We start from the raw sequence: 57,671 nt of genomic DNA, 5'->3' as shown, positions 1-57,671 counted from the left end.
TACCTGCTACACTTACAAATTTATCTTGGTCTATATCTTTCTCAGTTAACAAGCTCAGTAATGACTTACCCTCATACATAAAGTTCTTACTCATTGCACCCGGGCTACGCTCAAAAAGACCACGCGCTTTCTCAACTAGGCTATCTACAAGGAATGCTCTATCAAGCGTATTTTGGCTAATCTTATGATCATTCTCAGCCCCGCTTTTATAAGCATGCAACGTTTGTCGAGTAACACCAAGAATCTCCGCTACATCCTTGTTTGGAAGACCAAGAAATATTTTCACATCATTAATGATGTCAGACATACCACGTAATTCAGCCTGAGCATCGAAACTCACTGCTTGAAATGTCTCACCATGAGATGACCAATAGCCATCTACTAGATTAGTGGCGTAAACCACTTCATTTTGTGAAGACATGACGTCATCAATATTAATAGGTGTATGTGTATTAAATAGCGCCGCCCCTACAGCAAAAGTAGTAACAGCAACTCTATTCGATACCATTGATGATGATGCTGATGAAAACATGATTTAAACCTCCTTATAACCCCACTGCTCTTTAGCAGTGTCGGTAATTACTCCCCAAAAAACTTCACTTGCTTGCTCATATAAAGTAGAAGTGGCTGTTTCTATACTGGCCTGACTAAATTGCGGGCTACCCACAAAAGTATGAGTATGATCAACGTCTAGGATACCATATGTTTTTGAGCCTAAATCCAGCCATTCTTTTTGCCCTTGGATCATTAAACCACATTTTGAATCTGGCTCTATCAAGTTATCAGGAAGAACTTTATAAACTTTGCGATCTTTCACTGCCAATTCTTCAAAGTTAACAACCAAAACTTGTTTCTCAGCTACTTCCATGGCTTTGAGTGTATGGCCCTGTAAATGTCGCCATTTTGAATTGAAATCAGGCGGCAAAATACTTTCTTTAACAAAGTCACTGAGTTGAAGATCTGTCGTTGGTGCTATCACATCCACATAGCGGAGCCCCACGCTTTTCAGTAATGTTTTATCTAGACCCGTAAATACATCCAAGCAAGCTTTTAGTATTTTCCTGAATGTTCCGTAGAACTCTTCAAAAGTGCGATAGTCCGTTGTCTTCAAGATAATAGAACTCCCTGAAACCTCAACTATCTGCTGCTCCCCCGCAGCACGAAACAATAAGCGTTCATTAGATGTTTTTACATGCCTAACTTGCTCTGTCGCTTGATCGAAATGCAGCTCCATAACCTGAGCTTCACTAACAATTTTTTCCGGGAACCCTTCATCAACCATGCGTTGATGTAACTCATCTTGTAACTCTGAAGATATAGACTTCATGCTAGGTAATTCAGCAAACCTAAGATCTATCAATGTTTGCACTAAAGGTGCGCGTTCTAAACTCTTCTTCATAACTAAATAAGCCACTTGCATTAATTGGTCGTACCTAAGAAGTACGTTCGGACGAATTTTACACTTTTTTTGACACTATCAAAGCTATATTAGCTCATTTTTCAACCAAATAAGTGTAAAAATATAAAAAACAATAATTCACCACTCCACAAAGCTCGCTGTTTTTGCATTCCACCACCCTTTTCTTCTCCTGGGCGTAACTCTCAACATCAAACGTGTGTTTCTCTGGATCACGCTCTTGCCAGTCAGCGTGGCCTCGCAGGCTTCTTCCTGGTCCGGTTCAAATACCACCGTTTTGGTTTATCCGCCCTTTCTGGCGCCTCATCGAGCACTGCCTGCATCCATGCTACCGTGAATGGATGAGAGTAATCAGATACAAAAAAACCCGCTGATAAGCGGGCTTTGGAGTGTTTATTGCTGTTCAGTGCAAGGGGTTACCTAACGCTGAATCATTCCCATTCGATGGTTGCAGGTGGCTTAGACGATACATCGTAAGTCACGCGGGAAATGTGTTCGATCTCATTGATGATGCGACCAGATACCGTTTCCAACAATTCGTATGGAAGGTGAGCCCAACGCGCTGTCATAAAGTCGATGGTTTCAACCGCACGAAGTGCTACCACGTATTCATAACGACGGCCGTCGCCTACTACACCAACGGATTTCACTGGCAAGAAGACGGCAAAGGCTTGGCTTGTTTTATCGTACCAACCAGAGCGACGAAGCTCTTCAATGAAGATCGCGTCCGCACGACGTAGAATGTCGGCGTAGTCCTTTTTCACTTCACCCAAGATACGAACACCAAGACCTGGCCCTGGGAACGGATGACGGTAAACCATGTCGTGTGGCAAACCTAGTGCAACACCTAGCTTACGTACTTCGTCTTTAAACAATTCGCGTAGCGGTTCAACCAATTGCATTTTCATGTCTTCTGGCAAGCCACCCACGTTGTGGTGAGACTTGATAACATGCGCTTTACCGGTTTTAGACGCTGCAGATTCGATCACGTCTGGGTAAATCGTGCCTTGAGCAAGGAACTCAATGTTATTCAGTTTTGAAGACTCTTCATCAAAGATTTCGATGAAGCTGTTACCAATGATTTTACGTTTTTTCTCAGGATCAGCTTCGCCAGCCAGACGACCCAAGAAAAGATCTTCTGCATCAACACGGATGACTTTTACACCCATGTTGTCCGCGAACATCTTCATTACTTGATCGCCTTCGTTCAAACGAAGCAAGCCGTTGTCTACGAACACACACGTCAATTGGTCGCCGATCGCTTTATGCAACAACGCAGCAACAACAGAAGAATCTACACCGCCAGATAGCGCTAGTAGAACTTGTTTCTCGCCAACTTGCGCACGCATTCTGTCGATCGCGTCAGTCGCAATGTTCGCTGGTGTCCATAACGTATCACAACCACAAATATCTACGATGAAACGAGAAAGGATCTGACCACCTTGTAGCGTGTGAGTTACTTCTGGGTGGAATTGAACACCGTAGAATTTTTTCGATTCGTTCGCCATGGCCGCGATTGGGCAGCTATCAGTCGATGCCATCAAAACGAAATCTTTTGGCATCTCTACCACTTTATCGCCATGGCTCATCCAAACGTCCAACATGGAAACACCATTGTTAGCGACGTGATCTTGGATGTTTTCAAACAGTGACGGACCGTCATGCTTACGAATTTGAGCATAACCGAATTCGCGAATCTCAGAACCTTGGACTTTACCGCCCAATTGCTCTGCCATCGTTTGCATGCCGTAACAAATACCAAAAACTGGCACACCCAAGGTGAATACCGCTTCAGGAGCGCGTGGCGAACCAGGCTCAGGAACAGATTCAGGGCCACCAGCAAGGATAATCCCTTTAGGATTGAAGTCGATAACTTCTTGATCGTCCATATCAAAAGCACGGACTTCACAGAAAACACCGATCTCACGCACGCGGCGCGCAATCAATTGCGTGTACTGTGAACCAAAATCAAGAATAAGTATTTTATGAGCGTGGATATCTTGCGACATTGTTAGCCTGTCCTTTCACTCTAATTCAATAAGACTTTCTCTTTTTGACACTAGAGTAATGAATAATAGTAAGAGCAATCAAATAAAGATGGGGCGTAATATACGCCCCATCTCGCTGACAATTAACCCGCGATTAACCCGCGTGGTAATTTGGCGCTTCTTTGGTGATAGTCACGTCATGAACGTGGCTTTCACGTATACCTGCACCGGTAATTTTTGAGAACTGTGTTTTCGTACGCATCGTCTCAATATCGGCAGAACCTGTGTAACCCATAGAAGAACGCACGCCGCCCATCAACTGATGGATAACTGACGCCATTGGTCCTTTGGAAGCCACACGGCCTTCAATGCCTTCTGGAACCAACTTCTCAACACTGCTTGAGTCTTGGAAGTAACGATCGCTCGAACCTTGAGTTTGAGACATCGCGCCTAACGAGCCCATACCACGGTACGATTTATAAGAACGACCTTGGAACAAGACCACTTCACCTGGTGCTTCATCCGTACCAGCCAACAAGCCGCCAACCATGATCACGCTTGCGCCTGCTGCAATGGCTTTACTGATGTCACCAGAGAAGCGAACACCACCGTCGGCAATAACTGGAATGCCGCGTGGAGACATAGCTTCTGCTACATTCGCAACCGCACTGATTTGTGGAACACCCACACCAGTAACGATACGTGTCGTACAGATAGAACCTGGGCCAATACCGACCTTAACACCGTCAGCACCCGCATCAGCGAGAGCAATAGCGGCTTCTGCCGTCGCAATGTTGCCACCGATTACTTGAATGTGTGGGAAGTTTTCTTTTACCCAACGAACGCGATCGATAACGCCTTTTGAATGACCGTGTGCCGTATCAACAACGATGACATCAACGCCAGCATCAGACAATGCTTTAACGCGATCACCCGTATCAGCACCAGTACCAACCGCTGCGCCTACGCGTAAACGACCTTCAGCATCTTTACATGCATTCGGGTAAGTCGTGGCTTTATTGAAATCGGTCACTGTTACCATGCCGCGCAATTCGAATTGATCGTTAACGATTAATACTTTTTCGATGCGGTTTTCATGGAGTAACTTACGGATAGAACCAGCAGAAGCACCTTCAAGCGCAGTAACAAGGCGCTCTTTCGGTGTCATAATGTCTGCTACTTGCTTATCGAAATCTTTTACGAAGCGAACATCACGGCTCGTCACGATACCAACTAGGTCAGTACCTTGAACAACAGGAACACTTGAGATGTTATTTTCCGCTGTCAATGCCATCAGCTCATGAACACTGGCTTCAGGACTGATCGTAACAAGGTCTCGAACGATACCGCTTTCGAATTTTTTAACACGACGCACTTCTTGCGCTTGCTCTTCGATGGTCAAGTTTTTGTGGACAATGCCTATGCCCCCTTCTTGAGCCAAAGCAATCGCCATGCGGTGTTCGGTAACGGTATCCATCGCAGAAGACGTCAGAGGAATGTTCAACTCAATGTCTTTTGTGATTTTCGTTTTGAGGCTAACATCCTTAGGAAGAACTTCGGAATAGCCGGGGATGAGCAATACGTCATCAAACGTTAAAGCTTCTTGCACGATTCGTAACATAATGGGGAGTTTCCAATGCCAACAAGGGGAGTTAAGATGGCAAGTAATTCTACTCCAATAGTCGCATTCGGTAAATCAAAACCACGAGAGATTGATGAAAAAACTTACAACTAGCCCAGTACAAGAAACTGCATTTACCGTCTCGCAACTAAATCGACAAATTCAACAACTCCTTGAAGCCAGTCTACCGTGGATTTTAGTCGAAGGTGAAATCTCCAATTTGGCCAAACCTGGCTCTGGGCATTGGTATTTTTCGCTCAAAGACGACCGCGCACAAATCCGCTGCGCCATGTTCAAAGGTAAAAATAACGCGGTACGCTTTCAGCCCAAAGATGGCGATAAAGTTCGCTTGCGCGCCCGCGTCACCTTTTATGGCCCACGCGGCGATTGCCAACTCAGCGTAGAAGGCATGGAATCCGCCGGAGAAGGCGCACTTCAACAAGCATTTGAACGATTAAAAAACGCACTGCAAGCAGAAGGCCTGTTTGCAACAGAACACAAAAAGCCACTGCCAACACAGCCAGAACGCGTGGCGATCATTACCTCATCGGTTGGCGCGGCGGTACGCGATATGATCATCGCCTTTCGTCGGCGCTTCCCGCTGACAGAATTAACTATTCTACCGTCATTAGTTCAAGGCAAGGATGCGGCGAAAAACATTCTCAAACAATTAACCCGTGCAGATGAAAGCGGTTACTTCGATGCCATCGTTATTGGCCGTGGCGGCGGCTCGTTAGAAGACTTGTGGAGTTTTAACGACGAAACCCTAGCCCGCGCCATTTTTCACGCCAGCACGCCGATTGTCTCAGCGGTGGGCCATGAAACCGACTTTACTATCTCCGACTTTGTCGCCGATGTACGTGCGGCCACACCCACCGCTGCGGCGGAGTTGTTAAGTCCCGATAAAGCACAACTGATTCGTCAAATTGCGCAGCAAGAAAGTCAGCTGACCCGACGCATGTCGCGCATTTTAGAGCAAAGCCAGCAGCAATTAGACTTCATGATCAAACGCATTCGCCATCCGAAGGAACGCATTGATCAACAACAAAACCAGCTAGATCAACTCAAGCGCCGCTTACAACAAAGCCTTGAGCGCCAAATCCAAGAACACAAAGTCAAAACACAGAACCTTGAACACAGGCTGCAAAAGAACACACCTGTACGACGCATCGAACAAAACCGCGACAAGCTTCGCGACATAGATGCTCGACTGGCGTTGGCGCTAAATAATGCCCTAACCAGCAAACAAACCAGCTTTGCCCGCCTCATCGACAAGCTCAACCTCGTCAGCCCGCTGAATACCTTGTCTCGTGGTTACGCCATCGCCAGCCAAGACAAGCAAGTGATTCGCTCGATCAAGGATATAAAGAAAGGGGATGCTATCAAGGTTCGCGTACAAGACGGCGAAATCAACTGCACCGTGGCTGGGACGAAAGCCATTAGCTAGTTGCGGCTTCTCTTTTTAGGCGTTTTAAAAACTCCGTAGCTTATTTTAGGCCGCTCAAAAGAACCAACAGGTACGCTCCACGCACAGGCGCGAAGAGTCGCTTAACCTGTTGGTTCTTTTTATGATGAATTGAGGTGAAGCTATTAATTAAAAAGTAAGTAATTACCAAAGATGCGGGAAGAGAAAAGATATAGCATCAAACGGGATTTGATTAATTTTCAGTGCTGTTTTCGTTTCTCCACGAATCCAACCTTCTTCTATAAGCTGTTTCACAACGGCACGCGAATTGGTGTCTCCTAGGCCTGTAATTTGTGGCACATCAGTCCGCATCACCTTGGAATCAGTCATAACCGCTTTCAGTAACAAAACGGTTTCTGGGCGCCATTTCTTAAGTGTTTCACCTTTCGGGCTTAGTGCCACACCAGAAACTCGTTGATCCGTGTATTGCTTTAATCTCATATCAAAAGACGGAATATCTAAAACACCAGCAAGGTACTGAATTTGATCAAGACACGTTTCAAAGAAATAACGTTGGAAAGCCTCAAGCCCTCTATTTGACAAAATTCCACGTCCGTCAGTACTGCCTTGTCGAACCATGTCGGCACCAGCCAAACGAAGCTTATATTCGTCAATTGTGCGTGCGAAACCTCGACTCAATGTCCACAAACCATAACCATCAACACCCGCACCACGCATATAGCTGTCCGTAAACAAACGCCCTACTCGGCCATTTCCATCCAAAAACGGATGAATCCAAGCAAAGCGATGATGCGCAGCCGAGGCAGCCAAAAGACGAGTTTCACCAAACAACCGATCTAATCGATATGAGCTATGAAACCAGTTTAAATAGCCATTTAACTCATCTTGATGTGGCGGTAGATGTTTCCCAATTTGCACTTGCGTAGTTCGTAATTTTCCGGCTTCTACAAGATAGATTTCACCTGTGGATTCTCGAACATGCGTGCGCACGGACTCTGGTAAATCTTTGAAAAAATGTTCATGTATAGAGCATAAGAATGCCTCATCTGTCAGCTGCGCTGGACTGACACTGCCTTTGAGCAAAGCATTTTGTGCAGCCAAATGCGCGTCTATTTCTAGCAAGTCATTACGCTTTACAGAATCGGTTAGTACGATGCCTTCCGCGTGAATAATATCCGCAGGTTCTGTGCTGTTGCCTTCTATTCTGTTGCTGTAATAGCTGTTCACGAACCTCAGTAAATGCTCAACCGCAGGCTTAAGATTTGGACGCACAGACGCCGACAAACTCGCGGATTGTTTGTAAACCTCCACGGCCATATCTCGAATGTCTCCAGAAGCCTGTTCTGGTTGAATAAAAGGCGTCACACTAATCATTTTTAACGGTTCTTTTGATGGTTTATTTACTTTTAAAATCAAATAATTAACTATTTATTATGGTGTTAAATTAACGGTTAATTTAACACCATAATAAACTAAACCCATAAACTTAGATAGTTGAACAGTAAATTAGCAAGCAACCTTCTGTAGTTTCGTTTTTCAGGTGCAAAAGAAACAAAACACGTTCGCTCCACGCGCCAGCGCGAGAAGTCGCTGAACTGTGTTTATGCTTCGTTGGCTAGATTAAAGAGGCAATTGTAAAACCCTTTAAGAAAGCGTAGTTTGAAGACATGATAGTGAAAATACAGTTTGAAGAAATTGCATGGATAAAGCAGAAAGGGAGATTGCTATGAATGTCATCAGTGAAGAAGAACTTAGCGCAAATTTAGATATCGTATTGGACAAGGTAAACGAAGAACACAAAACTGTCTTCATTACTCGCCCAGAAGGTAAAACAGCGGTATTAATTGGTTTTGAAGATTACCAAGCTTATAAAGAAACCCTTCACCTAATGGCTAGTGAGGAAAATGAAAAACGCCTGAATGACGCGATTCAAGAAATAAAAGAAAGCCATCACTAACTTCCATAGCTTGAAAATCATTTTGCGTTCTATCCGCCCTAGAACCGCCTTCCAACCCTTCTGTGACAGAACCACCTATAGTGAAAATTACATTCATATAATTAAAAGTAAAAGGACTAAAAAATGAATCCCACAAAATTAAACTTTCCTACATGTGAAAAAAGCCAACTTGATGAACTCAACACTTTATTTAAGCAATGGTATGCATCCGCAAAAAACAAAAAATTCATCAAAGAAAAAAGCTCAGAAGATCTTGTTTTTGATGGATTTTATCCTTTTTTCAGCAAACAGAAAGTCAAAGTACTATTTATTGGCCGTGAATCATTAGGGCTAACCGGTGATCACTATTTGGACATGCTGCACTGGCTATACAAAAGCGGTGAAAACATAGGCAAAAAAAGCTTAAATCAGTCGCAATTTCATGCTCTGAAATTAAAAGTATCTTATGGTTTGAATAATGGCTCTTGCCCTTGGGAAGAGATCCCATCTGCAGAATCAATTTCACAATCTTTTGCGGAAGAAAACGGCGTTAGCTTTGCGTTTATGAATTTATCAAAGTTAAGCAATGATTCTGAATCTTGGAAAGCTGATTGGGAATTGATCGATAGCTTTACTGATGAGTTTAAAGATGAAGATATAAATTTCTTTAACAAAGAAATTGAAATAATCAATCCCGATGTCATCATAACAATGAACCTCGAAGGTAGGTTAGCAAATCTAGGTGAACTTGAAGTACTTGAGTATGGCAGTGATGTATCCTGTTTTAAATTAACCTGTGGTAGCAAACAAATCCTACTTATGGATACATATCATTTCTCCGCAGTAAAAAAACAACAGGATACTTTTTACACGCCTATTATTGAAAGCTTCAAAAAGTATTCATGAGAATCTAATTTCTACCCTCTCACAACCCATACCTTTCAATTTTCTTAATCAAGCCTTGGCGTGATAACCCGAGTTGTTTTGCGGCTTGGGTGCGGTTGTCTTGGGTTGTGGTGAGTGCTTTTTTGATTAGGCGTATTTCCAGTGCTCGTACTTGTTCATCTAATGTGGCATCACTGTCGGGTTCTAGCATTTGCGTTGGAACTCGCGGTACCTCGTTTGAGGGGTATAACAGGTGGATATCGTCCATGGTGATGTGCCCTTCTGGGCAAATCGAGGCAACGCTTTCTAAGGCATTTTTCAGCTCTCGTACGTTGCCAGGCCAATATTGTTGGCGGAACCATTGCATGGCTTCTGCGCTTAACTGCAGGGTTTTATCTTGCTTCTCTCTGAGATTGGCAAGGAAGGCTTGCAGTAAGACTGGCACGTCTTCTAGACGTTCGGCGAGGGACTGGGTTTCGATGTTGATGCCCTTGATTCGGTAGTACAAGTCTTCGCGGAAGCTGCCATCGCGTACTTTTTCCACAAGGTCGGCGTTGGTCGCCGAGATAACGCGCACATCAATGTGTTTTTGCTCACGTCCGCCGACAGGAAAGAAGGTGCCTTCTTGTAGCACGCGTAGCATTTTTACCTGCATGGTCAGTGGCATTTCGCCGATTTCGTCCAAGAATAACGTGCCACCATTGGCCAAGCTTAATAAGCCTTCTTTGTCTTTCTCTGCCCCCGTAAACGCGCCTTTTACATAGCCAAACAGTTCGCTTTCCAGCAGTTCGTCTGGAATCGCGCCGCAATGGACTGAAATAAACGCTTCTCGTGCGCGATGACTCAGCTCATGCAGCGTTCGCGAGATGACTTCTTTCCCTGTGCCTGATGGTCCAGTGACCAGCACTCGTACATCGGTCGGGGCAATTCGCTCGATCAAGGCGCGGACTTTTTGCGCGCTTGAGGAATGACCAATATAAGCGGCGGCACCTTGGCTAGGCTGGCTGGCTTTTTTGAGCTGATTAAGCTCGCGCTCTAAGGTGGTTTTAGTGATCGCGCGGCGCACCACCACCGCCAGCATTTCTGGATCGATGGGTTTGGCGATAAAATCCCATGCGCCTAACGACACCGCTTTTAGCGCCAAATCTCGATCTGCATGTCCGGTAATAATAATCACCGGACGCCCCTCAAATTCTGCCATGGATTCCAGCGTAACTTGTGGGTCGAAATGCGGTGGCATCGACAAATCAAGCAGCACTAAATCGGCGTCAAATCCAACCATCGCCTGACGCGCTTCTTCTAGGCTGCCTGCGGTTCTTACTTGATAATCTTGGCCCGCTAGCCAGCGGCTCGCTAACTCACGAAAGGCGGGTTCGTCGTCGACTAATAGAATTTTATTTTGCGTCATTTAATGGCCTATCACTGGCGCGGTGCCAGATACTGTTGCGTCGTCAGAAGTCGACTGAGGTAAAGGGAAAGAGAGCTCAAAGGTCACTGGCCAACCGGCGTCACTGCGGTGAAAAATCCGCCCTTGATGGGCATCTAATATACGTCGCACAATGGCAAGACCAAGGCCGCTACCACCCGCTCGTTTCGTCACAAACGGCTGAAACAGCACTTCACCTGTGAGCGCGACGTCGATCTCAGGGCCATTATTATGCACCTGAATCACCACGGCATCAGCGTTCTGCCAAGCCTGTATCGCCAGCTTGCCCTGTGTCTGATTGCGTAAAAATGCCACCGCATTATCAATCAGGTTAATAAACACCTGCTGCACTCTTTGGTAATCTGCTGGCAGCTCAATGGCGTCGTCTATGTCCAACTGGCACTCAATCTCGCCAAGGTGTGACTGCGCCACAATACTCGCCACCAGCGCATGCAAAGGCACCTTGGTTTTGTGCAGAGCCAATCCGCCAGAATACACCAACATATCGCTCACCAAGCGATCCGCTCGCTTGAGCTGGGTTTGAATGTGCTGACGTGTTTCAACAGGAGCATCGTAAGCCGCCATCGAAATAATATTCAATGGGTTACGTAACTCATGAGCGACTGCCGCCGACAAACTGCCCAATTCAACCAGATGCTGTTCGTCTAAGCGTTTGCGCTCAGCGACGGCAAGCGCCAATGAACGTTCTAACAAACCACAACTGGTGGAAAACAAGGAGCCGAATACTTCAGCGGTTAGGCGCATTCCCGGGCTGGCATCGTTCCAGCCAACCAAAACAGAATGCCAACCTTGATCAGTACGGTTCACAATAAGTGCCAAGGCACGCTCTTCTTTCAAGTTGTCTTTATGATGATTTTGCACATCTATACGTATGTTTTGTCGTATCTGTGAAGAGAGTAGGTGTTCACCAACAGAAATCAAACTGGCCCAGTCATGGGCTTCTTTTAACTGTGTCGACCAAGTATCTAACACCTGTTCGTTTAATACTGCTCCGGGGTAAATAAGGCGCGAAATAAGCCGATTAAGCGGTTGGTAGATTAACGCTGACACCACTAAGGTAAGCAGCGAATAGAGCCATAACTGCCAACTGGGCACGTTCGCCAATGCCTGCAATCCCACCCGCCCTGAAACCACACTGATCACAGAAATCAAACACAAGATCACCATCATCATCGCCAGCCAAAGCAAAGCGCGATTGGCAAACGCATTCACCGACAAGATCTGATAGCGCACGACGGCGTACACCAACAACAGAAGATAAGTGGGCAATAACAGCATCGGATAAGGAAACCAGCTGATACCAAAGGAAGGAAATACAAAACTGGTGGCCAGTAATAACCCCCATGCACCGACGCCAAACATGGCCAAGATAGAGCGTTTTTTGTTGCCTGTATGACGATACCAACCAAACAACAATACCCCATGGGCGAGCATGCCCATCAAGATGGTGTACACCAGATTAAACGCACCCGCATTGGTAAACACAAAGAAAGAGCGCGTATCGAGTGTTTGGCTTGCCGCACCAGCATCCACCCACCAGCTCTGGAGTACCACTGCGATACTAGTTAAATAGAACCAAGGCAGGTTTTTAGCCAAGCGTCTCAGCCAAACGTCTTTTACCGAGCCAGAGTAGACAAATCGAATCGCAAAATGCAGGAAAAAAGTCGGCATTAAAGGGTTCGCCAAAATGATGTGGACGCCCACTTGTTCATAATCTTGAAAAAGCGCCACATGACCAAAACACCAAATCGCCATCATAATGGCAAAGCCAGCCAATGCCTGTAGCTCGCCTTGATTTTGCGCACGCCAAAGCAACCATGCCGCCACCAGTAAGCCACATACGCTGGAAATCAGCATAGACACTTCGAACATCAGAGAAATCGTCAAACTGTAAACCTCGTTTACACCAAAATAATGATGTAATCGTAAACCTTGTTTACACTCAATACAAAAATTAATTTTAATCCCTTAAAAATCAATGGGATATAATATTTTAAAAGCTGGCCTCTGTTTTGCTTAGCAATAGATAAATTGATTTACATCAATACCCATGCAACTAACAAGGTACTTACCATGAATACTGCTTCTTTTATGACTGAAATCATGACGCTAGCCAGCATCTTTTGCCTAGCCATCTCTCCCCTTGCCATTAAACAACTGTTTCTCAAGAAGTCTTGATTTAGAACACTCTTAGGCTAGGAATAGCGCGCGATATATTGGCCCTATTCCATTTCGTCTTTTGCTTTACTTAGGTATCACTATGGAACATTTTGACTCGGCGATGCTATCGCGTATTCAATTCGCTTTTACCGTCAGCTTTCATATTATTTTCCCAACCATCACGATTGGTTTGGCAACCTTGATTGCCCTTTGGGAAGCGCTCTGGCTGAAAACAAATGACCCACGTTATTTGCAGCTAGCTAAATTTTGGATCAAACCGTTTGCTATCACCTTTGGTATGGGTGTGGTCGGTGGGATCGTTATGTCTTACGAGTTTGGTACTAACTTTTCCAAATTTTCAGAAATTGCGGGACCCGTACTTGGGCCATTACTGGCGTACGAAGTACTGACAGCCTTCTTTCTTGAAGCTGGCTTCTTGGGTGTCATGTTGTTTGGTTGGCAACGAGTCGGTCGAAAAGTCCATTTTATTTCAACACTGGTTGTAGCGATTGGCACTTGGATTTCATCGACTTGGATCATGGCGGCTAACTCATGGATGCAAACGCCACAGGGCTATAAAATTATCGATGGCGTTTTCCATGTAGAAAGTTGGATGCAGGTGATCTTTAACCCCTCTTTCCCTATTCGCCTGACACACATGTTACTGGCTTCGCTGATCTCCGCGTCGTTATTGGTCGCTGGTGTTAGTGCGTTCTACTTATTGAAAAAGCGTCATGTGAACTTCTCTAAAAAAGGGCTTTCCATGACCATGTGGCTGTTGTTGGTGCTGACTATTTTACAAGTCAAAGTCGGCGATGAATCTGGCCTAGAAGTAAAAGAACATCAACCAGCGAAATTAGCGGCGATGGAAGGTATCTGGGAAGCGCAAGAAAGCGAAGTGCCACTACTGCTATTCGCAATGCCAAACATGCAAACCGAAGAAAACGATTACCAACTGGGTATTCCGAATCTTGGCAGCCTAATACTGACTCACACACTGGACGGCTCGGTTACCGGTTTAAAAGCCTTTCCAAAAGAAGATCGTCCTTATGTGCCCTTGGTATTCTGGTCGTTCCGCGTGATGGTTGGTCTTGGTATGGGGATGGTCGCCATCGCTCTGGCCGCCTTGGTCTTACGCCGCAAAGGCAGATTGTATGAGAATAAATGGTTCTTACGTGCGGTGACTTTCTTTACACCTATGGGTGTGGTCGCAACGCTTGCCGGTTGGTATGTGGCAGAAACAGGTCGCCAACCTTGGGTTATTTACAATTTGGTTCGCACTTCAGATGTGGTATCACCATTGCCTTCAGAACGCGTGCTGTTTTCGTTGACCATGTTTGTGGTTATCTACTTCCTACTGTCGCTTGTGTATCTCTACTTTATGCGCAAATTGATTCGCAAAGGGCCGCCTAAAATGGCCACATTGGAAAAACACCTTATCGGTATGAACGCGCCTGGCTATGCCTTGGCATGGGTAAAAAACTTGAAACATGAAGATCACGAGGGAGAGAAGTAATGGATTTACCTTTATTTTATTTCTTAGTACTGGGATTCTGCATCTTCATGTATGTCTGCCTTGATGGCTTTGATTTAGGCATTGGCATCTTATACCCCTGGTTTGACAAACCCGGGGAGCGCGATCATTTGATGCTGTCTATTTCACATGTTTGGGATGGTAATGAAACTTGGCTCGTCATGGGCGGTGCTCTGTTGTACGGCATCTTCCCTGCTGCGTATGCGGGATTGTTGTCTATTTTATACATTCCCCTAATGCTGATGCTGTTTTCCTTGATCTTCCGCGGTGTCGCTTTTGAATACCGCTTTAAGTCTGATCGCTCACGTCCTTACTGGGACTTTGCGTTCAGCGCAGGCTCTGCCGTCGCAGCATTCTGCCAAGGCTTGGTGTTGGGCACGATTGTACAAGGGATTCCGGTTGGCAGTGAGGCAATTTCTAGCTTGCACTGGATCACACCTTTTACCATCTTTACCGGTTTTGCGGTGATGGCTGGCTATGCCATGTTAGGGGCGTGTTACTTGTTTATGAAATCTCGTGGTGTGATTCAAGCTCACGCAGCGAAGCTAGCAAAAGTCTTGTTGGTTCTCGTGATGATTGCAATGGCTGTCGTCAGTATCTGGACGGTGTTAACTCAGCCAGACATCAAGTTACGCTGGTTCTCAGGCAGTCACTTCTTGTACTTAGCGCCCTTGCCTATCTTGTGTCTGATTGCGGCGATTGTGTCTTGGAAAGATCTGCACAGCCACCGTCACGAGTCGCGTCCATTTTGGTGTGGCGTTTTGCTTTTCTTATTAGGTTTAGCCGGCTTAGTCGTCAGCGTGTTCCCTTACTTGATCCCACGTCAATTAACATTATGGGAAGCCGCATCGCCGACCACCAGCTTGCTGTTCTTATTACCTGGTGTGTGTATCTTTATCCCCGTTATCTGCATCTATACGCTATGGGGATATCGAGTTTTTGCAGGCAAAGTCGAAGATTATCAGGAGGGTTACTAATATGTGGAAAACACTCAAAGCCAAAGCCGATAAACTGAAACCCTGGCAATGGTTCTGCCTGCTCTACCTCGCGGGTTTTGTCGGTATTTTGCTCATTTCACAAGTGATGAACTTAGCGGTACTGCTGTTTATTTAACGTTATAGAGCATCAATAAAAAAGCGGCTTTCGGGCCGCTTTTTTCATCGCCTTTTTCTTCATTTTCGCTCAGCTTTCTTGTATAAAAAGTCAATACGGTTTAGCTTGGCTACTACAAAGTCACGTTTCTGCGGCTTTTTTATTGGAGGCACTCATGTCTGCAAAATTCTCTATTGAACTAAATTCATTTCACAAAATTTCAGCCATTCCCAATGCTTGGAGTCGTTCACAATACCTCACACTTATGACGCTAATGGAATTGGACGATGGCTTAGAAGAGTTAACCGATGCCGATCTTAAAGACATGTGTCTGATGTCTTTAAGCGATTTACCTCACGCCGACGCAGCCAATGTTGTGTTAACGTCACTTTTTTCTGACGATGTAACCGCCGGTAAAATCGATCAGCTGAGCCATGAAATGGCCGATGATAGATTGTGGGAAGAATACTCAGACTGCCAATTTCATGAACGCTTTTTTAATGCTTATGGCTTATTACGTAGCGCGTTTAATGGCACCTTTGCACAACCGACTGGTGTCGATTTCACCATCACTGTCCATGCTAAAAATGCCGTCGACCTTGAACAACTTGATAGTGATCTCGCCGCCAACTTAGTGCGTTTATTATCATGCGGACTGGATGAAAATGGCTTAATGCAACGCCTTTATGAAGAACAACTCAATGGCGATGATTTTCCACAAGCTTCTGGCATTCTTTGGCAAATAGAAACACTTGCTAGCGGGCCGCTTGAACGCCAATTTAAGATGATCAGTTCCTCTTTTTGGTTTGGCGTTTTGGAGAATTACGAGTCCTTTGACGCGACGCTTCTGCCTCAAAGCTAACCACTTTCCCTGTGAGCAATGCCAGTCATACTGCTAAGCCGCTTTGGTGACGCTCGCTATCGGCATTGCTCCCCTCTATGCGCTCTTGTTGACATGCTTCGTTTGAATACTCTCATTTGAATAGAAGGCCACATACCATGAGCAATATTTGTTTTTCCTCGCCACCATCGCGCGTTAATATGGTGTCGTTAGACCCCTTCAATAATAAGACTAGGATTGCTTACAATGAAATTAGAATCTCTTGCGCTTCATCATGGTTATACCTCTGAAGAAACCACCAAAGCCGCCGCTGTTCCCATTTACCAGACAACGTCTTACACCTTTGACGATACACAGCATGGAGCAGATCTTTTTGACCTAAAAGTAGCGGGCAACATTTACACCCGCATCATGAATCCAACCACCGATGTATTAGAACAGCGCGTATCGGCGATGGAAGGTGGTATTGCAGGTTTAGCAGTCGCTTCTGGTATGTCAGCGATTACCTATGCGATTGAGTGTATTTGTGAAGTAGGCTCTAACATCATTAGCACCAGTCAGCTTTACGGCGGCACTTATAATTTATTTGCCCATAGCTTCCCGCGTCGCGGTATTGAAGCACGCATGATTTCTGCGGATGATTTTGCTGGATTTGAAGCCGCCATCGATGACAATACTCGCGCTATCTTTTGTGAGTCCATTGGCAACCCAGCGGGCAATATTGTCGACATCGAAGCGCTGGCAGCCATCGCCAACAAACACGGCATTCCACTGATTGTGGATAACACGGTGGCGACGCCATTTTTGTGTCGTCCTTTCGAGTTAGGCGCTCACATTGTGGTGCATTCCCTAACCAAATACATTGCAGGTCACGGTACTACCGTCGGCGGCATGATTGTCGACTCTGGTAAATTTGATTGGGTCGCTAACAAAAAACGCTTCCCAATGATGAACGAGCCAGATCCTTCATACCACAACGTGGTTTACACCGAAGCATTAGGCGCCGCGGCGTACATAGGTCGCTGTCGAGTGGTACCACTGCGTAACACCGGCTCTGCTCTGTCTCCACACAGCGCCTTCTTAATCATGCAAGGTCTAGAAACATTGGGCTTACGTATGGAGCGTCATTGCTCTAATGCTGAAAAATTGGCCGCCTATTTACAGAGCCACGAGAAGGTAAACTGGGTCAATTACGCCGCGCTTCCAGACAGCCCATACAATGCCCTAAGCAAGCGTATCACCAGCGGTAAAGCATCTGGCGTATTAAGCTTCGGCGTAAAAGGTGGTTTAGTCGCAGGCACACAGTTCATCGATGCCTTAAAAATGGTGTTGCGCTTAGTCAACATTGGCGATGCGAAATCCCTTGCGTGTCATCCAGCCACGACAACACACCGCCAATTAAATGAAGAAGAGTTAGCCAAAGCCGGTGTCAGCACCGACTTAATTCGCATCTCGGTTGGTATTGAAAACATTGAAGACATTATTGCCGATATCAGCCAAGCGTTGGATGCGGTCACAGTTTAATTTCGTTCGATGTGATCAGAGAATATAAACAATGAATACAAGGGCTTACTGATAAGTAGCCCTTTTTTCTGTTTATCATCTCGCCTGTATCTTTGATTCTTTGCTCATCTGCACATTGGCGCTTGTTGGTAAACAACGTAAGCTAGCCAATCTAGCCACCTTAACGCCAAGGAATATGAAATGACCCGTAGGGATATGTTGATCGCGCTCGCCATTATTATTGCATGGGGGCTGAATTTCGTTGTCATTCGTTGGGGGTTAGATGCTCTACCACCCATGATGTTGGGCGGTTTGCGCTTCTTAATGGTGGCGGTCATTGGCTCACTGTTTTTCAAGCGGCCAAAAACCCCGATTAAATGGTGGTTTTTATACGCCCTACCTATCAGCTTTGGCCAATTTGCCTTTTTGTTTAGTGCGATGCAATTCGGAATGCCAGCGGGATTAGCCTCTCTTGTTTTGCAATCTCAGGCAATTTTTACCCTATTATTTGCAGTTGTGTTTTTAAAAGAGGGAGTTCGCCCTTATCAGCTTATTGCCATCGCCATTGCCGCCGGTGGATTAGCCACCATTGCTCTTGAGAATGATAACTCCAGTATGACCCTGATTGGCTTTGGCTTAACCTTGGTGGCCGCTACTTGCTGGGCACTCGGTAATATCAGCACCAAGGTCATCAGTAAAAAAGGCTATCACGCCAACGTTAATTTGGTGATTTGGAGTTGCTGGATACCTCCACTGCCTTTCTTTGTTGCTTCTTGGTTTATCGATGGGCCAGATGTCATGCTACAAAGTTTGTACGCCATCAGCTGGGGCACCATAGCCACCCTCGCTTACTTATCCATGTTTGCCACTGTGGCTGGTTATGGATTGTGGAGCTATCTGATGTCGCGCTACCCTGCGGCTACCATTGCACCGCTCACACTCGGCGTACCTGTCGTTGGCCTCACCACGGCGGCGATTTTACTATCAGAATATGTCAGCCCGCTGCAATGGGTCGGCATTCTATTCGTCTTGTTAGGGCTGGTGCTAAACACCCTAGGTGGACGCTTACTGGCACGTAGAACCAGTAAGCAAAACATCGTTTAAACACCGCTCTGAATTAGTCTTTTTCTTTGTGTTGCGCGTCTATCTTGTCAGCTAGGCGCGCAACTTGCTGCTGCAGTTCGCTGATCTGAGTCACCAAGGCTTGATGGTTATTTTCTTGAGCATCGTGTTCTTTTTCGGCCGTTTCTCTTGTCATCACATCCAGCACCACACCCACCATCATGTTCAAGAAGACAAACGCCGTCAAAAAGATAAACACCACGTAGAAGATCCAGCTCAACGGATACACCGCCATTGTCTCGTACATGACATAACAATTATCGGAAAAATATTGTTAACAAGCGTGTGAGTGAGTGAGTTAAAGTGCTGAAAAATATAGGATTAATATAATTTAAAACGTTTGTTTACAGAATATTGTAAACAAGCTTACTTTTAAGTGCTTCTGCCGAGGGGCAGACTAAAATTTGTAAACATACACTTTACTTGCATCCACATCTAGTGCCTCTCATCGTTATTTTCTTATCATTTGAGTAGTGCTCAGATGCCAACCTACTCTTAAGTATGCATTTGTAGATAAGAGAGGTGTTTTTGTAGAATATTGCACCGCAAATTCAGATAATTAGTGCACCACTCATGGTTGAGTAGGTGGCGAGAGATCAACTGCCCATAGGTAGTTTTCTAACGTCGCCAAACAATTAGAGTATTACCATGAGCTATAAGCAGTTGATCGAAGGACAACGATACCAGATTCAAGTCTATCTGAGCCAACATTTAAGTTACAGAGAGATTAGTAGACGACTTAACGTAAGTCATTCCAGTATCAGTCGAGAGTTAAAGCGCCATACTATCAATGGCACTTACGAACCAAATATTGCGCAGCGGCGAGCTCAACATAGACGACATTCTGCTGCTAAAAGCCAGATTTCACAGAAAACCATCGACTATGTTGAGTATGGTCTATCGCTAAAATGGAGCCCTGACCAAATATCAGGCGTAAGCGACCTAATAGGCTTACCTGTCAGTCACGAATGTATTTATGGTTATGTGCAAAGAGACAAGCGTCAAGGTGGAAACTGTACAAGCTAATCCGTAGAGTGCCTAAGAAAAGTACTGAAGACGTCTGCCGAGCTGTTGGAGCTATGCTGTGGCACTATCGTCGCCACGTACATACGATAACCGCAGATAATGGAACAGAGTTCTATGATCACGAAAGTATCGCCCAGAAGCTCAAGGTTGATGTATATTTTGCTAATCCCTACGCCTCTTGGGAGCGTGGTTTAAATGAAAACTTTAACGGCCTGCTGAGGCAATATATCCCTAAGGGAACGAATCTCAGAGCCGTGACCGATGAAGAGATTGCAAAGGTGCAAAGGTGCAAAGGTGCAAAGGTGCAAAGGCCACTAAACCTTAGACCAAGAAAGTGCCTTGGCTATAGACAACCTGCTGTGGTGTTCGATGAACTACGAAGTGCAGCTTAATTTAGGGAGTGGTGTACTTCGGAGTTGAATTCGCGCTCTATATATTATGCCAATCGATATTATCTAGTTCGACTGCGTCATTAATGGCGTTTTCTACATCTTTACTAATAATGTCTAGCTTTTTTTTGACAGTGAGTGGATGTGTTACGTTTCGAGCTTTCATTTCGTTAAAGGACTGAAATAAAGATTTTGCATAGATTGGTTCTAAAGGCAAACGATTCATTACCATTAAACCATAATAAAATGCAGATAAAGACTCAGGAGAAGTATTAGCTATTTCTTCAGCGCTTAAATACTCCATTACAATTGTTCTAACAAGGTCATTAGTCTCTATTATTTCTTCGGTTGAAGACGAATTTAAAGGGGATATAATTTTCGAAGCTTTATCGATATTTCTAGATGCTTTAAATGTTGTAAACATAATAATCGCCTCACCTTTGGCCTTTAGCTAAAAATCCAATATAATATCATAGCCCCACCCCAAATCGGAATTGTCCTGAGTGCAATAGAAAATGTAGCAATACATATTGAGGCTATCAATGCCATTATGCCTCCATAGTATTTTGTAATAGATAGTGTCTCTTCCCCCTCTTTTTTATATAATTTTGATACCAACAGCATCATTGGAATTAGAACAATTACCAATATGAAAAATACATTAATCCAATCATCCATTTAATTACTCCTTGTAGCATATGTGTGGAAAAGGTACACGTTTTGAACGTTAATAGCACAATATTATGATTGTGACAACATTGCGGTGAGTAGGCAAGTCTTGATGTAACGGCCGCACCTACGTTCTAGCGTCGATTTACGAAACAAATGGTGCAATCATAATAATCTGCATCATTACTATTTGATATCCAAGTTAAACGATTTTTCCATACATCAACTAATCCATAATTTACTACATTAGTAAGATCGTCGTCCCTGAATAATGGCGTTTCAGATAATAAACGCCATGTTATTTTTGGGCTCTTCCATTAGAAATGTTATTTTCAGCCATACTCGCTCTAAAAAAGCCCCAAAATATAGGGCGCAATAAAGCCACTTTAGTAGCTTACGCAGGCTCTGACCGCAGGTACTTAAGATCACATTAATCTCATCGCCTCATGTTCCTTTAAACCACTACCCTAGCCTTTGATTAGTTTTTTCCTTGATGCTCGCCTAGACTAACAAGTGAGCTTGAAGCTTGGTATTTTCGATGAACTGATGACATACGCATCTCATTGTCATCACTCGCAGCTTTAGCTGTTCTGTAAAAGTCATCAGGAGTATGTAAAGTCCGTTTCATTTATCGCGCAAAGATACATTGAGCTTTAAATCTGTTTTTATCGTTCTACAATATCTCCATAAGTAGTCAAACAAATTTTAAATATCTACTATAAGTGAAACTCTACGCGAATTCAAATATCAATGGTTGGCCACCCACCCCAACTTATCCATGAGTGTCGCACTTATTGTATGAATTCCCGCTTTACTACTTAGTAAAGAGTTGTGCGTGCCTTTTTAAGAGTTATCCAGAGGCTTATATTTCATAAGGAAATCAAAAATAAAGGATTAGCTATGTTTATAAAATCAATAATTATTGAAAATTTCAAAGGTTTTTATGGAATCAATGACTTAACTTTCAACACCCCAGATGGAATTAACGAAGGTAGTGGTCTTAATCTTTTTGTTGGTGAGAATAATTCTGGTAAGTCTACCGTTTTTGAAGCTCTCGACTTCATAAAAGACGGTACAAAGAAAGATCCAGCATCACTCATTAATAAATCTGACTCTACAGTCGCTTTAAATAATTTTTCAATTGAGGTTAGTTATACTGGTAACATTGCAGACTCTTTCAATGCTCATGCACAACCAAACAAACGCACTTCATTTTTGAATGCTGTATATGAAAATGATGAGGGACAGTTTTTCAAAGTTAAGCGCTCGTGGGATGAAAACCTTCCAGACAATATTAAAAAAATAAATTTCTGGGATAATAATATAGAAAATTACTCTAATCCATCAGGTATAGATGCTCCATTTAAAAAACTATATGACAATAATTTTATATGGGCTGACACAAACCCTAGTAATGAATCTAAGTTCGGTGCTTCAACCATTTGCGGCTCCCTTCTAAAAGAAATAGCACTTGGGCACACAAATACACCTGAATACCAATCATTCCAAAGTAGCTATCACAGTCTTTTTAACAATCCAGAGTCAGAACTAAGAACTAAAATAGCTGAAATAGAAAACATGATCCAAGGTGTTTTCTCATCTCAGTTTGGGACAGCCAACATCTCATTTTCTTTTGAGGAATTACAAATAGAGAATTTCTTTAAAACAGCTAGTATTATCATTGATGATGGAGTCTCTGTTCCTATGAGTGAAAAGGGGCATGGGATGCAGAGAGCTGTGGCTCTATCTTTGCTACAAGTATATGCTGAAATAACATCAACTGTAGAAAATTCAGCAGTTTCTAAACCCTTTTATTTATTTATAGATGAGCCTGAGATATGCATGCATCCTACGGGGCAGAAAAAACTGTTAGACGCGTTAATGGTTATATCGAAGACCAAGCAGGTTTTCGTTACAACACACTCTCCATTCATGCTTTCGTCTCAAAAATTAAAAAACACAGGTCTTTTCATTTTTAAAAAGGAAAATAATAAAAATATTATTTCCAAAGCTAGCACATCCCCTATGTTTCCATGGAGTCCCTCTTGGGGAGAAATTAGCTATAGGGCATATAACTTGCCAACTGTTGACTTGCATAATGAACTTTATGGATTTTTACAAGAAAAAAATAGTTTAACCAACATTTCTCAAGTTGAGAGTTTTCTAAGATCTCGAAATTTTGAATTTAATAAAATGTGGACACAAGAAAGAAGTGGAGTTCCACAGCAGCCAAAACCATCAACCTTACAGTCGTTTATTCGGAATCATATACACCATCCTGAAAACGAAACTATGCAAACAAACAGATATACCGAAGAGGAGCTAAAGCAGTCTATTGATGAAATGATCAGTCTCATTTAAGGTCTTTTTTGAATTTGTATTGTTCTAAAAAGGTTGACTGTTGTTAGGTCTGCTTTCGTAGCAGGCCTTTCTTTTCTCGAATTTTATTCGGTGTCTGGACGACCAAAAAATGTTACGCCTGAATTCTAGCTCCGAAGCTTCTATTTTTTTTAACCCAGTAAAACACTACCAGTTCTATCTTTCCATAGAAAACACAGTTCAGAATCCCAAAAGAATTGAAGTAAACCGAAACGAACATCTCTATAATCGTTACTTTCTATTATCTTAAAAGATTGGCTAAAAGAACCATGTACGACGCTGTAAAAATCAAACTAAACAACCTCAAAAACAATAAATTTTTCGAACTACTAGTTGTTGCAGTCATCATTATTTCGGCTCTTGAAATAGGAGCAAAGACATTTGAGCTACCTGATACAGCAATATCGCTCACGAGCATCTTAGATGCCTTCATCACAATCTTCTTTCTTTTTGAGTTAACTGTTCGATTTGTGGCTGATGAAGATAAGAAGGCCTTCTTTAAAAAAGGGTGGAACATCTTCGATACATTGGTAGTGATTGTTAGCCTTATACCGATCGACAACTCTGAGATGGCACTCCTTGCTCGACTAGTACGAGTATTCCGTGTTCTTAGGATGGTCTCTGTTGTTCCAGAACTAAGAATTTTGATCAACTCATTAATAAAGGCGCTACCACAATTAGGGTATGTGGTTCTTCTGATGTTTATCATCTTTTACATCTATGCAGCGATTGGTAGCTTTCTTTTCAGTGAAATAAACGAATTCCTGTGGGGGGACATCGCTATATCAATGCTCACATTATTTAGAATAATGACGTTTGAGGATTGGACTGATATTCAATATGAGACAATGGAAGTCTACCCCATGAGTTGGATTTTCTACATGTCATTCATCTTCTTTACCGCATTTGCGTTCTTAAATATGGTAATCGGCATCGTCGTCAACGTGATGGAAGAAGAACACCAAGCAGCAAGAGCGGAAAAGGAGCCTTCACTTAGTGAATTACAGCAAGAGCTTAAGGAGATCAAAGCAATGTTGTTAGAGTCACAGAAAAAATGATTCGAAAAGACTTTTAAAAGAGCTATTGCGGAGCCGAAGTTAAGCCTTCGTCTAAAAGATCTTAAGGTAATCCATATATGCTGCTGATTTAGTACAAAAGCTGTTACCAAGAATGGTTATTAATCTCTGCGCATCCTGCTTCTACGACCTTGAAAATACAACTAGTTGGCCACTTTATAATAGCCTTCAATGTTGTCACACAATGGGCTATAAAATGAAATTTGATTACCTTGCTGCATTTCCTATACCTGAAGAACATCTTCCTCCAAAGCTTCGTGAGCTCCTAACTCCTGTTGAGCTCTCAGCAAATATAAGAGTAGAAGTTGCTGCAATGCAAGAGAATGATCAATACGGCCCAAATGCTGAACACCTTCACCTACAAATGGCAGTTGTGAGCGGAATAACAGATCAACCACTCAAGACTATGAGAGAAGCTGGTGATGGTGTTGTGGAGAGTTCAGTTCCAGCTGATGATGCTATCGGCTGTATAAGCAATTTTATACCATCTATATCAAGTCACGATTACATTGTTGCAGCATGGGGGGGAAGCTCTTTTTATTCGTATAGTCTATCTGAAAAAGTCTGGATGGCTCTTGGTTTATCACCTCGCTGCGTTGGTAATGAAGAACAACGTTTAGTCTACGATGACTTAGGTCTTCCTGAATTTGATGTAGCAAATGGCGAAATATCTACTAGCTACCATGGTTCACTAAAAAGAAATGTGTGCTGGCGAATGTCTAATGAATATTTAAGACGTTATTTGTGGTTAAGAGGAGCTCGTGGCGTTCGAGTTTTTTTCTATCAAGTGCAGTTACCAGATACCGTCCACATTCGTGAAGTCATGAATGGTAAACCTCATATCAATTTAAAACCCATCAATGGTGTAGAGTGGTATGAATTAGACATTCGTGAACATAAACAGGGGCTCCTTTTACAGCTTTGGGGATCGGTGGAAGCTGTTTATCCTGAATTATGTCCAGAGCAGAACTCAGAAACACTGCTATGGCCTGGCGAGCAAACACCAATGACTCATGCCAGAGCAAATTCCATAATCCACCATCACAACCCAGTCTATCTTGATGACAAGTTTTTAGAAAAATACGAACAAAGTGTTTTTTACGATACAACCCCTTATCATGCTTGGGGCCACTGGAACTGTGATCCCTCTTATGGAGGACAATGGAGTTTTACTGAATGTCAGAGGGTCGGTAGAAATTTAATAAAAGTTCCTATGAGGGAGCTTTATAAGCCTAAGCCTGATCGCGAAATTATTCATGCATACGAGTATGTTATCACCCCAGAGGCTTTGGAACATATCGATTTAGCTGAAGAGCATATAGTCAATAAAGTGCAACGATTATTAGAAGCATTACTAAATTTAGGCGATGGTCTATCTCAGCTTGGAGATACGATAGGTTTGGCTCAAACAACAGAAGAGTTAACAGGATTCAGTCGAAAAGAAATTGAGGATAACGGATGGCTCAAATATCCCTCGTTAAGTCGTCTGGCTCAAGTGGCCCCCATCGACATGACCCAACAAATGTTTTTAACACGCTGTAAAAGTATCCATGAATTAATGCAAAAAATACCAAATGGATATCTCAAATCACTGCTTATTAATTCTGGCTGCCCACGAGGAACAGTAAAAAGCTTGGGGAGTCTAAAACTCCTTCAAGCCCTGTTAAACAGACTAGAATACTTAAATGGTCAACTCGAATCAGTTCATGATTTTCCATCTCAAGTCGAACCCGAAGCTTGGGGTGATTCAAACGTTAATTTAGCCCCACTATTTTTAAACAATGACCTAAGAATAGCTGATGCTCATGACGCGATAGAAAAATGCATTTTAACACTGCAGAAGCTAGGCTTTGATACAGCCAACCTTAGTAGTGGATATGGGAAAGCACTTGATTTCGTAATGGATGGTGTCATCGACACTTTAGATTACATCGCCAATCACTTAAAAGTGTTACTGCTTAGAGCATGAGTGAAATATGTTACTCATGCTCTAAGCTAGAGCCTTGATATGAGTTAAGGCCTGCTCTGTTAAAGTATTTTGATTATTCATCTTAATCTACAAATCTTTGATATCCATGGCAATCTCCGGTGAGCCTTCACGCTGCTCTACAATCTTCTCCAGATCTAAGTCTTCCAACTTCTCCAGCTCAGTGATTAATACTTTCTTTGAATTGTCATCTAGGCGGGAAATCAAACACGCTAGTTCAGCACTCAGATCATCCTCACACAAAAAGTAGTTCAGCGGGACGTTGAGTTCTTGAGCAATTTTTCTCAAAGTCTCGATATCAGGAACATGCCGCCCCTTTTCATAGTGATTCATACGGCCGCTGGCAGAGCTTTCGTCCATACCGATTTTTATCCCAAGCTCTTTCTGGGATATGCCGATTTTATTGCGAGCTTGCTTAAGTCGCCGTGGTATTGGGTTATCTGACAAAATAGTTTCATCTTTAAAGTCTCATGTACTTAGATTGTCTAAGTTTTACTTATTTCTGTATACTTAGCAATCCTAAGTATTTAGTTTTTGAGACACAAATATGGCATCTAGATCATTTTCTTTGAATAAACAGTTCAAAGAACTTTTACTACGCGTGGAAGGAACCAGCATCAGACGTAAAGAACTCATTCAATTAGCATCAAGCACAACAGACCTAGATATAGTCCAATCCACCAGGTTTGTAGCAAGGAACGTTAGCAGACTGACATCAAGAGGCCTTCTAAGCGCCAGTGGGGAGCGAAATGCACGAACCTATTACCTCACTTCTGAATTGATCCTAATGCTAAACATCAGCTCTTGTGGCTCGTCTGACGAAGAAACTATAGATACAAGTCAAAGCTCAAATGAGGTGCATCTTCTAGATGAAGAAAAAAAAGCCAATGCTGAATTAAAACTACTGTTGGGAGAGATTGACGCTTATCAGGAATATTTAGGATTATTCCCACATAAGCGACCAGCTATTTTGAAATTGCTAGATGAGTCTAGAGAAAAAGCGACAAGGTTCTACGGTCGATTAAACGCCATCAAAAAGATTATTCAATCGGCTCAACTTGAGGGAATAGCTTAATGCTGAGAGCGTGGCAGGCACAGTGTCTTACTCAAGCAATAAAGTCTTATCAACACCAGCCGCAATTCCTAGTTTTAGCATCACCTGGTGCAGGTAAAACGCGCCTTGCAGCATATATCGCAAAAACTCTGCTGGACAACAATGATATTGATTACGTAGTTTGCTTTTCACCATCTAGAGTTGTTTCTCAAAGTATCGAAGAGACTTTCGAATCTGTATTGAAACGCAAATTTAACGGAAGACTTGGGTCTATCGGAACATCGCGTACTTATCACTCTCTTAGCAACGCTGCTGAGCTAATCAACGACCTTGCTGCCACTAGAGTCTTGGTTATATTTGATGAAATACATCACTGTGCAGGCGATGGCGAATCACCTACGAACTCTTGGGGATTACAGCTTTTATCAACAATACAACATTTGGCAACTTATACGTTGTCGCTTACCGGCACGCCTTGGCGTACTGATACACTTCCTATTTCATTCGCTAAATATTCAGATCCAGAAGGCAACATTATCTGTGACTTCTCGTATGATCTTGTTAATGCAATAAAAGACAAGGTCTGTCGGATGCCTCAAATTACCGCAATCGATATTGAAAAAGTAACAGTAAAAGGATTAGGTAAATCTGGAACCTATACCAGCTTACAGACATTGTTAAACGAAGGTGAAGTAAGCTATCAAACAGTCATAAGACATCCTGAAGTCATCAAGCACTTACTTTCATTAAGTGTTCATCGGCTGAATATTCTTAGAAAGAGCTCACCTAACGCTGGCGGCTTAATCGTCGCATCTTCATACGAACATGCTCTTCAGATTCAATCGATTCTATTGGACCACTTCAATAAAGAGTCTACTTTAGTATCCTGTAGGCATGATGATTCACCAGAGCTTATTAACCGTTTCCGTAAAGACAATAGTGAATGGATCATCAGTATCGCTATGATCAGCGAAGGGACGGACATACCAAGGTTGCAAGTTTGCTGTAGTCTTACCGATGTCACCACTGAACTTTACTTCCGCCAGATCCTTGGACGCATCATACGAATGACCAAAGATCAGTCAGATATCGCCAATATGTACATGTTGGCAGAGCCAAATTTAGTGGCATTTGCAGAACGGCTGAACAAAGCAATTCCAGGCACTTACAACTATCAAAAAACAGAAGAATTACTAAATAGTATAGAAGACACTCCAAGCTCAACAAGTAATGGCAACCAAGGCCCTTATACAGATGGTACGATACAACCAGAGACTGACCTTGATGAGTTCATTAGTGATAATCATGATTTATTGAAACTGACGGGGTTGAATGAACTGACGATGCACTCATTCAAATCGAAAATTATTTCGTATTATTTATAGGTTTATTCTCAGGTCAAAGTCTTGGTTCTTACCCAATAAAAAAATTGTTCAGCGTGCGCTCTTACCCCCCCTTATTTTACAAACTCTTCTCACTGTAATATCACCTTACAGCAGTAATGGAGCTGCTCAAAATCAAAGGAGATTACTATGTCAAATAATGAAGAATACGAGCAAACTCAGGACGATCTTGATAATCACGCAAACCAGCTGAATGACAATAATGATGCATATTGGCAATCACGAGGTGAAGAAGAAAGACCTGATGATTGGGAGGATCGCTAATGACTGCGCAAAATCCTAACTGGCCTACTAAAAACGGTAGTGGAAACCCTTCAGGTAAAGGGCGCGGGAATAACACTCCTCCTAAAAAATAGCCTAATTAACGGCCGCTAGTTTTACAACTTAGACGGCCGTCTCTTTTTCTTTCAAATAATAGGTCAAGTAGTTATCTGCGGAATAGATTTCCTTAAGCATCCTCTTCTCATCACCTTGGTACTTAGCGAGCTGACGATCTAGGGCTTGGCAAATCAAGCAATAAATAAATAGAAGAAGTTGGTCTTCAAAGGCAAAGTTTGAGCAAAATTTATCTAGTGTTGCAAAGCTAGGTTTAGTTTTTCCTTTACGCCATTCTTTTAGGCGTTCAATTTGAACTTCTAACAAAGTCCGGCCTGTTTCCGTACTCTCTTGCTGAATCGGTAAGCGCTGGGCTAATTCTCGATATGAAATGCCGGTATCTTCTTTGATAAATGATATGAGTTTACCAAAGTAGCATTTACCATCTGCTGCTAGAATTTTACCGAAGAAACTATCGTGCTGTTTCGTACCTTCTTGATTAAGATGCTTCCAGTTGATAGCAACTAGGTCTAGAGCTGCAAATAAAGATAAATTGAAGTCCTGCGTGAAAAGCCCCATAGCTTCCATTTCGTCTTGAGCTATTTCAAAGTTCTCCGCTAAAGTAGACTTAGCAAAAGTCCTAATAACTAAATTCTGTTGCTCTGCGCTCAAGGCTGTTTTGTCGATGACCGGTCGATAAAACTCAACTATTTTACTAAGAAGCTTACTTTCTTCCATTCCTCGATGATAAGAAATCCATTCTCGTTGAGGTTCGTATTCAAGACATCGTCTATCAAGAAAAGCGATCAGAGGTTGCAAAAAGCTTGCATCTTCACCGGCTAACTCAATTCCAGCTACGAGGCTTTTAATTGCTGCACGCCATAAGGTCTTAAGATCGTTTGTGCTAGTCCCTGTTGGAATCAAGTTATCAAGGTCAAGGTTAAGTCGATCTAAAATAGTTTGCATAGGTGCGAGTACTTCTTCTGCTTTTCGTTCAGATAAGCCTTTCCCCGACAAGTTATCCAGACTCCGATCACTAACTGTGACCGCTTCACCAAATGTGGCTGCAATAACTTTTATCTGGCTTCGAATAGAGGTAGGAAAGCCAAACAGTTCCGCAACCTCATCAGGAGTCTTTATAAAAGGGTTTCTTTTGAAGATTGGTTTGATAACTACTTTTTCACTACTCATTAGTTTGATCGCAAAATGACCTTCAAAAAAGGCTATAGTTCATTAGTAAATGCCAGAAAAAATATAACTCCCTAACTTAAAGTTTGCCGCCCACACCTTTGAATTTTTCAACAAAAGCGGCAATTTTCTGAAAAACCGTTTGCTTCTGGGTTCGGTACTGTGGGTTCAATGGGCTAAGTTTGGGCAGCGCCTCATTAAGTGCAGTGCCATTTTCAGAGGCGTACTCACGTTTGAGTGATGATGCAATATAGCGTTTGGCAGCATCCTTATTTAGCTTTTCAGAGGCAATAATGGCATCGGCTTCGCGCTTCTGCTCCGCCTGGGCGAATTTGAAGAAAGCGTCAATAATACTGGCTTTGTCATTGATCTCATCTAGGTTTGTCTGGTTAATAAAATCAACCACCAAGCTCTCTTTCGCTCTATTGCCAAGGCTACCGCGGATCATACGACGAACTTCTTCAATCAAGCCTTCTTTGCTCTTGTTCTTCTTATTGTGATCAAAAATCAGTTCAAGAATGTAATCGAGGTTTATTTCCTGAGATTTAAGCAAATCAATTTCAAAGACCACATCGTCCCAGTCTACCGTTGACTTATCTTTGTCTTGGCCTTCTTTATCGCGTCGCAACCAGTCGCGGGTATCGTTGTAAGTAGAACGATAATCTTGAATAGCACGCTCGCTTGGCATATCGATGCTTTGCATTGCCTCCATGTCATCATCGTTTAAATAGTATTTAGCTTTAAATGCTTCAACCGCGCTTTCATCACTGGTATCTAAGCTTTGCAGTGCTTTTAATCCAGCAAACTCATCGTAGTTTTGTAGAATATTTTCTGCTTTTAAGTATTCACCAAACAGCTTGGCAAACTCTTTTTTATCTTGTTCTTTTTCAATGTTTTCTGGGGTCGGAAAGCGTTCTTGCAGCTCATTTACGATATCAACAAAACCACGACGCGCTTGGCCAGTAGCAATATCGTTAAAGCCTTCCATGTATTCTTTGTAACTCTTCTCCAACACCACATTCTTGGTGTTTTTGTCACCAAACAAGGTGATGGCATCAATAGTTGCCTGTTCCAAATCACGGAAGGTAACAATATTGCCAAAGGTCTTAGTCGCATCATAAATGCGATTAGTGCGAGAAAACGCCTGCATCAAACCGTGATAACGCAAATTCTTATCAACAAACAAGGTATTGAGCGTCGGCGCATCAAAACCCGTTAAAAACATACCGACCACGATAAGCAGATCAATTTCTTGATTCTTTACTCGCTGGGCAAGGTCACGGTAGTAGTTCTGAAAGCCATTACTGTCCACGCCATAGTTAGATTTAAACAAGGCGTTGTAATCGTTAATCGCAGCGCTCAAAAACTCTTTCGCACTGCTGTTCATGGCACTAACTTCAAAGCTCTCATCTAAAATATCACCAATAGCTTCCTGCTCTTCATTGGCAGCAAATGAGAAGATAGTTGCAATGCGCAGAGGTTTACTTGTGGGACCATTTTCGGTCTCGGTCTGCAATGTTTTAAAGGTTTCATAATACGCTTTCGCCGCGTCAACACTACTTACCGCAAACATGGCGTTAAACCCTTTCGCGCCAGAAAAAGCGCGATGGGTTTTCTGGTTAAAATGATTCAAAATGTATTGCGAAATTTCACTAATACGCATTGGATGTAAGAACGCTTGTTTGTTTTCAGCCGCACTGAGCTTTTTATCATCTTGCTCTGTCTCAATGCTCTTAAATTGCGGGCGAACATCGTTATAGTCCACTTTGAACTTGAGTACTTTTTCATCACGAATAGCATCAGTGATCACATAAGTGTGCAACTGCTGACCAAATACGTCGCCTGTGGTTTCAGCACCCAAGGCGTTTTCTGGGAAAATTGGCGTACCCGTAAAGCCAAACTGGTAGTACTTTTTGAATTTCTTCTTCAGGTTTTTCTGCGCTTCACCGAACTGACTTCGATGACACTCATCAAAAATAAAGACAACTTGCTTGTTGTAGATAGATAAATCGCTTTCACCTTTGATCAAGTTGTTGAGCTTTTGAATTGTGGTAACAACGATCTTGTTATCGTCTTTATCTAGGTTACTTTTAAGCCCTGCGGTACTGTCTGAACCGTTAACACTATCAGGTGAAAACCGCTGATACTCTTTCATGGTTTGAAAATCGAGGTCTTTTCTGTCTACCACAAAAAAGACTTTATCAATACAGTCTAAATCGGTGGCCAAACGTGCCGCTTTAAAGCTGGTGAGTGTTTTGCCAGAACCGGTAGTGTGCCAAATGTACCCGCCGCTCTCGGTGTTGCTCCAATTCTTAGCGTTAAACGCGCTCTTAATCTTCCATAAAATACGCTCTGTAGCGGCAATCTGGTAGGGGCGCATTACCAGTAAGGTATTACTGACGTCAAACACCGAGTAACGCAAGATCACTTCAAGCAACGTCTCTTTCTGGAAAAAAGTGGCGGTAAAGTCTTTTAAATCCTTGATCAGCGTATTGTCTGACTTCGCCCAGTGCATCGTAAAATCGAAGCTGTTTTTGTCTCGCTTAGTGGTATTGGCAAAATAGCGTGTGTCGGTGCCATTAGAGATCACAAACAGCTGCAAGAACTTGTACAACGAGTTCTCTGCATTAAAGCTTTCTTTGCTATAGCGATGTATTTGGTTAAACGCCTCACGGATTGCCACACCACGCTTTTTAAGTTCGATTTGCACCAAAGGCAAACCATTGACCAAAATCGTCACATCGTAACGATTAGCATGGTTTCCCGTTTGCTCAAACTGCTTAATGACCTGCACTTTGTTGCGAGCAATGGTTTTCTTGTCGAACAGGTAGATGTTTTCGATATGACCATCATCAAAGACAAAATCGAAGATATAGTCACTGTGCACCTTGCGAGTTTTATCTAGAATATTATCGCTTGGGGTGTTTAAGTATTGCTCGCAAAAGCGAGTCCACTCGGCATCGGTAAACTCGACCTTATTAAGGGCTTGTAGCTGTTTGCGCACATTCACCAGCATGGCATCTGGCGTGGTTAGCGCGGGTAAATACTCATAGCCCTGATTGCTTAGGTCCTGAATCAGCTCACGCTCTAAATCACCTTCGCTCTGAAAGTTTTCTGCTACTTTCCAGTCTTTAGTGTATTTATCTAAAACAATAAAATTATTTGATTCTGCCACCGTTTTATACGTCGTCATTCGTTTACATCCTTTTTCTTACTTCCATGCCCAAGTAGCTTTTTAACTTCGCGGTCAAAATCTGACTCTATTTTTTGTTGTTTATTAAATTGCTCATAAGCTTCATGGGCTTTTTGCTCAGCCGCCTTGCGGGTTACATTGCCATAGCCTTCTAACACTTGGTACTCATTAAAGGCTAAAAACTTATTAACACTTTCAGCAAAAGCTTCCATGGTAAAAGTATTACGGCGTTCAATAATACCTTCTATGTAATCAAAAAATGCTGACACAGCGCGTTCAAGCTTTTTAATTTCATCTTCTGCCAGATAGTTTTTCGCGATGGTCGTATCTGATTTAAGTATCCGCCCCACAGGTGCATTTTTATAAGTTGTCATACCCATTAATGGCTGACTGGCATCGACTTTAAGTGCAATAATTTCAGCCGCAGTGTGGCCGGTAATAGCAAAGTGAAACTTGTCTTGCACGTGGGCGTAAAATAAACGCGTAGTTTCTGATTTTGCATCGTAATCAATACTGCATTCAGCAAAAATATCGGTGATTTGCTGATAAATACGTCGCTCACTGGTGCGAATAGAGCGAACGCGCTCTAGCAACTCTTTAAAATAATCTTTACCAAAGAAACGGCCATTTTTAAGGCGTTCATCATCCATGGCAAAACCTTTGATGATGTAGTCTTTAATCAGTTGAGTCGCCCAAATTCTAAACTGGGTTGCTTGAGTTGAGTTAACCCGATAGCCAACGGAAATAACGGCATCTAGGTTGTAGTATTTCACCGCTTTGGTTTGGGTTTTGTCAGCTATCGCGCCATGTGCAGTGGTATGTTCCAAAATGGAACATACCAGTTGCTCTTGTAATTCACCGCTTTCAAAAATATTTTTTAAATGTTTGGTAATCGCCGGTCGCTGCACGCCAAACAGCTCTGCAATACGTTCTTGCGTCAGCCAAATGGTTTCACCACTAAGTAGCACTTCCACTTTAACTTCGCCACTAGGTGCTGTGTAGAGTAAAAATTCAGAGGTTTGATCTTGTATTGTCAAATTCTTATTGGTCACCTTCCGCCTCCTGTTTCCAATAACTATAATTATTAATGAGGTGCGTTAGTAGGAAATTAACTATTTGCTTTTCTTCCGGTTTTATTATGGCTGGCCGCAAGTTTGCTAAGGAGTCATGACTTGAAAATTGAATAATACGATTAAGATAGGCTTCCCTATTTTCATCGCTATTACCTGGCAATAGCTTTGACCATTTTGGGTAACCTAGAAAACTAGCCGTTTTTTCGTAAAGGTTGCGGATGAATATAAAATGCTGCCTTTCAATAGTCCCACTCTTAATTGCCTGTTCTAGCTGCCTTTTAAGATCAAGATGATAAAAAAAGCTAGTATTTGAATCACCATTTTTTTTAACTAATGAAACACTTTGATCTTCTGATGCTTCTAATAAAAAGCATTCCTTTGAATTCAGCTCATTATGAAGAAAGTTATAAAACGTTGTGTCGTGTGTTGAAATAATAAACTTAATCGGTGAAGTACTCCTTTTGATCAAAGAAGCTAAGTCAACAGCAAGTTGCATTAAATGGTTTTCATCCAATGAGCTAACTGGATCATCAATGTAGATATATTTCATGTTATTGAATTGCTGAGTTTCTCTTTCTTCCACTCGAGTTACATTTAGAACCTCAATAACTTGCTCAATCAGACTATAAAACACACTCCAGATAAAATTACTTTCTTCACCTTTAGATATTTTTATATTGGGTTCTGATTCGTTATTACCTCGCTCGAAAGAAAACTGAACTTCAGAGAATGCAGGAACCGTTACTTCATCATTGTTCGAATTAACAAAGGTATACTCATCATTAAATAGAGGCGTAAGTTTAGGGTTAGAGTAGCGTTGAAAGTGGCTAACAACATTTCGATCTTGCCCTTGTTCTTTGAATACCCAATCAGTAAAAGCATTTGGATGAATCTTTAAAATACGACGCTCATCTTGTGCTAAGTCATTATCCCAATAAAAAAGGTCCTCAGTGAAAGCGTTATAATAAAGGATATTTTTATGAGCTAACTCAGAAGTTATTTCGTCAGTTTCGTCCCGTTCTATTTCAGATTCTAACAGCTCCTTAAAAGCCCTAGATAAACGAGTTTTTCCAGTTCCATTAAAAGCGTAAATCAGCTGTGCTTTTTTAGTATTCGTACGAAGTGTTCTCGCTGCTTCTTTTAATGATTCACTCATTAAGCTGCCTCATCTGAATGAGATTTCGGGAAGTTCAACAATAGGTCACGATAATGCTCGTATTGCTTTTGACGTAACTCGATTTCGCGGGGGAGACCTTCGGTGATGGAGTTAGTTAACAGCTCAAATTTATCGAGCAAAGCCACAATGCGCTCTTGCTTCGTAATTGGAGGGAACGGAAGCTTTAAGTTCTGAAATGTACCCAAGTTTATATTGCTTTGTGCGCTCCCTTGACCTTTTCCTTCTAGCTGCGTTTTGATTGAGGATAGTAAATATTCAACGTAACTTGAGCTTGTTTCCTCTGGATTTGCAAAGAAACCAATAACACTATCAGGAAAACATGCACCAAAGCCCAAAATAGATGTTTCTGCAATATTCGCGGCGATAGTGATGCATAGTGTGCCTTTAGGCCACAATTTACTCTGCTTTAAACCGAGTTCACTATAAGTCTGCCTGTACTCTTGAATAGTATGAGCCGCATTTCTGATATCACCCGTTTGAATAAAGGGTATATCACCTCCATACAAACTAGGATCATTTCTAGGTCGATGTTTAGATTTTCCTCGACCAAAATCTAAAGCTACTTCACCCAAAGTCTTCCACTCAACTTCACCTTCTTCAAAACTTAACAACTGATCGCGATAGTAATTGTATTGTTTCTTGCGCATGTTAAGCTCGGCGGTCAGCTCGGCGGTCATGGCGGTAAATGCGTCCAGAATGCGCACTATTTCAGCTTGTATTGCCAGCGATTTTTCTGGGTTATTTGGGCATGGGATGGGGAGCGGTATATCAACCAGCTTTCCTTTGGTCAGCTTGGCACGACCACCACCAGATAAAAACGGAACAAAGTTAACAATACAAAGATAGTGATATAGGTAGCGTGTATTGAGACCTTCTTTACCTCTCACAACATGAACATGGTTGTTTGCCCAGAACCGACCAGTTGCGTATTGAATAGAGTAGTTCTCAAGACTTGCTGAACCATCTTCAGCAATAAGCACGAACTCACCATCATGAGTGTAGCCGTCAACATAATCTTGAATGTTGTTTGCGCCGTAATACGGCGTTTCTCCTGCTACACGCAGCGCTGCTTTTACAGGCTTTCGGCCACTATTGGCTATTTCAACCGCGTGTTCATTCCCTAGCGTCATCCATTCAACCTCAACCCCATCCAGCAGTTTCTCTAAATAGTTCAACTGACTCATGCCTCAAGCTCCTCACCTTCAATTTCCGCCCCTTCTATTTCTAAAATAATGGCGTCAATATCACTGCGAAGCGCATCAATTTTAGCGACGGTAGTTTTAAGTTCGGCATTAAGCTCTGTAATGTCCACTAACTCGCGGTTGTCTTTCGCTTCTACATAACTGCTTACCGAAAGGTTGTAGCTATTGCCTGCGATAACATCCAAATCAACCGATTTAGCAAAATGTTCCACATTCTCTTTGCTGGCAAACACTTTCATTATGTCTTCAATGTGCTGATTGGTGATTACGTTGGTATTGGTTTCCTTTTTAAAGTAAGCCTCGCCGCTGGCATCAATAAACTGGGTGGTAGTGTCGGTTTTGTGTTTAGACAGCACTAAGATATTCACGGCAATGGTGGTGCCAAAGAACAGGTTAGGTGCCAATGAAATCACGGTTTCCACATAGTTGTTATCAATAAGGTACTGGCGAATTTTTTGTTCTGCGCCACCACGGTAAAAAATACCAGGGAAGCAAACAATCGCTGCACGGCCTTTGCTTGATAGGTAACTGAGGGCATGGAGTACAAAAGCAAAGTCGGCTTTTGATTTAGGCGCTAATATGCCAGCGGGCGCAAAGCGGTCGTCGTTGATTAGGGTTGGGTCGTCGCTACCAATCCATTTCACTGAATAAGGCGGGTTAGAGACAATCGCATCAAACGGTTTGTCGTCTAAAAAGTGCGGTTCGGTTAAAGTGTCACCCAACTGAATATTAAACTTGTCGTAGTTAATGTTGTGCAAAAACATATTCATACGCGCCAAGTTGTAGGTGGTGTGGTTTAGCTCTTGACCAAAAAAGCCATCTTCAATGATATGCGCATCGAAGTGCTTCTTAGCTTGTAACAGCAACGAGCCCGAACCCGCCGCAGGGTCATAGATTTTATTCACACTGGTTTGGCCGTGCATGGCCAGCTGCGCGATCAATTTCGAAACGTGCTGAGGGGTGAAAAATTCGCCACCGGATTTACCGGCATTTGCCGCGTAGTTGGAGATAAGGAACTCGTAAGCATCACCGAATAAATCAATTTGGTTGTCTTCGAAGTTACCAAAAGTTAAACCTGCCACACCTTTTAACACAGCTGCCAAGCGTTTGTTTTTTGCCTCTACCGTATTACCCAAGCGGTTACTGGTGGTATCAAAATCCGCAAACAAGCCTTTGATGTCTTTTTCTGAATCATAGCCATTGGCTGAGTTTTCGATTGCCGCAAAAATAGCCGCTAAGTCCGTATTTAAGTTGTCGTTCTTGTGTGCATTGGCCACCACATTGCTGAACAACTGGCTAGGGTACAGAAAATAGCCTTTGGTTTTAATGGCATCTTCTTTGGCAAACTTAATGTTTTCGTCATCGTCAGACATGGCTGCATAATTAACGCTGTCATCACCGCCTGTGATGTAAAGCTCAAAGTTCTCACTGATAAAACGGTAGAACAGCGTACCCAGTACATATTGTTTAAAATCCCAACCATCCACTGAGCCTCGTACATCGTTGGCAATCGCCCATATTTGGCGTTGAAGCTCAGCTCGTTGTTGCATGCTTGTCATGTTTACATTCCTAGTTAAAATCGCTTTAAAGTGACGTGCTCTTTCAAATTTAAGAGCATTTTAGTGTTTGGTGAACTAGCCAAAAGGAGCAGGGTAAGATATTCAATATCTTAATCGTACACCGATAATAGTTTTTCAAGATAACTATTCCTTCGACTTGCATTACTAGTGGCTGCGGTAATAGCAATGAAATCTTCCTGACTTCCTACTATGTGAATTTCACTCTCTGCACGAGTAATGGCTGTATATAGCCATGCACGATCGACGATTCTGCCTTTACTCAATGCTATGATCACTCTTGGGAATTGTGAGCCTTGAGCCTTATGTAGAGTGATGGCGTAACCCAGTTCCATACAATCCAAGACGTCTTGTGTGATTTGTATTCTGTCACCGGTATCAAGTGTCACATCTCCAAAGTATGTTTCAGCCAACTCGTCTGAGTCATCCTGTTCCGGCTCAACGCCACTAAGAACGCCAAGGCTGCCATTCTGGATACCTCTGTGATAAAGGTTTTTCGTAAACAAAACAGCATCATTCAGTCGTAGATTTAAGAAGAACTCTTCAGAGTACATGGTGAATCGCAGCATTTCGCCATGGCTATTTACTGCCGATTGAACTTTGTTGTTTATCTCAGAGACCATGTTTCTGGTAGGCGCTATAATTCGGCTATTCTCAGGGCTTTCACGATACAGGAGGCAACACCTATTGGTTATTTCGCTTCTATTCGCCTCATGAAAATATATGGAGGCGGTAGAAAGTTTCGGAGGAATTTGCCCCTGATTAATGAGCTTTGAGTACTCAGGGATTCCGGTACTTCCTTCCTGACGTTTCACAATATCCAGAATGGTGTTGGCTATTCGTTTGGAGTGAACGATATCAGCCAATACTTTTCCGCACCCAATAGGCGGCAGTTGATCCGGATCGCCCGTTAATACGATCCGTACAGATGGATGTATATGTGTAACGATTCTATACATGGTCGGTAAATCAACCATGCTTGCTTCATCAATCACCAATAGGTTTTTATCGCTACCTGTGCTGTCCAGTGGTGGATTTCTCAAAAAGCCAGCAATAGTCATCGTCGTGAGGCCAATAGACTCATGTAGACGCATTGCAGCTCGACCACTTAGTGCAACAGCATGGATTGCATAACCCATTAAACTAAAAGCTCGAAGCGCGGTTCTGAGTACTGTCGTCTTGCCCGTTCCGGCCCCTCCAGTTATACAGGCTACAGCATTATCTAAACACGTACCCACTGCTTCTTTTTGCTTGGCAGTTAGATCATAAGGCAATTCTTTGAGGGCAGCACGGTAAGCTTGGCTGGTTTTTCTGTCATACAAACCGTCAATGTCAGCCATTGTTAACAGACGCTTGGCAACGGTAGATTCCATTAATAGCTGAGCGGTTGGGTGATACGTCAGAGTGTCATTATTCAGCAGAAATTGAGCTTTATCGTGTCCTGCTTTGCATGCGCTTGCGACTAGCTCCTTATTCTTCAGTAATTTGTTCAACGCAGGTACTAAGTCTTCTCGCTTAGTATAAGTATGTCCTTTTTCTACTTGCTTACGTAGGGCAAATTCTAGAGCTGCACTAAGTCGTCTCGGATCATCAGTCGCAATTTCAAAAGTCCATTTATTAATAAGGCCTTCAACATCATTAAAGGACATTCCGAATCCACAAAGCAAATAAGGGTTATCCTGTATTGCGTCCACAGATTTATCATCATGAAATTTGAGGAGTCGCTGTTGAATTGAAACTGGAATACCACGTAACGTCATCCAATTGGTATGTTTGAGATTTTTATATTTCTCGTACCCTTCGTAGAGCGCATCAATAGAATCCTCACTCAAAACCCCTTTAAGGCGATTTCTGGCTTCAAGTGTGTCAGTTTGTAGGGTTGAGTGGAAAGAGTTACCTAGCAACGCCCACAAAGCTCTGGCCTTAACTTCTCCAATACCTCTAAACGCTTTTTCTTTGGCAATGAACTGTATTAGCTGTTCACCAGACTCTGGCAGAGTGCATTCAACATAATCTGGTGCTTCATAGATATGCTGTAGCATTACGTAATTGCCTGTTGTCACTTCCTCAATGCGTCGTGCGCCTTTGACCGTCCAATACTGCCCAATTGCCGGTTGCACTGGGATTGATTCAGAATTTGCTTTGATAGTGACGTAATATTTACCGCTAGCAGTTTTGTAGGAGTTTTTTTCCAGCGGTACGCCAGTGAAAATAATTAGGCTAGAAGAACTAAACGGAGTACTAGTTATCCTCACGTGATCTTCCTGAATATCATTATTCATCTAGGCATAAACCCCATCTCAGACAAGGTTTCAGACAACTCACCGAAGCGTTCCAGACGAGACTCTAATGCTCTAACCTTGGCTTTAAGTTCGATGTTTTCAGCCTCTAATTGAGATAACCTTCTAGACTCCAGTTGCCTAGAGGCTTGACTAGCATCGTATTCTTTTGGGCTAGATTTCGATGTTTCAGACTCAGCTGTGAACGGCGGCAACACACCACGAATCCTTAACTCGGTCTCAAGTTTCTCAAGAGCTTCTCTTAGAATAGGATTCTGTGTCAGCGCCGATTTTCCACAACCAATGGCTTTAGCAACTTCGCCACGCTTTAACTGTCCTCTGTGGACAATTTGAAGAAAGTCATCATCCGATTGGGTAGCCTTCCAAACTTCAAAAGAGTCGACGCTTTGCTGTGCTTTTTGCTGCCCGTTAGCCATTACTTTTCACCCCTTATCCGCATGATAGTCTGCCTGCTTACCTGGAATTCACGTGAGAGTTTGGAAACGCTCTCAGATTTGAGACGCTTGCGTATTTGCTCTCTTTCGTTCTCACTGATTTTAGGAGGCCTTCCCATATGCTTACCAGCTTCTATGGCCGCAGCTCGACCTTCGCTTGTTCTATCAAGAATCAAGTCACGTTCTAACTGAGCAAAAACACCAATGAGTGAAACCATCGCTTGTGATAGAGCAGTTCGTTGGGAAGTATCTAAAGAGCCATCCAGCGTTTTAAGGGAGGCATTCTTTTCATGAATTTTGTCGATGGTTCGTAAAATAGCTTTTAGGGAACGCCCAAGCCTGTCTAGCCTTGTTACAACAACGACATCGTCATCACGTACATAATCAATCAGAGATTGAAGCTGAGCATCGTTATCTTTTGAGTTGCCGCTGTATTTTCCTGAGAATATTTTCTGACACCCTGCGTTCTCTAGAGCAGCGACTTGAGAACTTAGATCTTGAACAATTGTGCTTACACGAGCGTAACCAACTAGATGAGACATTAGATGTACCAAAGTTATAACTTTAGTACATTATGAATTGATGTGTGTACTATTATCAAATAAAACAAATAAGTACATGTATTTATTTATCTTATTATCTTTAGTACGATTATTAGCTCTTAGTATTCAACTGATGCAGTAGATTTTCAACCCGTCGCTCAAGTGCTTCATTTTGCATTTTTTCACTATTCAGTTGTGTCTTTAGTACGTCAAGCTCAACCTTTACTGCTTGTAGTTGAGTTCGAGACACATCTGTTTGTTTCATTAAACTCCGAATCGTTTCATTTTGGTTAAATGATTTCTCTTTGTATTCTTTTAGATCAAGTTGAGCGACTTCTAATTTGTTTACTAACCCTCTTTGTTCTTCAGAAACATTGCTAGAAAAAAAGTCTTCAATCAAGGCACTCACTTTAAGCTGCCTAAGTTCCTCAACCTCTTTCTTTAGTTGATCGCATCTTGCTTCTAACTCATCTTTTCTAGGCTTTCGGTCACGACTTTTACGTTGAGTGTTAATTTCAAAATGTGCTGACAACTTAACATTGGTCTTATCGATCAATGCAATTAATTCGGGTCTTCGAGACTTCACTAAAGCAGCACGGGAGCAACCTATCTCCTTAGCTAATCCTGCTACAACGATTTGCTTTTCTGCTACAAGAAGCTTATCCATAAGGTCTCGTGGCGTTTTCTTCAGTCTCTCTTCAATTTCCTGAGCTTTTTTTATTACAGCTTCATAGGCTGACTTAGATACAGCATTGTGATTTGCCCATGCTGGAGTTATGTCATTTTTTTCTTCAAATTGATCCAACAGATTAGAGAAAAGGTTATTCATGATTATTCCTTAGAACTCGCAATGATCTTATCTGAATTCATTCTTTTTAGTACGCGCTCAGCATTTTTAACTGCATTCATGGAAATTTGATACTGCTTGTTGTTTTCTAAATTAAAACTAGTTGTTGCTTCAATGGATTTCATCTGATGTGCATGTGTCAAACCAATTTGAACGATGGAGGCTTCATGTGAGTTAATTTCTTGCACAGAATGAACACAACTAGAGCATGTAGAAAAGCCAGCATCTTCGAGCTTTGCAACCTTAGATACTTTATCGAAACACTGAGATTGTGAGATTGTTTTTGTACGCGGCATACAATACCCATACTCATGCGGGACTATTTTTTCAAATCCCTCAGCAAATTCTTCAATCACACTCTCCAATTCTTCTTCAGAAGAGATGACCGTGGCATCCAACAACTCTAGAGCGGCCTTCATTGCAGCACCAAAAAATCGAGGTTCGGTATCATTTTGATTAAGAAGGTCGCGAGCATCTCTTATCATCTGCTCTGCAATTTCTTGAATCATAGTCTCCTGAGCAGAAAAAAATGCTTCATCCACTTTATTTGACAAGTAGATGTTAGTCATGAAGCTACCATGTGAATGGCGAAAGTGACGACGAATAGCCTCATGTACATTGCCATCAAAACGCCTCAAAGCAAATTCAGCAAAGGTATGACGAAACTGGTGGGGATGAACATTAGGCCAAATAGCTTTGATCTCTGGGTGCCTTTCCAGAAACTCTACATAAAACTCTTTAAGCATATTAAAGAGCGTCTCTTTTGAAGCTCCTTGTATCCTAGTCTCAATATTAAAAGACTTTTCTTTAACCTTTTTCGAGAAAAATTTTCCAAATAGAAAGACATCTATGTCTTCATTCTGATTCAATTTATCAAGGTAACTTAATTCCTCTAATGTATGCACAGCTTCAGCTGCAAGGCCATGTACTGCCCTAACGGTTGATATACCATTGTTAGTTTTAATAATATCGGACTTGAAATCGAACACTCCATCTAAGTTATAAGTAAGACTCCCAGCTTTCATGCTCGCCAATTCACTGATTCGAGCCCCAGTTAAAAGCAGAAGGATTACTAATGCAGCTTGATAAACCTTAAAACACCATTCATTGATCTCATTATGAGCCATTGGGAAGGAGCTAAATGAAGCGCCATAGTACTTATGAATGAGACTTAGTAAAGCTTCAACCTTAGGTTTTGCATCTAGCGAAGGTCCATTTCCTGAGCCTTCAAATCTCCATAAGCCACCACAGAATCGTTGAAAAGAATCTTGTAAGAAAATGGAATTAAGAGAGTAATACATATCAGATCTTTGAAACTGAAAGTATTCTATTAAAAATGCAGTTTTCTTATCACGAACAACCTCGATCGCATCATTGAGCAACAACATTGCAACAGGTAAGGGAATCGATGGCAAGCTGTTTCCCTTTTTCCAATCTTCGTAAATTAGTTGATGGCGTTTTAAAATAGGTCGAACGATCGTTTTCTGTTGTTTCTCAGAAACTCTAAAAATAAGCCCGTCTTGTATTTTGCCAATTAAGGCAGCTTTTTCACTTTCGTTGAGACAAATAACTATATTTTCAAGAGTTCCACGATTTGCAACACCGTCCAATTTGGCCTGATAACGATCTCGATTCTTATCAATCTGCCAATCCACTTTGTTCTCAAGTACATCTTCTAACAAGCTTTTTACATCACTCATATCCCATTCAGAAAGTTTGCTATTAGGCTTATTGTTAGCCCACCACACCGCGAGCCTTCTGAGAGACGATAAATAATTTTTAACCGTACCAACCCGACCTGATAAGGATTGAATACTTGGATTTGACCAACCTAGTCCTACAGAAACACGCATGATAAATAGCTCACTTAACGTCCTGCGTATTTGGTCATTACTTCCATAAGTAGGGTGAGATAAGTCATAGCTGAAGTCTTTCTGCTGTACTGGATCATAAACTATAAACTGAAGGCTCCCAATCTCGTTGATTAAGCCTGAACTCAGTCCTTCTTCATTAGGCTGATGCAATTCAACCAGATTTGGCGATAAATTACTGTCATTCATTAGTGACAACCCCTGCTATATCACTTAATTTAGCGTAACTAAAAGATAAAGAATCTGCATATTTCTCACCTTCCTTTCGAACCTCTGTAGGAAACTTTTGCAGGATGGCGGAAAAGTAGAAATAGTCTCGTACAGCCAATGTAGCTTTAGTTAGCTGAGGAGAGTCGTCGTTTAAAACTTCATCGAAGTTATCTCTAATATGTTCTAAGTATTTAATAATTAGTGCTATTGAAGTCTTGTTAGCAAGGAAGACTTTCTTGCCATTAGTCTGAAATGAGTCCATCAAATCAATATTGATGCCTAACTCGTCAATTCTTTTAGAGATGCGTTCAGAGGTACTTTTATCTGCCCTAGGTAAACCAAGCACTTCAAGTGCTTGGTTATAATCAAGTACAGATGTCTTTTCGATAAGCTCCCCCATTAATGTTGCATCTTGCACCATCAGTGCGCCGATACGTGATACAAATAATCTATCAGACTCTATTTTTTCTTTGGCTGTAGAGCGGTCGATATAAACTTCATAATGAACATTAGGAGAGTGGTTAGATGACTGTGCGGTGACATTGGTATCATTAAATAAATTAGGAGAGCTTAATAACCTCGCGTCTTCCGATATGATGGCAGACTGACGGATGACCTCTGTAGTTAATCCGATTGACTTTTTTGATACTAAATCGCTTCGTTTAACAGTATTATTTTTTTTATATTTTCTATCGTATTCTGCTTGTTGCACTGCAACTTTCTTATTTTGTTCTATAACCTTAGCTAAAAGCCAAAATATAGGTTCCAAGTCTTCTGGGCTAGCTTCGAATGCTTTTAACAACTCACCCCTGAGCTGAGACTTTTCTGTAAGTAATATATCAATATATTTATTTGAAGCAGCACCAAAGCTAATCGACCCAAGGGATGCGTTCTTAGTTGATTGAGCTTGATAACTCAATAATTTAATTTTATCCGCAGAGTCGAAGTACTCATTTGCAGCTTTTTTAGCATCTATATACTGAGTATATGTTTTGCCAATTGTAGAGCCTAGACGATGTAAGGCCGTGATATTAACTTGATTTTTTGTAGGCCTACGCTTCTTTTGAAATTGAAACTGGATGCCCTGAGAAGTTTTCACCACATCATCTAAACTAAGATTTTCAATGCTAGAACCATTCATTTTCTCGCTAGCTAACAGACATTGCATAGCGAAACACTCAATGTCAGTTGGTACAAGCAGACTCCGTATAGAAAAGCACTTAAATGCACCTAACGCATATGACTTTTTCTTACCACCCTGAGTTATCTGATACGCTTTTCGACATTTAGCATGCTTACAGTTCGTAGCTTTCATCAAACTACGATCCAATACCCAATTTAACTGTTCCTCTGTTAGTACGTTTTCTTTAAATGGATGTCTTATATCTGCTACTAAGCGTTCTTTTAGCACTAAGTTACCACTATCTCGGGCCTCCATTATGATAGTCCCATATAGAGCCCTAGCCTCATTCTTTGTTGCATTCTGATCATCAAATGAGGCAAAAGAAATTGGACATTTATATATACTTCTGGATCTAACATCTTCTGTTAACTGACGAATACCATGTATCTGTAGCGCCTCGCTACGAAAATGAGCTTCATAATTGATAATCCAAATAGAGAGTTTTATTAGCGAATCCAAGAGCTGTGTATCGTTATAAGGACACTCTGCAAAGAGTTTAGATAACGGGGCAGTAGGAGTTTTCTCTGGGGGCTGGATTTTATGTGCATGCATGTAATACTGACGGCAAAGGAGTTTAGTATCATCACTTAATGGACTATTTTCATTGAAGCACCAGTGTAGGCAATTCTTTAATTTATTAAGCTCATTATAAATGACTGAGCCTTTGGCTTTACTGTTATTTCCTTGATACTGAATAAAGACATTAAGACAATCGAACGATACTTCTTTATCTGCCTTAAAGGAGCTAAGAAAGCCAAAAAACTTCAAAATAGTCAAAGTGACACTGTTTCTTGTAGCCTTCTCTAACTTATTGAATTTAGAGGAGTTTATATAACAAATCATAGCTAAATGGATAGATAAACATCCCTCTGTAGGGGCCTCGATTTTTCTAAGTTGGAGCTGTCCAACATTCACTATAGCAACTGTGCTAGATTCACTTATATCAGCTATAGTCGCGCTGCTATCTTGGAAACCAACCTTTAGATCTTCGTTACTGCTCATTCTGTCTTTTACTCCGAAAAGTCTTTTGATTGATAACCTTTCAGTATTTTTCTCATATCAATTTCGTTATTAGTCAAAGTCCTTTGATTCAGTAGAGCTTCAAAGTAGATATAAACCTCCGTTGTTGCGTGGTCAGCATGTCCCATCCATCGAGTCACAAAAGAGCGCTTGTCGTAGCCTTCTCTATAGCAATATGTAACTGCATTCGTGGCATAGCATTTTCGTAAACAGTGAAAATGTCTTTGCCTCCATAACTCAGCTTCTTCTATAGATAATTCGCCTTTTAATAAAAGGCTCGTTACAGCCCTACGAAAAGCTTTGGTGCCATGACCTTCAGTAGTCAGAGAAATACCATCTTGTCTACACATTAAGTGCGTTCCACCTACGCGTTTCGCCATTTTTAGAAACTCATGAAGCGGCTGAATTAACTCAGGCCATACGCGGACATCCCTAAACTTATTACCCTTACCATATATTTTCATAGGACGTGTAATAGATGGAATACCGCGCTCATCCAGCGTGATTAACTTTTCCAAATCACTCACTTTTAGGTTGTCTTCTTCAACTAACTCATGAGTTCTAAAGTTGGTGTAATACCCTAACATCAATGCCAGTTGATCACGCTTACGGTTGAAAAAGTTGTTAGTAGGCACACTATCTAAAAGGGTTTTCAGATCGTCTTTTGACATGTATTCAAGAGCGAATTGTTTAGTAACACCTGCTAACTCAGACGTTTTCACTTCATCAGAACGAACTAAAAAAGAAAAACTCTTTTTTTCAGCCATCAACCCATGAGAATAGGCATAATCATAAAATGACCTCAATGTGGCTATATGGCGATTGATTGATTTCAGTTTTAATCCGTGTTTTCTCCGAAGATACGCATTCAAATATGCGTTCATTTCGTTATCAGTCACATCACGAAAGTCTTGCCCCAGAATTCCACTAATGCCATTCACCTCTGACAGTTCACGAAAGAATTTCAGTAAGTCATTCCCATACGCTCGTACGGACTCTTTAGAATTTTTTTGAGACATATGAGCTAAAAACATAGTCGGCTCAATAATTGGATAAACTCTATCTTCAAGAATTGCATAAGTGTCAATTTGGATGCCACTTATTATCACATTTTTTATCATTTGCAATTTCAAAACTAAATAACCATTTAAAATATTTCTTATAAACCTTATTACCCATTACTTCACTTGTAAATAATTATTTCCCACATACACACATAAAAACATTTAAAACAGGCTAAAAAAAAACAAAAATCAAATTTGAAATAAAGGAAATACAAAAAAACACCATATGACAACTTTCATCATCTAAAATCTTATTAATTAAATTAATCATTTAATGTACTTAATGTACTTAATGATCATTATAAATTGGAGGTGTAATAGGTGTAATAGGTGTAATAGGTGTAATAGGTGTAACTTTATGCTTAAAAATAGGAACCATTAATTTTTAGGGTTAGAACGTTTATTCGTTTCTTTTTATATTTTATATTTTATATTTTATATACCCAAGAATACAATTTATCTTAGAATTAATTATGTATACAAGGTTTCCCAAGAAAATGTTTACAAAATTTTTATACAAATAGCTGTTCTGATAATCTGTCCAATCTTCGAACGTCGCAACGCGAAACAACGTCAGCATGGAAATGGCGATGTCACCCCATAATGTTTCGTTTATATCCTCAAAGAAGATCGAGCCTACTGCCGCAAAAATATAGAAGATAATAAACATCAACAGGGCAATGTAGCCCATTTTAGGAATGGCTTTGATCAAGGCGTTAATCAAAAAACGCAGATCAGGGATAATAGAAACCAAACGCAGAACGCGGAAGACCCTAAGCAAGCGCGCCACAAGCACCATGTCGGTCTCGGACATAGGAATCAAACTGCCGACAACAATGATGGTATCGAAGATATTCCAAGGGTCTTTGAAAAAGCGCCACTTATCTTCACACGCAAAAAAGCGCAAGCTCACTTCGACTAAAAAGAAGGCGGTGATAAAGGTATCTAGGTAATTAATCGCCAGCTCGACACCGGAGGGTAAAGAGTAGGTTTTCGCTCCTACCGTCAGCGCAGCAATAATAATGATGCTGATAATAAAACCCTGAAACCAAACGCTTTTTTCAACACGTTTTATCAGTGCGAAGGCATTTCCTGAACGACTCATTTCCATTAAATTTTCTGCCTAAATAAACTCACAAGAACCCAACATGAAAGACCGTCAAGTCGTTGCTTAGTTCATCATACCAACCGAAAATAATCGTTTTTATTACAGGTCATCAGAGAAATAATTAAGTCCGTTTTATGCGAACTACTTTCATGATTTCGATAGGAATACCGGCAACCATTTCTTGGCTTGGATAATAGGTTAGATTAACGCGAGCGCCACGCAATGTGCGATATTTGCCTTGGCGTTTGAAACGAAAAGGGACGTCGTAGCCTTCGATCATTAAGGTATGCAGAATCCAATCATCTTGGGCACGCTGGACATGTGATTTGACTTTGAGCACATCCGATTGAATAAGCTCATTGTTTTTCTTTAATAACGCTTTCGGGTCAGACTGCATAGCACACTCTCTATTCTGAAGGTCGAGAGAGAGTGATTATGACACAAAATGCTAAGCAGCTAAAATTATTGATTGTTTTTTGTTCGATTTTAAACGCCTTTCTTTTCTTCTAATTGATCCATTAACTTACTCATATTGCGAGCGGCTTTTTCATCAATAAAGCGAATAACTGGTTTTTGCAAAATCAAACTATTCGGATAAGTAACCACATCCCCAGATAAACGTTTTATGATTACATGAAAGCTCGATATATCAATAATCTGGCCTAAAATCTCCTCGTCTTTATCCACTACCTTCACCCAATCACCGACATGATAAGGAAAGCCGAAGAAAATAATCAGGCTCGCGGTAATGTTGCTGAGAATCGACCATTGGGCAAATAATGCAATACCCACCACCGCAAACACAGAAGAAAAGAAAACTTCAAATTGTCCGTAGCCCACTCCCATGATTAAACACGCAAGCAGCACACAAATAGCAATAAGACCCAGTTGTAGCATCTTGGTGACATAGCTAACACGAATATCGCTGACCGCCTTTCTCTGACCAAACAAGGCAATGCTATCTTTTATAATACGGTTAACAATAACAAAACCAACGATGAGTAATACAACCAATCCAATCTGTAATATCATTTTTTTCTCTTAATGTTATTTATCATTTTTCTCGTCTATGCATCTTATTTTATAGCACGTAAAACAAAACACCGGGCACAATGGCCAAACTCATTAAATTGCCAATCAGTACTATTGAAGCCACTTTATGAGGTTCTTGCTGAAAAACCTCAGCGACCATGTAATTCAACACCGCTGGCGGCAAACAAGCGAATATCAATAAATAGATAAAGTTTTCGGCAGAAAGTCCAACGGTTAACTGCCAGATAATGGCAATAATAATGCCACTCAAAGGACATAAGAAGCCACTGATCACCCCTAGTTTCCAATGACTTAAATCTACTTCTGTCATACGCACACCCAGCGCAAACAACATCAAAGGAATGGAAATTTGACCAAGCATATCCACCGATACACCAATGGCTGGCACTAGCGTCCAGCCTTGTAAACTCCAAATTAAACCCAGAATAGTGGCGATGATCATCGGCATTTTTAAAATATTTCTAAGCTTCGTTTTAGAGTCCAACAAATACATGCCGACGGTAAAATGCAGTAAATTCTCAGTTAAAAATAATACCACGGCAATCGGTAAAGCTTTTTCACCAAAGGCTAAGACCAATAATGGAATGCCTAAGTTTCCGCTGTTATTAAACATCATAGGTGGAACTAGGGTTTTCGCTGATACGCCAAGTAAACGGCATAGCGGCCATACTAATAACCCCGATCCTAGCACTACTACGGCGGCCGCAATGATAAGACCTTGATATTGTGCAATATGGAATTCTTTTGTCGCCATTACCGAGAAAATCAACGCCGGAATAAATACACTCATATTGATTCGGTTTGCTACCGTCATATCGGTAGGGCGAATACGAGCGTATAAAAAACCAACCAGAACAATACTCACCAGCGGGAAAACAGTATTAAGAATCTGTAAGAATAATTCTGACGTATCCATATGCCAACTCTAGATTAAAAAGGACTCTAGCTTACCTTTGTTACAGAAAAACACCAATATTTTACGAAGATGTTAAGCTTAAGAATTCGCCACCTAATGCTGATATTAATATGAACAATAATCACATTCACCTTGCCTTCTCTGATGAAAAGCAGAGCCTATCGACGACACAGGACGAGACGGTTTTGCAGACGTTAATAAGGCACGATATCCCGATTAAGCATGCCTGTACTAATGGTGTCTGTGGTGTTTGTCTAACGCCATTGCTCGATGGCAAGATCGACTATGGGCCACAACAGCCAAGAGGCTTAAATCAAAAAGAATTAGCCAATGGCTACTTTTTACCCTGTATCGCACGTTGTCAGTCCGACATAACCATCGCTGAGCCCAAAGTGAAGGTTCGATAACAAGTCAAAAACAAGTATCATGAGAGGAGTCATTTTACGAGCTATGCTATGTCCCCTTCATTGCCAATTTACGATTTAATTCCTGCCTTAAAAGCCCAGCTGAATAACGCCCATGAGGCCATTCTTGAAGCGGCACCCGGCGCAGGTAAAACCACTGTGGTGCCGCTGGAATTAATGAATGAAGCATGGCGTAAGGGTCGCAAGATTCTGATGTTAGAGCCTCGTCGTTTGGCCGCCAAAACCGCTGCAAAGCGCCTCGCCGACTCATTACAAGAGCCATTGGGCAAGCGCATAGGCTATCGTATCCGTCATGAAGGAAAAGAAAGCAACGAGACACAAGTATTGGTCGTTACCGAAGGCGTGCTGACTCGTATGCTGCAAGACGACCCTAGCTTAGACAATGTCGCTCTGGTAATTTTTGATGAGTTTCACGAGCGAAACCTACATTCTGATTTGGCGTTTGCACTGTGCTTGCAAGCCCGTGAACTCTACCGTGACGAGGACCCACTCAAGCTATTAGTCATGTCAGCTACCCTAGACACGGCATTATTAGAATCTCGTCTGGGCTGCCCTACTCTGACCAGCCACGGCCGCGGCTTTCCAATCGACACACTCTATAGCAATAAATCCTTAAAAACCGCCGAGGTAGTGGACGAAGTCGTTCGCCTGACCTATCAAGCCTATCGCGAACACACCGGCAGCTTGTTGGTCTTTCTACCGGGGCAGAAAGAGATCCGCCAAGCAGCCACTCAATTACAGCAGCGATTAGGCAACGACCCTGAGGCTAAAATTCGTCCGCTCTATGGAGAGTTAAGCCTAAAAGAACAAGAAGCTGTCATCCAGCCAGCGATGGCTCCAGAACGGAAAATCGTCTTAGCCACCGCCATCGCTCAAACGAGCTTAACCATTGATGGTATTCGCATTGTGATCGACAGCGGTTTGAGCCGAGAAGCTCGCTTTGATGCCAATACCGCCACCACCCGCCTACACACGCGTCGTGCGACGCAAGCAGAAACCACGCAACGCATGGGCCGTGCGGGGCGAACCGAAGCGGGAATCTGTTTGCGGTGGTGGAGCGAAGAACAACAGTCCCGTTTGGCATCACAGGCACAACCTCAAATAGAATGCGTAGACCTAAGTCCACTGACGTTAGAAGTCGCCAAATGGGGAGCACAAGACCGCTTGGAGCTAGACTGGGTAACGCCACCGCCAGAGAGCCATTGGCAGCAATCAGTAGACTTGTTGCGCTCATTAGATGCCCTAAATACTGACACCTTTGAACTGACCGATCATGGCCAAAATATGGCCCAACTCGGTTTAGACCCACGTTTGGCACAATTGCTTATTTTAGGGAAGCAATGGCAACACAGTGAATTAGCGTGCCAAGCCTGCGCGCTTTTATCCGAAGGTGACCCTTTCTCGCAACACTCAAGTGATTTCGAGAGCCGCCTAGATTGGTTGAATCACCAGATAACCATGTCTAGCCGCCGCGCGAAAGCAGTCTACCAACATTCTGTTAAACAATGGTTAGCTCGCAGTCAAAAATTAGCATTAGAGGCTCGATCAATCAGCGCAGAAGAAAGCTCTGTGTTGGGTTTGTTAGTGGCTGGCGCGTTTGCGGATCGCATTGGTAAGCGTCTCGATCAACAGGCCGATAAAGTCCGCTTTAAATTGGCAAATGGCCGTATCGCAACGCTAGACAAACACGATACCAACGCGCAATCAGATTGGCTTGTAGCGCTCGATATTGGCGGTCATCAAGGCCAAGAAGCAGATCGCATCTTTCTCTCACAACCGCTTGATATTCAAGCTGCTGAAAAGACATTCCCTCACCTGTTTCTTACCCGAGACCATCTAGAGTGGTCGAAACAAGAAGGACGCTTGATCAGCGAGCAACAAACTTGGATTGGTAAACTCTGCATACAACGAAAAAAAACCAAACAACTCGCCCCAGAAAAAGTCCGAGACGCCATGCTCGAACACATTCGCAAAGCAGGGTTGAACGCATTACCTTGGGAGAAAGACAGCCTTCAGTTTAAAGCACGTTTGCAGTTTGCGGCGCAACATGACAAACAACATCCGTGGCCAGATATGAGTGACGACGGTTTATTCTCTCACTTAGCGGATTGGTTGGGGCCTTATTTGGGCAACATCACCACACAGGCCACACTAAACAAACTTGCACTCAAACAGATATTGCTCAACAGCCTTGCTTGGCCGCTACAAAAACGACTCGCCGATGCGGTACCCGAAAGGCTATCAGTTGATTCTGGTAACAGCCACGCAATCGATTACACCAATGAGCCGCCGACGTTAAGTGTGAAGCTGCAAGAAGTTTTCGGTATGAGTCAGTCTCCAGCGGTGCTCGGACAAAGCCTAAAATTAGAACTGCTATCACCAGCGCAAAGGCCTTTGGCTGTTACCTTAGATCTGCCCTTTTTTTGGCACGAAGCTTACCCAGAAGTAAAAAAAGAAATGCGTGGTCGATATCCAAAACACCCGTGGCCTGATGACCCAATGAGCGCACAAGCGACCGCAAAAACGAAGCGAGCACTAGGCCAATAGCCTCCTCCTTCATTCTAATGTTGTTAACTCTGCCAAGGCCTGATCAGTAATAGCTCGACTAAAAGCCGTGTTTTTCACATGATCAGGACTCCACCCCAAAAGAAAGCGATGGAAGTCCGCCCAGGCTGTGGCAAACAACGACTGCCATTCATCAATCACTGCCGTTGCCAGATCCTGCGACTCCCCTCGTGCCACAATAGCTTGCCCTAACTCGGCAAAGTAATGCTCTAATAAGTAGGGTAACGACGCCGCTAAGTCTTCTTCCGACAATGCGCTACCAAGAAAATAAGCGACGTCTTGCACACCAATTCCTGCGCCAACATATTGAAAATCCACTGCGGCAACTTGTCGTCCATCCTCAGAGAAACAGAAATTCGCAACTTTAGCATCGCCATGAACTAAGGTCTGGTACTGCGCTTTTAGTAAGCGTTCACTCATTCTACCTGCCTCTGTTTTCAATGGATCTTCTGCCATTGCTTGCCATTCACTTTTTCGCGTAGCCAAGTGCCAATAAGTTCCAATCGGCCACAGTTCCTGTGGCCAGCTTGACGGTGCAGCATCTTGTCGCTCCATGGGGCGCAAGAATTCACCGTGAAAGTTTGCGAGCCAATTAAGGCACACCAAACAGTCCTCGACCGATAAGCGTGCATGCCGCTCCGCAAGACCTACGCTGTCTAAATCTTCCAACAACAGGTATTGATCTCCCGTTTCTTCATTTAAGTACACGCCATAACACTCAGCAACACGACTCTCATCAGAGCATCGAACGGCCCACCCCTGATACCAAGCCGCTTCCACATGATACGACCGAACCTTTCTTTGATGTGCAAATTCAGAATGCCAACCGCGTACATGGGTGACATTTTCTGGTAAGTGTATCTGCTTCAGAATGACGCTTTTAGACTCGTTATCCATTTGCACTTGGTATTTTGCTATCTCTCCATAGCCGCTCCACAAAGACTGAACCCTTGCCAAATACTGAACTTGGTTTGCGTTCAACTGTCTCTTAATGAATATTTCTGGAATCATTGGTATTCTCTGTGCAAATAAAATGCAAATTGCTGACAATAAACTGATAAAATGCCATTAATTTGTACGTAACTATGTAGTGTAATGCTTTTAAACAATGAAGAGAGCAGTCTTCATTTAACCTAGTCTGTCTGGATAATTTTGCATGGAACCCCATAACAAACTTTCGAATAAAGAACTTTTTAACATCGGTGTAAGGCTGGTCAAATTTGCCTGGGTTGTTGAAATTCTAGCAGTAAGCATCGGTTTTTTGATTTCTATCATCGTCTCTTTCTCGGTGTATACCGAACTAAACAAAACAGATCGAGAACTTAATTTTGGTGACTATAGCAGCATCCTAGTTGCCGCCCTGCCTTTTGTATTAGTTGCCGTTGTTGAAGCCGCTAAGATACCAGTCGCAACGGCTATGATGTATGCAAAGCACCTTTCTTGGAGGATTCTATTTTTTATCGGGCTTATCCTTCTTGCAACCATAACCTTTGAAACAATGTTGAATGGCTTCGAACGTAACTTTTCCGGATTAAATATCATTATTGATGATAGGAAAAATGAAGCATTGTTATTACAGGATAAAATTGATGTGCTAGATCGCAGGAAAGCAGATATTAATATTATTCATCCAGAACAAGTTGATGAAAACTATCAATCTAATATCCGTAAAGCCAATGACGCATACTACAATATTTTAGCAAGAGAACGCTCTCATATTAATACTCAGATAGCCAAATTGGGATCTGATAATTCAGCAATCCAGCAATACCAAGAAGAAATTACAGTTTTAAATCAAAAAGAAAGAAGTATTTATAGTGCTTGGGACAAAGAGCGTGATGTATTACAACAACGTTTGCGAGGACTCCTCAATAGCTATGTTAGCGGCTCAGAAGAAGATAAAGCAAAACTACAGACAGAGCTAAACCAGCTAAAAGCAGAAATGAAACAAAAAATGGATGACGCTAACTTTTTCACTCGTTCTCAAGTGGAAAATAAATACCGAAAATTAATTTCTGAAAAAGAAGACCGACTTTACACCGTGTCTGACCGAACTATTGGCGACGACGCCCTTGCAAAGCAAACCCAAAGTGAACAGCAGCTACAAGATCAGCTACAGGTATTAGGTCGTGACTATCAAAAACGCATTGACCTTGGTCGAGAGCGTATTGCGTATCTAGAAAACCAGATTTTAGATCAAACACAAGATATCGAAGATAAACGCTCTTCTTTTCAAAACAACTACGCAAGAGTCCTACAGCTTGCCGGTCAAAATCGTAGCGCAACCACGACAAGGTCAGCACAAGAAAAGGATAAACAACTTGCTCAATATGATCTAATACAAGTTGAAGTAAAGGCTATTGATAACGATATATATGGCATTCAGCAACAACAGAGCATTATCAAGCATGACATCAACCGTTTAGTAAACTCTAATCAAATCTATCGTCTCGCTGCCTATATCAGCGACAAAGAACAAGCCATTGAAGTACCTAAATCCACAGTTGGCTTAGTCGCCTTAATTTGGTTTGCTTCTCTTGCCTTCATTAGTGCAGTAACAGGGGTATTCCTCGCCATTGCCGGTATCTACATGCAACGCATTTACGCAAAAGACGACGAGAATTTAGTCCATCAAGAACCATCTTAAGTACTCTGTTAAACACTAGAAATTATACGAAATGGCTTCACTTCAAAAAGTGAGGCCATTTTTTTACCTCATAACCCCAAATATCAGTGGATAAGCACCCAAGTTATTAACAATGAAAAAACTCTATTCTCGCCTGTGCATAGAAATCTCTCGATCAGCAACCTAATTACACTCAAGACAACCCACAAAACTCACTCTACTAACAAGTTTAGTGGCATAGCCGTTAAACATTGAATCATGCGGTTAGTTGAATACTGTGTATTTGGTTTGGAGCATTTGATGTAGGCCGTATCTTTTTATAGAGCTGCTGACGCATCGAGAAACGGTTCTTTAGAAAGTGATGGCGCAAGTAAATGGAAGATAAGAAGCGACCTTGGCACTAAGCACGAGAGCGTTTGGCGCTAACGAGCTCTGCGGTTACGACGAGGGTCAGAGCCCTTAAACAGCAAGTAATGAGGTTGGTTAGATTCTGCGCGAACGTTTAAGGGGTCTGACCCTGCTCATCTGTTATAGGTATTTGATGTTAGAGGTTCTTGTTTTGCATTTGTGCTGACGCGTCGAGGTACGAGACAGGCGCAAGCAAATGGAAGAACAAGAAACGACTTTTCGTAGGAGGTTTAGGCCCCTTCTGTGTTTTTCCCGACTTATTTCAGACAAAAAAAAGCCCTGACAGCGTTAGCTATCAGGGCTTTCTTAATTATAAGCTTGACGACGACCTACTCTCACATGGGATCCCCCACACTACCATCGGCGATGACGCTTTTCACTTCTGAGTTCGGGATGGGATCAGGTGGTTCAACGTCTCT

General features: G+C 42.2%; 47 protein-coding genes, 1 rRNA gene and 2 pseudogenes (1 of these 50 running past the window's edge). 19 read left to right on the top strand and 31 right to left on the bottom strand.

From position 1 onward, the window contains the following. From E0D70_RS15220 to guaB, 4 genes are all read right to left on the bottom strand, one after another. Positions 1 to 532: the 5' portion of a hypothetical protein gene (locus tag E0D70_RS15220; protein ID WP_133013134.1), read on the bottom strand. 86 nt of this gene lie to the left of the window's left edge; 532 of the gene's 618 nt are visible here — the first part of the coding sequence; its start codon is at positions 530 to 532; its stop codon lies off the left edge, out of view. A gap of 3 nt (positions 533 to 535) precedes the next feature. Next, positions 536 to 1,420, bottom strand: coding sequence for a TIGR04255 family protein (locus E0D70_RS15215; RefSeq protein ID WP_133013133.1), 885 nt, complete (start codon positions 1,418 to 1,420; stop codon positions 536 to 538). 428 nt (positions 1,421 to 1,848) lie between these two features. Beyond that, positions 1,849 to 3,426 (bottom strand): glutamine-hydrolyzing GMP synthase, encoded by a 1,578-nt coding sequence (gene guaA / locus E0D70_RS15205; protein WP_133013132.1) that lies wholly within the window; start codon positions 3,424 to 3,426, stop codon positions 1,849 to 1,851. 133 nt (positions 3,427 to 3,559) lie between these two features. Continuing rightward, positions 3,560 to 5,026: an IMP dehydrogenase gene (gene guaB, locus E0D70_RS15200; RefSeq protein ID WP_133013131.1), complete on the bottom strand. Its 1,467-nt coding sequence runs from the start codon at positions 5,024 to 5,026 to the stop codon at positions 3,560 to 3,562. Between the two features lie 94 nt (positions 5,027 to 5,120). Here guaB and xseA point away from each other — a divergent pair, with 94 nt between their 5' ends. Further along, positions 5,121 to 6,473 (top strand): exodeoxyribonuclease VII large subunit, encoded by a 1,353-nt coding sequence (gene xseA, locus E0D70_RS15195; RefSeq protein ID WP_133013130.1) that lies wholly within the window; start codon positions 5,121 to 5,123, stop codon positions 6,471 to 6,473. Between the two features lie 162 nt (positions 6,474 to 6,635). Here the strand turns inward: xseA and E0D70_RS15190 are convergent, their stop codons facing one another. Further along, a complete protein-coding gene (locus E0D70_RS15190; protein ID WP_133013129.1) occupies positions 6,636 to 7,826 on the bottom strand; it encodes a Fic family protein in 1,191 nt (396 codons plus the stop codon). Between the two features lie 325 nt (positions 7,827 to 8,151). On the opposite strand from E0D70_RS15190, the gene E0D70_RS15185 reads away from it, so the two are divergent. Further along, positions 8,152 to 8,409 carry a type II toxin-antitoxin system Phd/YefM family antitoxin gene (locus tag E0D70_RS15185; RefSeq protein WP_240537160.1) on the top strand — a complete coding sequence of 86 codons (258 nt, stop codon included), beginning with the start codon at positions 8,152 to 8,154 and terminating at the stop codon, positions 8,407 to 8,409. Positions 8,410 to 8,532: 123 nt separating this feature from the next. Then, a complete protein-coding gene (locus E0D70_RS15180) occupies positions 8,533 to 9,294 on the top strand; it encodes a hypothetical protein (protein ID WP_133013128.1) in 762 nt (253 codons plus the stop codon). 19 nt (positions 9,295 to 9,313) lie between these two features. Here E0D70_RS15180 and E0D70_RS15175 read toward each other — a convergent pair whose 3' ends face one another. Next, positions 9,314 to 10,681: a sigma-54-dependent transcriptional regulator gene (locus E0D70_RS15175; RefSeq protein WP_133013127.1), complete on the bottom strand. Its 1,368-nt coding sequence runs from the start codon at positions 10,679 to 10,681 to the stop codon at positions 9,314 to 9,316. Next, positions 10,682 to 12,607, bottom strand: coding sequence for a sensor histidine kinase (locus E0D70_RS15170; RefSeq protein ID WP_240537159.1), 1,926 nt, complete (start codon positions 12,605 to 12,607; stop codon positions 10,682 to 10,684). Positions 12,608 to 12,980: 373 nt separating this feature from the next. Between E0D70_RS15170 and E0D70_RS15165 the strand changes: the two genes are divergently transcribed. The 6 genes from E0D70_RS15165 to E0D70_RS15145 all read left to right on the top strand — a co-directional run bounded on the left by E0D70_RS15165 (position 12,981) and on the right by E0D70_RS15145 (position 18,954). Further along, the gene (locus E0D70_RS15165; RefSeq protein ID WP_133013126.1) at positions 12,981 to 14,396 is read left to right on the top strand and encodes a cytochrome ubiquinol oxidase subunit I; all 1,416 of its coding nucleotides are present in this window, start codon (positions 12,981 to 12,983) and stop codon (positions 14,394 to 14,396) included. After that, positions 14,396 to 15,391, top strand: a complete 996-nt coding sequence (gene cydB, locus E0D70_RS15160) for a cytochrome d ubiquinol oxidase subunit II (RefSeq protein WP_133013125.1) — start codon at positions 14,396 to 14,398, stop codon at positions 15,389 to 15,391. Before E0D70_RS15165 ends, cydB begins: the two co-directional genes overlap by 1 nt. 1 nt (position 15,392) lies before the next feature. Next, entirely contained in the window at positions 15,393 to 15,527 is a 135-nt protein-coding gene (locus E0D70_RS17735; protein WP_276312861.1) for a hypothetical protein, read from the top strand. Positions 15,528 to 15,681: 154 nt separating this feature from the next. Beyond that, positions 15,682 to 16,368, top strand: coding sequence for a hypothetical protein (locus E0D70_RS15155; RefSeq protein ID WP_133013124.1), 687 nt, complete (start codon positions 15,682 to 15,684; stop codon positions 16,366 to 16,368). A 225-nt stretch (positions 16,369 to 16,593) separates the two neighbouring features. Next, positions 16,594 to 17,871, top strand: a complete 1,278-nt coding sequence (locus tag E0D70_RS15150) for an O-acetylhomoserine aminocarboxypropyltransferase/cysteine synthase family protein (protein ID WP_133013123.1) — start codon at positions 16,594 to 16,596, stop codon at positions 17,869 to 17,871. A gap of 180 nt (positions 17,872 to 18,051) precedes the next feature. Beyond that, positions 18,052 to 18,954 (top strand): EamA family transporter, encoded by a 903-nt coding sequence (locus E0D70_RS15145; protein ID WP_133013122.1) that lies wholly within the window; start codon positions 18,052 to 18,054, stop codon positions 18,952 to 18,954. 13 nt (positions 18,955 to 18,967) lie between these two features. On the opposite strand, the gene E0D70_RS15140 is transcribed toward E0D70_RS15145, so the two are convergent. Then, positions 18,968 to 19,219: an ion transporter gene (locus tag E0D70_RS15140; RefSeq protein ID WP_338068577.1), complete on the bottom strand. Its 252-nt coding sequence runs from the start codon at positions 19,217 to 19,219 to the stop codon at positions 18,968 to 18,970. A gap of 401 nt (positions 19,220 to 19,620) precedes the next feature. On the opposite strand from E0D70_RS15140, the pseudogene E0D70_RS15135 reads away from it, so the two are divergent. Beyond that, a pseudogene (locus tag E0D70_RS15135) lies at positions 19,621 to 20,390 on the top strand (IS30 family transposase). A gap of 37 nt (positions 20,391 to 20,427) precedes the next feature. On the opposite strand, the gene E0D70_RS15130 reads toward E0D70_RS15135, so the two are convergent. The 3 genes and pseudogenes from E0D70_RS15130 to E0D70_RS17660 form a co-directional block, all read right to left on the bottom strand. After that, entirely contained in the window at positions 20,428 to 20,811 is a 384-nt protein-coding gene (locus E0D70_RS15130) for a hypothetical protein (RefSeq protein WP_133013121.1), read from the bottom strand. Positions 20,812 to 20,834: 23 nt separating this feature from the next. Then, positions 20,835 to 21,065, bottom strand: a complete 231-nt coding sequence (locus E0D70_RS15125) for a hypothetical protein (RefSeq protein WP_133013120.1) — start codon at positions 21,063 to 21,065, stop codon at positions 20,835 to 20,837. A gap of 270 nt (positions 21,066 to 21,335) precedes the next feature. After that, positions 21,336 to 21,500, bottom strand: a pseudogene (locus E0D70_RS17660) (IS5/IS1182 family transposase); the annotation flags it as partial. Positions 21,501 to 21,956: 456 nt separating this feature from the next. Between E0D70_RS17660 and E0D70_RS15120 the strand changes: the two are divergent. From E0D70_RS15120 to E0D70_RS15110, 3 genes are all read left to right on the top strand, one after another. After that, complete coding sequence (locus E0D70_RS15120) at positions 21,957 to 23,417, top strand: ATP-dependent nuclease (protein WP_133013119.1); 1,461 nt, start codon at positions 21,957 to 21,959, stop codon at positions 23,415 to 23,417. A 287-nt stretch (positions 23,418 to 23,704) separates the two neighbouring features. Then, the gene (locus tag E0D70_RS15115) at positions 23,705 to 24,493 is read left to right on the top strand and encodes an ion transporter (RefSeq protein WP_133013118.1); all 789 of its coding nucleotides are present in this window, start codon (positions 23,705 to 23,707) and stop codon (positions 24,491 to 24,493) included. A 214-nt stretch (positions 24,494 to 24,707) separates the two neighbouring features. Then, positions 24,708 to 26,480: a hypothetical protein gene (locus E0D70_RS15110; RefSeq protein ID WP_133013117.1), complete on the top strand. Its 1,773-nt coding sequence runs from the start codon at positions 24,708 to 24,710 to the stop codon at positions 26,478 to 26,480. A gap of 87 nt (positions 26,481 to 26,567) precedes the next feature. Here the strand turns inward: E0D70_RS15110 and E0D70_RS15105 are convergent, their stop codons facing one another. Beyond that, positions 26,568 to 26,945: a helix-turn-helix domain-containing protein gene (locus tag E0D70_RS15105; RefSeq protein ID WP_240537156.1), complete on the bottom strand. Its 378-nt coding sequence runs from the start codon at positions 26,943 to 26,945 to the stop codon at positions 26,568 to 26,570. Positions 26,946 to 27,045: 100 nt separating this feature from the next. On the opposite strand from E0D70_RS15105, the gene E0D70_RS15100 reads away from it, so the two are divergent. From E0D70_RS15100 to E0D70_RS17730, 3 genes are all read left to right on the top strand, one after another. Continuing rightward, positions 27,046 to 27,573: a hypothetical protein gene (locus tag E0D70_RS15100; protein WP_133013115.1), complete on the top strand. Its 528-nt coding sequence runs from the start codon at positions 27,046 to 27,048 to the stop codon at positions 27,571 to 27,573. Beyond that, the gene (locus E0D70_RS15095; RefSeq protein ID WP_133013114.1) at positions 27,573 to 28,937 is read left to right on the top strand and encodes a DEAD/DEAH box helicase; all 1,365 of its coding nucleotides are present in this window, start codon (positions 27,573 to 27,575) and stop codon (positions 28,935 to 28,937) included. The genes E0D70_RS15100 and E0D70_RS15095 overlap by 1 nt, the downstream gene beginning before the upstream one ends. 147 nt (positions 28,938 to 29,084) lie before the next feature. Then, positions 29,085 to 29,219 carry a hypothetical protein gene (locus tag E0D70_RS17730; protein ID WP_276312860.1) on the top strand — a complete coding sequence of 45 codons (135 nt, stop codon included), beginning with the start codon at positions 29,085 to 29,087 and terminating at the stop codon, positions 29,217 to 29,219. A 120-nt stretch (positions 29,220 to 29,339) separates the two neighbouring features. Here E0D70_RS17730 and E0D70_RS15090 read toward each other — a convergent pair whose 3' ends face one another. The 17 genes from E0D70_RS15090 to E0D70_RS15010 all read right to left on the bottom strand — a co-directional run bounded on the left by E0D70_RS15090 (position 29,340) and on the right by E0D70_RS15010 (position 51,228). After that, positions 29,340 to 30,461, bottom strand: coding sequence for a hypothetical protein (locus E0D70_RS15090; protein ID WP_133013113.1), 1,122 nt, complete (start codon positions 30,459 to 30,461; stop codon positions 29,340 to 29,342). A gap of 76 nt (positions 30,462 to 30,537) precedes the next feature. Beyond that, positions 30,538 to 33,651 carry an HsdR family type I site-specific deoxyribonuclease gene (locus E0D70_RS15085; RefSeq protein WP_133013112.1) on the bottom strand — a complete coding sequence of 1,038 codons (3,114 nt, stop codon included), beginning with the start codon at positions 33,649 to 33,651 and terminating at the stop codon, positions 30,538 to 30,540. Then, positions 33,648 to 34,703 carry a virulence RhuM family protein gene (locus E0D70_RS15080; protein ID WP_133013111.1) on the bottom strand — a complete coding sequence of 352 codons (1,056 nt, stop codon included), beginning with the start codon at positions 34,701 to 34,703 and terminating at the stop codon, positions 33,648 to 33,650. The genes E0D70_RS15085 and E0D70_RS15080 overlap by 4 nt, the downstream gene beginning before the upstream one ends. Beyond that, positions 34,693 to 35,880, bottom strand: coding sequence for an AAA family ATPase (locus E0D70_RS15075; protein WP_133013110.1), 1,188 nt, complete (start codon positions 35,878 to 35,880; stop codon positions 34,693 to 34,695). Before E0D70_RS15075 ends, E0D70_RS15080 begins: the two co-directional genes overlap by 11 nt. Next, on the bottom strand, positions 35,880 to 37,085 hold the full coding sequence (locus E0D70_RS15070; RefSeq protein ID WP_133013109.1) for a restriction endonuclease subunit S: 1,206 nt from the start codon (positions 37,083 to 37,085) through the stop codon (positions 35,880 to 35,882). Before E0D70_RS15070 ends, E0D70_RS15075 begins: the two co-directional genes overlap by 1 nt. Beyond that, positions 37,082 to 38,662, bottom strand: coding sequence for a type I restriction-modification system subunit M (locus tag E0D70_RS15065; RefSeq protein WP_133013108.1), 1,581 nt, complete (start codon positions 38,660 to 38,662; stop codon positions 37,082 to 37,084). The genes E0D70_RS15070 and E0D70_RS15065 overlap by 4 nt, the downstream gene beginning before the upstream one ends. Before the next feature lie 110 nt (positions 38,663 to 38,772). Continuing rightward, complete coding sequence (locus tag E0D70_RS15060; RefSeq protein WP_207923279.1) at positions 38,773 to 40,935, bottom strand: AAA family ATPase; 2,163 nt, start codon at positions 40,933 to 40,935, stop codon at positions 38,773 to 38,775. 23 nt (positions 40,936 to 40,958) lie between these two features. Next, positions 40,959 to 41,396, bottom strand: a complete 438-nt coding sequence (locus E0D70_RS15055) for a VPA1267 family protein (protein ID WP_133013106.1) — start codon at positions 41,394 to 41,396, stop codon at positions 40,959 to 40,961. Continuing rightward, positions 41,396 to 41,956: a recombinase family protein gene (locus E0D70_RS15050; RefSeq protein WP_133013105.1), complete on the bottom strand. Its 561-nt coding sequence runs from the start codon at positions 41,954 to 41,956 to the stop codon at positions 41,396 to 41,398. The genes E0D70_RS15055 and E0D70_RS15050 overlap by 1 nt, the downstream gene beginning before the upstream one ends. 112 nt (positions 41,957 to 42,068) lie before the next feature. After that, a complete protein-coding gene (locus tag E0D70_RS15045; protein ID WP_133013104.1) occupies positions 42,069 to 42,785 on the bottom strand; it encodes a hypothetical protein in 717 nt (238 codons plus the stop codon). A gap of 2 nt (positions 42,786 to 42,787) precedes the next feature. Then, complete coding sequence (locus E0D70_RS15040) at positions 42,788 to 44,863, bottom strand: site-specific integrase (protein WP_133013103.1); 2,076 nt, start codon at positions 44,861 to 44,863, stop codon at positions 42,788 to 42,790. After that, a complete protein-coding gene (locus E0D70_RS15035) occupies positions 44,856 to 47,069 on the bottom strand; it encodes a hypothetical protein (protein ID WP_133013102.1) in 2,214 nt (737 codons plus the stop codon). Before E0D70_RS15035 ends, E0D70_RS15040 begins: the two co-directional genes overlap by 8 nt. An 8-nt stretch (positions 47,070 to 47,077) precedes the next feature. Beyond that, entirely contained in the window at positions 47,078 to 48,220 is a 1,143-nt protein-coding gene (locus E0D70_RS15030) for a tyrosine-type recombinase/integrase (RefSeq protein WP_133013101.1), read from the bottom strand. Positions 48,221 to 48,572: 352 nt separating this feature from the next. Further along, positions 48,573 to 49,262, bottom strand: a complete 690-nt coding sequence (locus E0D70_RS15025) for an ion transporter (RefSeq protein WP_133013100.1) — start codon at positions 49,260 to 49,262, stop codon at positions 48,573 to 48,575. Between the two features lie 118 nt (positions 49,263 to 49,380). Beyond that, positions 49,381 to 49,656, bottom strand: a complete 276-nt coding sequence (locus E0D70_RS15020; protein WP_133013099.1) for a hypothetical protein — start codon at positions 49,654 to 49,656, stop codon at positions 49,381 to 49,383. A gap of 89 nt (positions 49,657 to 49,745) precedes the next feature. Beyond that, positions 49,746 to 50,291: a mechanosensitive ion channel domain-containing protein gene (locus E0D70_RS15015; RefSeq protein WP_133013098.1), complete on the bottom strand. Its 546-nt coding sequence runs from the start codon at positions 50,289 to 50,291 to the stop codon at positions 49,746 to 49,748. A gap of 49 nt (positions 50,292 to 50,340) precedes the next feature. Beyond that, the gene (locus tag E0D70_RS15010; protein WP_133013097.1) at positions 50,341 to 51,228 is read right to left on the bottom strand and encodes an AEC family transporter; all 888 of its coding nucleotides are present in this window, start codon (positions 51,226 to 51,228) and stop codon (positions 50,341 to 50,343) included. 110 nt (positions 51,229 to 51,338) lie between these two features. Here E0D70_RS15010 and E0D70_RS15005 point away from each other — a divergent pair, with 110 nt between their 5' ends. After that, positions 51,339 to 51,635, top strand: a complete 297-nt coding sequence (locus E0D70_RS15005) for a 2Fe-2S iron-sulfur cluster-binding protein (protein WP_133013096.1) — start codon at positions 51,339 to 51,341, stop codon at positions 51,633 to 51,635. A gap of 48 nt (positions 51,636 to 51,683) precedes the next feature. Beyond that, entirely contained in the window at positions 51,684 to 54,200 is a 2,517-nt protein-coding gene (gene hrpB / locus E0D70_RS15000) for an ATP-dependent helicase HrpB (RefSeq protein WP_133013095.1), read from the top strand. Positions 54,201 to 54,209: 9 nt separating this feature from the next. Here hrpB and E0D70_RS14995 read toward each other — a convergent pair whose 3' ends face one another. Next, the gene (locus E0D70_RS14995) at positions 54,210 to 55,229 is read right to left on the bottom strand and encodes a phosphotransferase (RefSeq protein WP_133013094.1); all 1,020 of its coding nucleotides are present in this window, start codon (positions 55,227 to 55,229) and stop codon (positions 54,210 to 54,212) included. A gap of 145 nt (positions 55,230 to 55,374) precedes the next feature. Between E0D70_RS14995 and E0D70_RS14990 the strand changes: the two genes are divergently transcribed. Beyond that, on the top strand, positions 55,375 to 56,865 hold the full coding sequence (locus tag E0D70_RS14990) for a GtrA domain-containing protein (RefSeq protein ID WP_133013093.1): 1,491 nt from the start codon (positions 55,375 to 55,377) through the stop codon (positions 56,863 to 56,865). A gap of 703 nt (positions 56,866 to 57,568) precedes the next feature. Here the strand turns inward: E0D70_RS14990 and rrf are convergent. After that, positions 57,569 to 57,671, bottom strand: a 5S ribosomal RNA gene (gene rrf / locus E0D70_RS14985); the annotation flags it as partial.

This window comes from Marinomonas flavescens (assembly GCF_004352835.1).
In the GTDB taxonomy this organism is placed as follows: Bacteria; Pseudomonadota; Gammaproteobacteria; order Pseudomonadales; family Marinomonadaceae; genus Marinomonas; species Marinomonas flavescens.
The sequence above is the reverse complement of the archived record's forward strand: the minus strand, read 5'-3'. Positions and strand labels throughout refer to the sequence as shown.

Bases quoted from the DNA above. Each gene is read 5' to 3' on its own strand.
- E0D70_RS15215 (WP_133013133.1), bottom strand. From the start codon at position 1,420: ATGCAAGTGGCTTATTTAGTTATGAAGAAGAGTTTAGAACGCGCACCT.
- E0D70_RS15095 (WP_133013114.1), top strand. From the start codon at position 27,573: ATGCTGAGAGCGTGGCAGGCACAGTGTCTTACTCAAGCAATAAAGTCT.
- guaA (WP_133013132.1), bottom strand. From the start codon at position 3,426: ATGTCGCAAGATATCCACGCTCATAAAATACTTATTCTTGATTTTGGT.
- E0D70_RS15010 (WP_133013097.1), bottom strand. From the start codon at position 51,228: ATGGATACGTCAGAATTATTCTTACAGATTCTTAATACTGTTTTCCCG.
- E0D70_RS15100 (WP_133013115.1), top strand. From the start codon at position 27,046: ATGGCATCTAGATCATTTTCTTTGAATAAACAGTTCAAAGAACTTTTA.
- E0D70_RS15190 (WP_133013129.1), bottom strand. From the start codon at position 7,826: ATGATTAGTGTGACGCCTTTTATTCAACCAGAACAGGCTTCTGGAGAC.
- E0D70_RS15165 (WP_133013126.1), top strand. From the start codon at position 12,981: ATGGAACATTTTGACTCGGCGATGCTATCGCGTATTCAATTCGCTTTT.
- E0D70_RS17735 (WP_276312861.1), top strand. From the start codon at position 15,393: ATGTGGAAAACACTCAAAGCCAAAGCCGATAAACTGAAACCCTGGCAA.
- E0D70_RS15025 (WP_133013100.1), bottom strand. From the start codon at position 49,262: ATGGAAATGAGTCGTTCAGGAAATGCCTTCGCACTGATAAAACGTGTT.
- E0D70_RS15155 (WP_133013124.1), top strand. From the start codon at position 15,682: ATGTCTGCAAAATTCTCTATTGAACTAAATTCATTTCACAAAATTTCA.
- E0D70_RS15005 (WP_133013096.1), top strand. From the start codon at position 51,339: ATGAACAATAATCACATTCACCTTGCCTTCTCTGATGAAAAGCAGAGC.
- E0D70_RS15015 (WP_133013098.1), bottom strand. From the start codon at position 50,291: ATGATATTACAGATTGGATTGGTTGTATTACTCATCGTTGGTTTTGTT.
- E0D70_RS15070 (WP_133013109.1), bottom strand. From the start codon at position 37,085: ATGAGTCAGTTGAACTATTTAGAGAAACTGCTGGATGGGGTTGAGGTT.
- E0D70_RS15065 (WP_133013108.1), bottom strand. From the start codon at position 38,662: ATGACAAGCATGCAACAACGAGCTGAGCTTCAACGCCAAATATGGGCG.
- E0D70_RS15050 (WP_133013105.1), bottom strand. From the start codon at position 41,956: ATGTCTCATCTAGTTGGTTACGCTCGTGTAAGCACAATTGTTCAAGAT.
- hrpB (WP_133013095.1), top strand. From the start codon at position 51,684: ATGTCCCCTTCATTGCCAATTTACGATTTAATTCCTGCCTTAAAAGCC.
- E0D70_RS15045 (WP_133013104.1), bottom strand. From the start codon at position 42,785: ATGAATAACCTTTTCTCTAATCTGTTGGATCAATTTGAAGAAAAAAAT.
- E0D70_RS15110 (WP_133013117.1), top strand. From the start codon at position 24,708: ATGAAATTTGATTACCTTGCTGCATTTCCTATACCTGAAGAACATCTT.
- E0D70_RS15150 (WP_133013123.1), top strand. From the start codon at position 16,594: ATGAAATTAGAATCTCTTGCGCTTCATCATGGTTATACCTCTGAAGAA.
- E0D70_RS15055 (WP_133013106.1), bottom strand. From the start codon at position 41,396: ATGGCTAACGGGCAGCAAAAAGCACAGCAAAGCGTCGACTCTTTTGAA.
- E0D70_RS15090 (WP_133013113.1), bottom strand. From the start codon at position 30,461: ATGAGTAGTGAAAAAGTAGTTATCAAACCAATCTTCAAAAGAAACCCT.
- xseA (WP_133013130.1), top strand. From the start codon at position 5,121: ATGAAAAAACTTACAACTAGCCCAGTACAAGAAACTGCATTTACCGTC.
- E0D70_RS15180 (WP_133013128.1), top strand. From the start codon at position 8,533: ATGAATCCCACAAAATTAAACTTTCCTACATGTGAAAAAAGCCAACTT.
- E0D70_RS15175 (WP_133013127.1), bottom strand. From the start codon at position 10,681: ATGACGCAAAATAAAATTCTATTAGTCGACGACGAACCCGCCTTTCGT.
- cydB (WP_133013125.1), top strand. From the start codon at position 14,396: ATGGATTTACCTTTATTTTATTTCTTAGTACTGGGATTCTGCATCTTC.
- guaB (WP_133013131.1), bottom strand. From the start codon at position 5,026: ATGTTACGAATCGTGCAAGAAGCTTTAACGTTTGATGACGTATTGCTC.
- E0D70_RS15040 (WP_133013103.1), bottom strand. From the start codon at position 44,863: ATGAATGACAGTAATTTATCGCCAAATCTGGTTGAATTGCATCAGCCT.
- E0D70_RS17730 (WP_276312860.1), top strand. From the start codon at position 29,085: ATGTCAAATAATGAAGAATACGAGCAAACTCAGGACGATCTTGATAAT.
- E0D70_RS15140 (WP_338068577.1), bottom strand. From the start codon at position 19,219: ATGTACGAGACAATGGCGGTGTATCCGTTGAGCTGGATCTTCTACGTG.
- E0D70_RS14995 (WP_133013094.1), bottom strand. From the start codon at position 55,229: ATGATTCCAGAAATATTCATTAAGAGACAGTTGAACGCAAACCAAGTT.
- E0D70_RS15185 (WP_240537160.1), top strand. From the start codon at position 8,152: ATGGATAAAGCAGAAAGGGAGATTGCTATGAATGTCATCAGTGAAGAA.
- E0D70_RS15020 (WP_133013099.1), bottom strand. From the start codon at position 49,656: ATGCAGTCTGACCCGAAAGCGTTATTAAAGAAAAACAATGAGCTTATT.
- E0D70_RS15125 (WP_133013120.1), bottom strand. From the start codon at position 21,065: ATGGATGATTGGATTAATGTATTTTTCATATTGGTAATTGTTCTAATT.
- E0D70_RS15085 (WP_133013112.1), bottom strand. From the start codon at position 33,651: ATGACGACGTATAAAACGGTGGCAGAATCAAATAATTTTATTGTTTTA.
- E0D70_RS15120 (WP_133013119.1), top strand. From the start codon at position 21,957: ATGTTTATAAAATCAATAATTATTGAAAATTTCAAAGGTTTTTATGGA.
- E0D70_RS15145 (WP_133013122.1), top strand. From the start codon at position 18,052: ATGACCCGTAGGGATATGTTGATCGCGCTCGCCATTATTATTGCATGG.
- E0D70_RS15035 (WP_133013102.1), bottom strand. From the start codon at position 47,069: ATGAGCAGTAACGAAGATCTAAAGGTTGGTTTCCAAGATAGCAGCGCG.
- E0D70_RS15130 (WP_133013121.1), bottom strand. From the start codon at position 20,811: ATGTTTACAACATTTAAAGCATCTAGAAATATCGATAAAGCTTCGAAA.
- E0D70_RS15115 (WP_133013118.1), top strand. From the start codon at position 23,705: ATGTACGACGCTGTAAAAATCAAACTAAACAACCTCAAAAACAATAAA.
- E0D70_RS14990 (WP_133013093.1), top strand. From the start codon at position 55,375: ATGGAACCCCATAACAAACTTTCGAATAAAGAACTTTTTAACATCGGT.
- E0D70_RS15075 (WP_133013110.1), bottom strand. From the start codon at position 35,880: ATGAGTGAATCATTAAAAGAAGCAGCGAGAACACTTCGTACGAATACT.